The organism is Mastigocoleus sp. MO_188.B34 (genome assembly GCF_030065675.1).
Lineage (GTDB): Bacteria > Cyanobacteriota > Cyanobacteriia > Cyanobacteriales > Nostocaceae > Mastigocoleus.
This window is the reverse complement of sequence record NZ_JASJDK010000002.1, coordinates 115,343-157,080: the sequence shown is the minus strand read 5'-3', so window position 1 is coordinate 157,080 and position 41,738 is coordinate 115,343. Positions and strand designations below refer to the sequence as shown.

The 41,738-nt window shown below is 37.1% G+C and carries 29 protein-coding genes and 2 pseudogenes; 13 read left to right on the top strand and 18 right to left on the bottom strand.

Features of this window, described 5'->3' with window-relative positions:
- Positions 1 to 206, top strand: a pseudogene (locus tag QNJ50_RS01135) (hypothetical protein); the annotation flags it as partial.
- 483 nt (positions 207 to 689) lie between these two features.
- Here the strand turns inward: QNJ50_RS01135 and QNJ50_RS01130 are convergent.
- The 9 genes and pseudogenes from QNJ50_RS01130 to QNJ50_RS01090 form a co-directional block, all read right to left on the bottom strand.
- Positions 690 to 4,052, bottom strand: a pseudogene (locus QNJ50_RS01130) (hypothetical protein); the annotation flags it as partial.
- 2,009 nt (positions 4,053 to 6,061) lie between these two features.
- Positions 6,062 to 7,579: a hypothetical protein gene (locus tag QNJ50_RS01125; RefSeq protein ID WP_300631159.1), complete on the bottom strand. Its 1,518-nt coding sequence runs from the start codon at positions 7,577 to 7,579 to the stop codon at positions 6,062 to 6,064.
- Positions 7,580 to 8,000: 421 nt separating this feature from the next.
- The gene (locus QNJ50_RS01120; RefSeq protein WP_366914200.1) at positions 8,001 to 8,579 is read right to left on the bottom strand and encodes a hypothetical protein; all 579 of its coding nucleotides are present in this window, start codon (positions 8,577 to 8,579) and stop codon (positions 8,001 to 8,003) included.
- Between the two features lie 105 nt (positions 8,580 to 8,684).
- Positions 8,685 to 11,213: a hypothetical protein gene (locus tag QNJ50_RS01115; protein WP_300631146.1), complete on the bottom strand. Its 2,529-nt coding sequence runs from the start codon at positions 11,211 to 11,213 to the stop codon at positions 8,685 to 8,687.
- Between the two features lie 603 nt (positions 11,214 to 11,816).
- Positions 11,817 to 12,689, bottom strand: coding sequence for a polyphosphate kinase 2 family protein (locus QNJ50_RS01110; protein WP_300631144.1), 873 nt, complete (start codon positions 12,687 to 12,689; stop codon positions 11,817 to 11,819).
- 268 nt (positions 12,690 to 12,957) lie between these two features.
- On the bottom strand, positions 12,958 to 15,585 hold the full coding sequence (locus tag QNJ50_RS01105) for an ATP-binding protein (RefSeq protein ID WP_300631142.1): 2,628 nt from the start codon (positions 15,583 to 15,585) through the stop codon (positions 12,958 to 12,960).
- Between the two features lies 1 nt (position 15,586).
- Positions 15,587 to 16,969: a P-loop NTPase fold protein gene (locus QNJ50_RS01100; protein ID WP_300631140.1), complete on the bottom strand. Its 1,383-nt coding sequence runs from the start codon at positions 16,967 to 16,969 to the stop codon at positions 15,587 to 15,589.
- A 350-nt stretch (positions 16,970 to 17,319) separates the two neighbouring features.
- On the bottom strand, positions 17,320 to 18,165 hold the full coding sequence (locus tag QNJ50_RS01095; RefSeq protein ID WP_300631138.1) for a hypothetical protein: 846 nt from the start codon (positions 18,163 to 18,165) through the stop codon (positions 17,320 to 17,322).
- Positions 18,166 to 18,260: 95 nt separating this feature from the next.
- Positions 18,261 to 18,629: a nuclear transport factor 2 family protein gene (locus tag QNJ50_RS01090; RefSeq protein WP_300631137.1), complete on the bottom strand. Its 369-nt coding sequence runs from the start codon at positions 18,627 to 18,629 to the stop codon at positions 18,261 to 18,263.
- 239 nt (positions 18,630 to 18,868) lie between these two features.
- Between QNJ50_RS01090 and QNJ50_RS01085 the strand changes: the two genes are divergently transcribed.
- On the top strand, positions 18,869 to 19,408 hold the full coding sequence (locus tag QNJ50_RS01085) for a retropepsin-like aspartic protease (protein ID WP_300631135.1): 540 nt from the start codon (positions 18,869 to 18,871) through the stop codon (positions 19,406 to 19,408).
- A gap of 526 nt (positions 19,409 to 19,934) precedes the next feature.
- Positions 19,935 to 20,990 (top strand): anthranilate phosphoribosyltransferase, encoded by a 1,056-nt coding sequence (gene trpD, locus QNJ50_RS01080; RefSeq protein ID WP_300631133.1) that lies wholly within the window; start codon positions 19,935 to 19,937, stop codon positions 20,988 to 20,990.
- Here trpD and QNJ50_RS01075 read toward each other — a convergent pair.
- On the bottom strand, positions 20,920 to 22,227 hold the full coding sequence (locus QNJ50_RS01075; protein ID WP_300631131.1) for a retropepsin-like aspartic protease: 1,308 nt from the start codon (positions 22,225 to 22,227) through the stop codon (positions 20,920 to 20,922). The genes trpD and QNJ50_RS01075 overlap by 71 nt on opposite strands.
- A gap of 749 nt (positions 22,228 to 22,976) precedes the next feature.
- On the opposite strand from QNJ50_RS01075, the gene carA reads away from it, so the two are divergent.
- The 5 genes from carA (at position 22,977) to QNJ50_RS01050 (ending at position 27,496) form a co-directional block, all read left to right on the top strand.
- On the top strand, positions 22,977 to 24,149 hold the full coding sequence (carA, locus tag QNJ50_RS01070; RefSeq protein WP_300631129.1) for a glutamine-hydrolyzing carbamoyl-phosphate synthase small subunit: 1,173 nt from the start codon (positions 22,977 to 22,979) through the stop codon (positions 24,147 to 24,149).
- A 555-nt stretch (positions 24,150 to 24,704) separates the two neighbouring features.
- Positions 24,705 to 25,055, top strand: a complete 351-nt coding sequence (locus QNJ50_RS01065; protein WP_058182927.1) for an STAS domain-containing protein — start codon at positions 24,705 to 24,707, stop codon at positions 25,053 to 25,055.
- Positions 25,056 to 25,508: 453 nt separating this feature from the next.
- Positions 25,509 to 25,988, top strand: a complete 480-nt coding sequence (locus QNJ50_RS01060) for a ribonuclease III domain-containing protein (protein WP_300631127.1) — start codon at positions 25,509 to 25,511, stop codon at positions 25,986 to 25,988.
- 69 nt (positions 25,989 to 26,057) lie between these two features.
- A complete protein-coding gene (gene rlmB, locus QNJ50_RS01055) occupies positions 26,058 to 27,023 on the top strand; it encodes a 23S rRNA (guanosine(2251)-2'-O)-methyltransferase RlmB (protein ID WP_300631125.1) in 966 nt (321 codons plus the stop codon).
- Positions 27,024 to 27,193: 170 nt separating this feature from the next.
- The gene (locus QNJ50_RS01050; RefSeq protein WP_300631123.1) at positions 27,194 to 27,496 is read left to right on the top strand and encodes a DUF1816 domain-containing protein; all 303 of its coding nucleotides are present in this window, start codon (positions 27,194 to 27,196) and stop codon (positions 27,494 to 27,496) included.
- A 72-nt stretch (positions 27,497 to 27,568) separates the two neighbouring features.
- On the opposite strand, the gene QNJ50_RS01045 is transcribed toward QNJ50_RS01050, so the two are convergent.
- Together QNJ50_RS01045 and QNJ50_RS01040 are read right to left on the bottom strand one after the other, a co-directional pair.
- On the bottom strand, positions 27,569 to 28,390 hold the full coding sequence (locus QNJ50_RS01045; protein ID WP_300631121.1) for an alpha/beta hydrolase: 822 nt from the start codon (positions 28,388 to 28,390) through the stop codon (positions 27,569 to 27,571).
- Positions 28,391 to 28,589: 199 nt separating this feature from the next.
- A complete protein-coding gene (locus QNJ50_RS01040; RefSeq protein WP_300631119.1) occupies positions 28,590 to 28,790 on the bottom strand; it encodes a hypothetical protein in 201 nt (66 codons plus the stop codon).
- Between the two features lie 106 nt (positions 28,791 to 28,896).
- Between QNJ50_RS01040 and QNJ50_RS01035 the strand changes: the two genes are divergently transcribed.
- Positions 28,897 to 30,426 carry an AbgT family transporter gene (locus QNJ50_RS01035; RefSeq protein ID WP_300631117.1) on the top strand — a complete coding sequence of 510 codons (1,530 nt, stop codon included), beginning with the start codon at positions 28,897 to 28,899 and terminating at the stop codon, positions 30,424 to 30,426.
- 60 nt (positions 30,427 to 30,486) lie between these two features.
- On the opposite strand, the gene QNJ50_RS01030 is transcribed toward QNJ50_RS01035, so the two are convergent.
- The 3 genes from QNJ50_RS01030 to QNJ50_RS01020 form a co-directional block, all read right to left on the bottom strand.
- A complete protein-coding gene (locus QNJ50_RS01030) occupies positions 30,487 to 31,497 on the bottom strand; it encodes an RpoD/SigA family RNA polymerase sigma factor (RefSeq protein WP_300631115.1) in 1,011 nt (336 codons plus the stop codon).
- 161 nt (positions 31,498 to 31,658) lie between these two features.
- Positions 31,659 to 32,240: a PRC-barrel domain-containing protein gene (locus QNJ50_RS01025; protein WP_300631113.1), complete on the bottom strand. Its 582-nt coding sequence runs from the start codon at positions 32,238 to 32,240 to the stop codon at positions 31,659 to 31,661.
- A 47-nt stretch (positions 32,241 to 32,287) separates the two neighbouring features.
- Positions 32,288 to 33,241: a glycosyltransferase gene (locus QNJ50_RS01020; protein ID WP_300631111.1), complete on the bottom strand. Its 954-nt coding sequence runs from the start codon at positions 33,239 to 33,241 to the stop codon at positions 32,288 to 32,290.
- A gap of 891 nt (positions 33,242 to 34,132) precedes the next feature.
- On the opposite strand from QNJ50_RS01020, the gene QNJ50_RS01015 reads away from it, so the two are divergent.
- The 4 genes from QNJ50_RS01015 (at position 34,133) to QNJ50_RS01000 (ending at position 38,821) form a co-directional block, all read left to right on the top strand.
- Positions 34,133 to 34,546, top strand: coding sequence for a hypothetical protein (locus QNJ50_RS01015; RefSeq protein ID WP_300631109.1), 414 nt, complete (start codon positions 34,133 to 34,135; stop codon positions 34,544 to 34,546).
- 102 nt (positions 34,547 to 34,648) lie between these two features.
- On the top strand, positions 34,649 to 35,779 hold the full coding sequence (locus QNJ50_RS01010) for a mechanosensitive ion channel domain-containing protein (protein ID WP_300631107.1): 1,131 nt from the start codon (positions 34,649 to 34,651) through the stop codon (positions 35,777 to 35,779).
- Positions 35,780 to 35,791: 12 nt separating this feature from the next.
- Positions 35,792 to 36,928 carry a mechanosensitive ion channel domain-containing protein gene (locus tag QNJ50_RS01005; protein ID WP_300631105.1) on the top strand — a complete coding sequence of 379 codons (1,137 nt, stop codon included), beginning with the start codon at positions 35,792 to 35,794 and terminating at the stop codon, positions 36,926 to 36,928.
- A gap of 102 nt (positions 36,929 to 37,030) precedes the next feature.
- Positions 37,031 to 38,821 (top strand): mechanosensitive ion channel family protein, encoded by a 1,791-nt coding sequence (locus QNJ50_RS01000; RefSeq protein WP_300631104.1) that lies wholly within the window; start codon positions 37,031 to 37,033, stop codon positions 38,819 to 38,821.
- A gap of 11 nt (positions 38,822 to 38,832) precedes the next feature.
- On the opposite strand, the gene QNJ50_RS00995 is transcribed toward QNJ50_RS01000, so the two are convergent.
- The 3 genes from QNJ50_RS00995 to QNJ50_RS00985 form a co-directional block, all read right to left on the bottom strand.
- Positions 38,833 to 39,441 (bottom strand): hypothetical protein, encoded by a 609-nt coding sequence (locus tag QNJ50_RS00995; RefSeq protein ID WP_300631103.1) that lies wholly within the window; start codon positions 39,439 to 39,441, stop codon positions 38,833 to 38,835.
- Positions 39,442 to 39,524: 83 nt separating this feature from the next.
- Complete coding sequence (locus tag QNJ50_RS00990) at positions 39,525 to 40,208, bottom strand: hypothetical protein (protein ID WP_300631102.1); 684 nt, start codon at positions 40,206 to 40,208, stop codon at positions 39,525 to 39,527.
- Between the two features lie 421 nt (positions 40,209 to 40,629).
- Complete coding sequence (locus QNJ50_RS00985; protein WP_300631100.1) at positions 40,630 to 41,262, bottom strand: hypothetical protein; 633 nt, start codon at positions 41,260 to 41,262, stop codon at positions 40,630 to 40,632.
- Positions 41,263 to 41,738 lie beyond the last annotated feature (476 nt).

Below are 41,738 nucleotides of genomic sequence, written 5' to 3'. Positions count from 1 at the left end.
ATTGTTTATTTGTCCATGGTGCGTCTGTACATTGTTTATTTGTCCATGGTGCGTCTGTACATTGTTTATTTGTCCATGGTGCGTCTGTACATTGTTTATTTGTCCATGGTGCGTCTGTACATTGTTTATTTGTCCATGGCGCGTCTCTACATTGTTTATTTGTGCGTGTGGTGTCTCTAGATGATGGGTTTCTAGAGCAAGAGTGATGTTTGGTATTCCCAGTATTAACCAAGCAGGTATTGTTTGGAGTAAACCCTTGATGATCTGATGAGTGAACGCAAAACTATTGTTATTTTTCTCAACAGACAGTAATGTCTTAGCGGTGGGAGAAGATTTGTTATTTCTTATATATTTAATATTATTTATATTCATAAAAATTACGTTTTTATACTGTTGCATATAGAATTTTTATTTGTTTTTCATAGGCTGAGCGGGGAGATGAAAACACTTAAAATAAATGTATATTTATTGTCTTGTTTACTTATTCACCTTTTTCATCCCCTTATCAGCTTAAATTCCTCCTCAATATTAGATATAAATAATTTTGCTCACAGTTAATTACGTAGATAATGTTGATAAAATAAGTATAATGTTAATAAATAGCTTTAAAAATTGACTCCTGTCTCCTGTCTCCTGTCTCCTGTCTCCTGACTCCTGACTCCTGTCTCCTGTCTCCTGACTCCTTCTATTCATTTTCCACCAGAATCTTTCGCCTGTTTGAGTTTATTCGTTAAAGCATTTGCTGCAACTTGAGTAGTTTCTTTCTCTTTATTTTTGTCTTTACTTGCAATAGGCGTCACCTCAGATTCTTTTTGTTGTTGGGGTGTAACTTTTTGCATACCAAAACCATCGAATAATTCATTTAGTTTCATCGTGATTCCTACATAAGGACCACCAGCAGAACGAGTTCCGGAAAAGTCACGGTCATCGACGTTACCCAATGCATAACCAGCAGATAAGCGGAGATTTGGTGTAATGTAATAACCTGTTTCTAAAACGAAACCAGTTTCTGTATAGTCAGATTGACTGATAAAGCGAGCCTCTCCAACTAAATCCCAACTGTATCCCAAGCGGTAAGTTGCACGTAACTGTCCAAGGTTTGTGGTACTGCTACTAGAAAAGTCATCGGCAATATAAGATGTACTATTACGTAGGGCATATTTACCGTAAAATTCCCATTGCCAATTTGGCGCGTAAATACCTTCTAAAGCAAAGGTGTGGTCTTCTGAACCACTTCCACTTCCAGAAAGGATTGTTTCGGGTACTATAGCTGGATTTTTACGATATTCGTAACGGAATAAAGCGTTGAATTTGTCGTCTTTGGGGTTGCGGTATGCTAAACCAACTTTCAGATTTGCGGTATCTCCCAATCCTTGTAATTTTTGGTTGCTAGAACCTGCTTGGTGATAACGTACTAAACCGGTTAATTCTGGAGTAATTTTACCCGTTGCATTAGCAGAAATTACGGTGTTAGAACCACTTGATGAGGTACGATGTTCAAAACGGGCGTTGGCTTTGAAGTTAGGATTATCAGTATAATCTATTCCTACGCTATAGGTATCGCCGGATGCAAAGCCCAATGCTGCAGCACTTTGACCTACTGCAAAAGGTTGAGCAAATTGTCTACCGCTACCATTGTTACCAAAGAAGTTACCGAACACATGTTCATAACCCAAACTTAAACGCAAACCAGGGCTGATAGTCCAACCTTGTTTTAAACCAAGAGCACCTTGGGCTGTAAGTTCATTAGTACCATTTAAAATTGAGAAACGTCCGGTAAGGGTGGTATCTTCACCAAGTTTATGTTCACCGTTGACGTTCAAGCTGGTAATAGAATTACCTTTAAACTGACCGCTAGTATAGAACTGCTGAGTTAAACTTAGGTTCACACCGGGCATTGCTTCCCAATTCAATCCTAAAACAGTACGGTCGGGAAAAACAGAATCACTTTCCTTGGATAGAGTTAATTCATTTTGGGCGACAAAAGTAAGTTTTTTGGCGATGGGAACTTGCAGACGAGAACGGAGTTGGTCGGAACTACTAGTTAAATTGTCGGGGGAAAGTCGGTCTGTGCGTTCGCGATGTAACCAGTCCACGTTAAGATTTGCTTTACCGATACGTTGCTGAACCCCTGCAGAAATTGTGGTCAGGGAATTATCAACCTTGTTCCCCGGAGTTGTGGTTTGTGTGGGTGAGAGTAATTCTTCTAAGGTATCTAAAGGTTGGGGTGCAACTCCAACATTTTCTTCGCGATCGTATTGCACTCGCACACTAGTTGACTTGGTGACCCTACCGTTAACAGCAGCACCATATCGAGTTTGACCGGGAACAAAACTGATAGTTGCATTATTAGCAAAACCCGTATCAGCAGTTCGATAATAAGCCCGTCCTTGGACACCTTTAGCGATTTCGGTTTGAGCTTCAGCACGGAATGCATTACCGCTAACGGTTCCCATAACATCAGAATCATTTTTGGAGCGAGCGTATTCTGCAATTATTTTGGTTTTGTCACCCAAAGAAAACATTGCATCCAGACCATATAATTCAAAGTCGCGGGTTCCTTGGTTTTCTTTGATATAACTTGTTGCGAACCAACTTTCCTTTCCAGGCTTATGGGAAAAGTTATACTGTAAGCGACCACCGTAAATATCACTGTCCGAACCTTCACTTTCGTTTTGGTAAGTAACAATAATCCGTCGGACTAAGACTTCGCCATTCTCACCAACATCTGTGCGGAAAACTGGCTCCCGGAATAGTACGGTACCGCGATCATAATCGATTTCATAGTCGGGACCACGATTAAGTTGTTGGCGTTTGAGTACTGTTCCAGGACGGTTAAGTTCTTCTAGTTCTAGGAAAATATTTTCACTACCGGGTACAACCAAACGCTTGGAAAGGAAGTAATAACCGCTAGTACCATCGGGAGCAATAGTATCCCGTTGAAAACCTTGGACATTATTTCCGTAGAAAGCTGTAACTTGCAAATCTCCTAGGTTATAATTACCCTTAAAGCCATGTAACTGACGGGTAACAGCCGTAAATTGTTGGGATTGACGAGCAAACTCTTGGGTATTGTAGTCACCCCACATGAAATAGTCAGGATCGGCTCCAAGGACGCGGGGTGATCGCTCTAATCGGAGATATAAACTATCGGTAGAAGGGGTGGTTGCATTAACACTAGAACTATCTCCGTATACAGGATAATTTTGTTCGCTGGATTGGTAAGTTCCAAATAAGCGATTCTCGCAGTTACAATCTTCATTAAGACTGCGTTGGGTATCTAAAGCTCCAGTAAATAACCATTCTCCGATTGCTCCCGTTGCAAAAACAGCCGAACGAAAGTCTAATTGGGTGCGATTATCTTCATCGAGTGGGAGGAAATCACGTAATTTACCGTAATAATCAGTACCTCTAGCTCCCAAGCGTAAATCAACTACACCAGTAACCAGACTAGGACGCAAAGCTGTTTCAAATTGTAGTTGGGTAAAGCCTTCTAGGTTTCCAGCAGCTTTAGCTTGAATTCGTACGGTTTTAGCTTTTAGATCGGACTTTAATTTAGCTGTAAATTGTCCCGCTTTTGCTTCTACCTGAAATCCTGGTTGGTCGGGTTTGTAGTCATTTCCGATGAATTCACCACCAGTAGATGCAATAGTTACAACTGCATCACGGTTAGAGATATTACCGTTTTCATCAAGTAGTTGACCCTTAATAGTCGCTGTAGAGCGTCCATCAGCAGGAATACGCGATTCTACAGTATCTAGTTTCAATCGTTCTGCTGCACCTCTTACATCTACTTTAGTAATTACAGGAGGTTCGCTCGAACCAATAACTTGAACGGAGATAATATTCTCACCTTCTTGGAGAGAAACACCATACCAGGTCTGGGTGACTATTTTATTCGCAACATCGTTTTCTGTACGTCCAATTAACCGACGATCTGATAATTTTCCATTTACCCGGACTTCTACTTCATTACCTACTGGAAACTGTACAGTAATAGTGGTAGCTCCCACATCAAGTACAGTATTGGGATTTGGAGAAAGAATTTTAACTTTTGCGTTGGTGGGTTTGACTCCTGGAAACTGGGAAATATAAGTGGGGGACTGAGGAACTACAGAGGAACCTAATAACTTAGAGTCAGAAAGAAGAAATGGAGATGGAGATTTAGGGAACGCTTGGGAAACGTTATTTGTACTTAATTGTGAATCTTGGGGTTGTGAATCTCTTAAACTAACTAAGAAATTTCCCGTATTGTCTCCCGTAGAAAATGTTTCTGAATTAGGATTTATGAAGTTAGGATTTATGACATTAGAATTTATGACATTAGGATTTGAAGTACTATTAGCAGTACCTTGGGATGAACCGAATGCAATTATGGGCGCAAATCCATAGGATGATATATCTGGTATTTTTGTATTCGAAATATCTTTTGGTTCTAAGTTTGGCGATTCTAAGGTTTGTTGTTTTAAGTTTTGTTCTTCTAAGTTTTGTAGGTCTAAACCTTCTAAAATTGTCGATGATTGATTATCTGTTAATTGATTTGGAATAACGGCTGCAATTTTTGTAGTTTCTTCCTTCGTTACTGGTTTAGAAGTAGATGAAACTGGAGTTGATTTTTTATCTGTTGTTGGTGATTTATCTGTTGTTAGTTTATCTACTGGTAAACTATCCCAAATTTTGGGTAGTTGATTTTCAAGGGTAGTTGTTTGGGGTTGAACTGCTACTAGGGATGATTTTTGTAAACTTGTAGTTGCTAAAGACGCGGAATTATCAATCTCTAAGCTGTCTTTATATTGTGGAATCGTATCCCAAATTTGAGTTAATTTCTTATCAGTAATACCAGTTGATGGTTGAGTCGCAATTAAAAATGATTTTTCCGAACTTACACTTGTAATATCTTTATTAGTTGTGTTCTTGTCTAGTACTAATTTTTTTGAATCATTTTCTAACGAAGCAGAATTTTTAGTTTCTGGATTTTCGGTTTGCGGTAAAGTATCCCAAATTTTAGATAATTCCTCATCACTGACAGCATTCCATGGTTTTGTAGCAATTAAAAATGATTTTTTCGAGTTTGAAGTTGAATTTGAATTCGAGTTTGAATTTATATTTGAATTTATATTTGAATTTGTATCTGTATTTTTATTCGAGATATCCAGAACGTTTGATTTTTTCTCCTTTACATTCCGGTCCGTTTTATCTTTATGGATTACTGATTTTTTCGAATTATCATCCAGAGATACAGACCCCAAAGATGCAGACTCTAGAGATACAGAATTTTTAATTTCTAAATTGTCATCAGGTTGTGGAATGGTATCCCAAATCTGAGATAATTGCTCATCAGTGATAGCATTTGATGACTTAGTCGCGATTAAAAATGATTTTTCTGAGCTTGTACTCGAAATATTCCGTTCATCTGTATTCTTATCCGTTCCTAAATCTTTTTCATCAGGCTGTGGTATTGTATCCCAAATTTGAGATAACTCCTCATTACTAATACCGGGTGATGGTCGTCGAGCTACAACTAAATATGATTTTTCTAAACTTGTACTAGAAACATTTCTATCTGTTGTATTCTTGTCGGTTGCTAGCTCTAATTCTTTTGACTCATTTCCTAGAGAAGCAAAATTCTTAGTCTCTACATTTTTATCAGATTGTGGTATTGTATCCCAAATTTGAGATAATTCCTCATCACTAATACCAGCTAATGGTGTTGCGGTTTTTCTGTGTAACTTTCTGGTACTTAAAGGTTTGACTTGAGAAGCAATAACCTTATCCGTTGCTTGCTGACGTTGCTCAAATAATTTTTGTAAACTGCGAGGTAACTTGCTATTACCCGTACTTTGAGTTAATTGTCCTCTTGCAATAACTTGACGCTTTGAGTTTGTAAGTAATTTATTTTTTAATTTCTCAATCTTAGTTGCTTTTGAAGCAGAAGGATAGAGGTAGTCTTGTTGATGGGAAACTGTTTCGGCGATCGCTGGATATACAACCAAGCTAAAAGCACCGATAATAAACCCCATTAATTTAAGGTAAAAAATGCCTATGTAACTCAGTTTTTGCTTCATTTCTTATCCTCCTCCCCAAAAGCTGGGGTAACTGCAAAGTTCATCCTCGCCATACCACTAGGTTCTAAATTGATGAGACGAGACTGACTATTGCGCTCTTTAAACTTGAGATTTGGTGCTAAGGTGTAACCGGGTAAACTGCTCAGATCTAAAACACCTGTGTGTTTCCCAGGTAATACATTTGCCACAGAATATAAACCGTTAGCGTCAGTAGTTATACGGTTACCATTTTCTAAGTAAATTACCGCATTGGGAACTCCTGGTTCGCCTTTTTGTTGCTCGCCATCAAAGTTTTTATCTACGAATACACGACCGATAATAGTGCCACAATCGGAAGTAATACCCGGTCTAACCCTCAACAAATGAGTTGCGGGTCCATCTTTTACTTCAAAATCGTTATCAGTTCTTTGGGCGTTAACAATTGCCGAGTTGCGACCCGAGCCCCTAACAGCATCAGGAGAAAGTTGCGCCCCATAAGCAATATTTAATACTTGATTGGGTGGAATCACAGCATCAGTTCTGAATGTTATTACTGAACCATTTCTTTCCGAAGTTATATTTACCGCTTGACCCTCAATTTCTCCTCTCACAGATTTGGGTAAAAATTTGAATCCTCGGGGGAAAGTATCGGTGACAACCACATTATCCAAGCCAGAATCACCTTGATTCCTTAAAGAAAGTCGATAAATTGCTGCATCTCCAGGTTCTGCAGTTGCGCGATCGCTACTTTTAATAATCTGTATTTGTTCGGCTTCACACATACCTAAGTCAAACTGAAACGCTAATAAATCCAGTCCGATTGTTTCTGCGTTCGGTACAAATACAACTTCATCGGAAACTTGTACTCCACCCGAAGTACTAATTGGCTGACCATCTAAAGAAGTAGCTATATAGCGGACAACATTATCTTGAATTGCACCAGTACTTGCTTCAATTTCCAACCTGATTCGACGTTGGGTGTAAATGGAATCTGCTGGAGGATTAACTACTAAAATATAAGTTCTACCTGGATCGGTTTGACCTCTATTTGGGTCGAATAAAAAGTTATAAAAACCTTCGTCTGCATTAGTGAGAGGAAATGGGTTAACATTTTGTTCGTTTGGTTCTAAACCTCTAGAAACACTATTTCCGGGAATATCAGGTAATTCTGTTGGAGTCAGAGTAATTAGTTGTCCTAATTCTGTTCCAGTAGGATCGTTGGGGTCGGGTTCGTACAAAGCAACAGAAAAACCAGTATAATCGGGTAAAAGATTGCCACCACAACCTAAAATCTGTCCAAGAGGATCGACTAAACCTTGAGAAGTAAGGCTTAACTGACTGGTAGTTCCTTCAAAGATTTGACCAGTTGAGGAATCTGTATATTTATAAGTTGCTTGATTACTGATTGGTACGGTTGTAGATGTATTATTAACTTGGGCAAATGCAGAGATAGATGGTTGAAAAATATTAGCGGCAATCAATATAGATGCTATATGCTTAAAGGGAATTTTAAAGTTAAAAATACCAGATTTCATCTGGCGTCGTTTTTCTTTACGGCGCACTTATTTTTTCTCCTATAAATTATCTGGCGTGAAGGGTATAATATTTAGATAGAATCAAGTTATATTACAATACGGTTCAGATAAGCCTAAATTTCTTTTGTAGAGACGCGACATGTCGCGTCTCTACAGTGTTATTTTTTTAAAAAAAGTCTTAACTGAACTGTATTGAGTTATATTAAGGAATTAGCTACTGGGAATTGGCAAGCGGGGATTCGGAAACAGGGAATAATAATTGATATAGGTTGTATTGGAAAAATATGGGTTTAGAAGGAACTTTTGCTGGAGTTCTAATATTTCTTTTTGTCTGAGAGGTTTTTATCTGAGAGACATTACGATATCTGAGAGACGTTGCAATGCAACGTCTCTACATGGTTATGTTTCTCTAGTATTTCAGTTACTTCACTGTCACCTGTACGCTACCTTCTACTGAGGATTTTGCTGCAACTGATTCACCAAAGTTCCAGCGAGCGTGAGTGTAAGCTTCAGCAGGTGCGGGACGAGTTTCCACTTCGCCATTTTCTAGCTTGACTTTTACTGTGGGATTTTCAACAAAGGTTTTACCACCATCAATACTGTAAGTTATTTTTGCACCTTTGTTTTGTCCTACAGTTGCAGATTTAATTACGTACTTCATTCCCGAGGGAATTGGTTGATTGATAGCCAGATTTTTTACTGCTTTATCGCCATTATTTCCAGCATTAACCTTATAACGTAGTACGTCTCCTGGTTGTACTTTTGCTTGACCTTCTAAAGCTTTCCAAGAAATCTCTTGCTTACCATCTTCTGTTGTTTTAATTACTTTCTTTTCAACTTGCAAATTCAGTTGTACTTTTCCTTTTTCAATGGAATTTTGCGCTATCGCACTTCCACCACTGAATAAATTTGCAACAACTGGAATTTGACTGCTAAAGGAAATACTTGCAATTAAAGCTAAAGCACCTAAACCTGCAATTGAACCATGTTTGATTTTCACGACCGATAACCTCTTTAAATGAACTGAGTTTAAGTAAAATTACTAAGAGTGATGTTACTCAGAGATGTTGGATGGTAACCAACACCCCTAAAGTTGAAGACTTATCTAGTTAACCTTACGTTGGAAGGTAAAGTTTTCTGACTGACCTGGTAAGATAATTCCTGTGACTTCATCTACGTACTTGGTGACGTCAGTATCAACAGTTGTACCGGTTTGATCCTGTGCAGTTGTTGTCGATGGATTACCACTATAGAATAAGATATTTGCATTACCAGAATCTTGAGCACTACCAACAATGTTACTGGTATCGATTATGTTATCGCCATCATTATCAAGCGCCCAGTTGTTACCGCCAGTGGTACCATCCTCTTCAATTACCACTTTGTCAGCATTTAAAGTAATGTTACCAGTACCAGCTTCAGGGTCAGAAATATTGTTGTAGGTAATTCGATATTCAATGATGTTACCTGAAGAAGGTTGCTTCGGATCGGTACTGAATTGGTCTTGACCAGCTAATGGTGGGTTTCCATCTCCTTGTAATACTCTCGACTCTTTGAGGAGTCTTAAGAAGCCAGTATATACCCGATCTATAGTGCGATTATTTGTCTCTGTTCCTTGGAAACCAGGGGTTGCATCATCAACAAAAGCGGTGATGGGAACAGGGAAACCACCAATAGTACCAGAATTTGGATCTGCAGGGTCATTTAAATCAGTAGATAAAGGTGTATTGGCTGGTAAGTTGACTTCTACACCGTAGTTGACATCACCACCTGATGGAACAGCAGAAACAGTAATGAAGTCGGTGGGGTTATCAAATTGAGTTCCATCCCAAGTATAAGTCCTGGACTGATCTTGGTAACTCACAGTTACCGTAGTACCAGCAGGTAAGTCTGCAGGGTTGTCAGGTGGGGTGGGGATAAGTGAAATGTCCGCAGGAGCATTACCACCGTTTTGAATGGTGTTAGTGAAAGGTACGGCTGCTGGATCGATAGTATTACCTTGGTCGGGTACAGTATTAGGTGGTACTAAGGAAGATTTATTAGTGAAGTCGTCATTGTTATCTGTAGGACCAACCGCATCTGGAGAACCTTCAGGACCATTCAATAGTGCGGTTGCACTGGGGTCGATCACAAACTGGTTAAGTTCACCACCTTCACTACCTGTAGCACTGTTGTTATTACCGGTGTCAATTCCTGTATTGGTTGCATCAGCAGGATCATCGATGAAACCATCATCCACAACAGTGTCAGGTAATGTATCAGGGATACCATCAGCATCAGTATCTGTTCCTGTTAGCGGCGTACCATCATCATTAAAGTTACTGGGATTTTGGTCACCCGATTCATCAAATACTGGTGCACCTTGAGTTGCAGGGTCACCATCGTTATCGGGAGTACTACCAAATAACTGAGCGATGTTATTGACAGTTAATGGTGCAGATGCGCCTGGCTCAACCTCAAGTATAATTTGGAAACCTGTAACAGTTTGACCGGGGTTTACAGAGGTGACGATAGCAGGATTATTAACAAAACCAATACGGGTTACAGTTGTTAGGTCAGCGGGTGCGGTTGTCTCCCAGTTAGCTGCATTAGCATCTGTTGTTACATTACTTGTGGTGTAAACTACTTGCCAACCAGGAGGTGCAGCAGGAACACTTGCTAAATCTGTACCAGCTGGAATTGCATCAGAAACTAAAATACGGGATTCAGTTACACCATCGAGGGTGATATTTCTACCAACCAATGGTGCAGGGGTAATTCCATTGTTGGTGGGGTCATTCTGTTCAACTTCCAAGCTGAGATCGTAGGTTAAAGTATCGTCGGTAATGTCGGTTAGGGTTCCATTATTACTGTAGTCACTTCGCTCTTTGAGAACCTTTGCTAATGCATAGGTCTTCAAGGATGCATCGACTGTAACTTGTTGAGTGGCGCTAGCTTCACGAACACCGTTTACAGGTGCACCGGCAACTTCATCGGTAGCACCATCGGGGTTATCTACGGTGTAAACGTCACCACCATCTGGACTTCTTAGTTGGTTTTGGTCATCACCAGGAGTATCACCCAACTTAACAGTGATTATGTCGTTTGCTTGAGCGCCAGCTGCTACCGTAACAGGAACGCGAACTTGTACTGTCCCGTTAACCGGAATATCAGGTACTGTGGCTTCAGTAGCAGTGATTTCTGTCCAAGTCGTACCACCATCAGTACTGTATTCTAAATTCCCAGAAACAGTTGCTGGACCTGTTGTACTTGCTAGGTTAGGAATTCTGAATTGTGTGGGGTCATTACCAACGTTAGTAACGGTGTAGTTAAAGTAAACAGTATCGCCAGCGTCTGCAGCACTATCCCCATCAACGTCATTCTGTAGCGTAGTACCAGCAGCTGTAACGGTGATACCTGCAACTTCAGCAACGGTTACAACAACTGTGTTAGATGTGGTATTGATTGTTGTCCCTGGATTGTTGGGGTCTTCATAAGTTGCAGTTGCGGTGTTACTAATCGACGTACCAGCACTTGTACCTTCAGATAAAACTGGAGCAACAAATTGAAAGATACCGTTAACTACTAGTGTCGCTGCGATCAAGGAACGATAGATCTTAGCTTTTTTGTTGACAAAATTCTTTTTTTGTGACATGTTCGGTAGTAAATAGCAATTTATGACTTTTTCAACTGCGTGTAAAAACGCAGCTTTTTTTTGCGAGAGTTTTTGCAAAACTATTATTTTTGTAAAATTAAAGCCTTTAGCTTTGCATAAACGCACATACTAAAAAAGCATAGTGTCGTTATATTTTATAATTATTTCCTGAGGTCAATGTAAATAATGTCACACAAACTCTAGTGTGCATAATCAACTTAGCTTCTGAATTCAGGTCTAACATCAGTGCAAACGACTAAAAGCAACTTTGCACAAACATAATATTCTTGTGAGAATGTAATCTAAATAGGGCATGAGAAAATATTAAATGAAAGATTATCAGAGCAATGAAAGATTATCAGAGCAATGAGAAAATTCTGAGAATGAAATCATCGCTGTGGCTTAACAAAAACTATGTCCTTGTGGACTACTTTGTTATTTTCACAGCTCCGATAATTACCTCTTCCTAATTCAGTAGTAAATTCAGGAATAAATGTGATTTATTTAGCAATATTCAGTATATTCCCGTACTGATAAATAATAACTGATAGCTGATAAATTTAGCTCGTAAGAGCGTGGCGTTAGCCATAAACTGAAAACTGTTTACTCTTCTCTTTCGAGCATTTCTTTTGCTTCTAAAAGATGTTGTTTTTTTTCTTCTGTAACACTAGGATATTTTAAATTTAGTTTTTCTAATTTTGTGCAAATAATATCAGCCACAGTAAGCCGAGTAAACCATTTACGATCTGCAGGAATTATATACCAGGGAGCCCAAGGAGTACTGGTGTGGTTAAAAACTTCTTCATAAGCGTGCATGTATTTATCCCAAAATTTCCGCTCCCGTACATCACTTCTAGAAAACTTCCAGTTTTTTTCTGGTGTATCTATTCGTTTTAAAAAGCGTTTTTTCTGTTCTTCTTTTGATAAATTTAGAAAAAATTTGAGGACAATAATTCCATTATTTACCAGATATTTTTCAAAATTATTAATTTCCTCAAACCGAGAAAGCCAAATCTTATCTCCGTCTGGAAATTCCGTCAGTTGTTGCTTATAGAGTACTTCTGGGTGAACCCGGACTATTAATACTTCTTCATAATAGGAACGGTTAAAAATGCCGATTCTACCGCGTTCGGGTAATGCTTTATAACTTCGCCAAAGATAATCATGATCTAGTTCTTCTTCCGAAGGAGCTTTAAAGCTAAACACTTGACAACCTTGGGGATTAACACCAGACATCACATGTTTAATGGTACTGTCTTTTCCCGCAGCATCCATTGCTTGAAAAACTAATAATAAAGCATAGGTATTTTGGGCATAGAGAATATCTTGATAAATAGCTAGTTGTTTGATACCTGCGCTTAATTTATTTTGAGCATCTTTTTTCTTGCTATAGTCATCTATGTAAGCCGGGTCGTAATCTTTATCCAGGGAAATTTGCTTCCCAGGTGGAACAATAAAATGTTTGTGTTTCTTCATGTTTTTGTTAGCCAGGTTTCCCCAATCCGCTTCTAAACTCCCTAAATGCTCTTAACCTGAGAGGATATTTTAAAAACAAAGCTTATTACCAAGTTTCACTATTGAGATCCCCCAACCCCCTAAAAAAGGGGGCAAAAGTCCCCCAATACAGCGGGGGATTTAGGGGGAGCCAAGATATATGAGGTAAATAATATGACTTGTGAAACATCCTCTAAGGTGTTGGATTTTTGGGTTTTTTAGAAATGAAAAATCATAATATGTGACAATTTTATGACGATAATAAGGAGACTACACCTGACTCAATAAAAATTTGTAATACTAAATTGAGTTGACTTTTCTGGATATTTCTTTTTTTGACTTTTAGATTGACAGCTAATAAAGATAGTTTTTCTGCTAATTCTGTGTTGGTTTGGATAGTGAATTTACTAATATTATTTGTCAGTAACTCAATTACTAATTCGGCAGCTTGTTTATTCTCATCACCGCAATCGGTAATTACTTCTTGAATATAACGTTGGATAAACCTTGACTTTGGTCCCCAAGTAAAATATTGCTCCAATGTGGTAATATTTTCTGTTTGTAATTGTGTTCCCAAAACTTGTAACTCTAAAGGACTAACTTCTGCTGTTCCTGTTGCTAATTCTTCTACTAAATGTTCTATTAAAGCTTCTTCTAAATGAAAGTTAGATAATTTAGTTAGATCCTCAATTAATGGCTTGACTTCATTAATAGAAATATTCCCAACTTGATAAAGAACATCACTATGGTAGATGTCATTAATAATACTGGGAGTGTAATGTGAATTGATATCAGATAAAATATATAAATATTCTTGTCTTAGGAGAATAATTATTTTAACAGTAAGGATATTTAAACATTTAGAGATAAATCGAAAAAAAAGTTTTCTTTTAATTGGTAAATTTTCAATTGATAAAAGTTCTTCTAAATGGTCAAAAATCAATAATATACGGATATTTTTTTCTTCGCACTTCTTGAGTAATCTAAGAATATTATCAAATGAGTGGTCTTGATTCTCAACAATTATATTTTTCTGTTTAAGAGTATTTAATAAGAGTTCTACTAACTGTTTCGTCCAGTAATGATAATCAGTTATTTGTATGGGAATTATATCTTGAGTCCCAAGGTATCTTTGTCTGACTGCAGGTAAAAGTCCGGCTTGTACTAAAGAGCTTTTACCGACACCGGGATATCCATGAATTACTATGAGTTTATAGTCAGGACGGGCTATTCTTTCTAGTAAATGTTCGATATCACGCTTTCTACCGGACGCGAAAATTTCCGGTGCAACCCCATGTAGAGACGCGTTAGCAAAGCGTTCCCGCAGGGAAACATATGGCGTCTCTACAAAATTCTTTAACTTTGATTGTTGTACAGATTGTAATATTCCTGGACCAACGAATGCTCGCCAACCATATTGTTGTTCGACGAAACGCTCTTGAAGTTTAGTGCGAAAAGCTTGGAGATATTGCTTTTGCTCCCGGTATAAAGAACGCAGCGATCGCAAAATCCGTATATATTGATGTGGATTGCTTTGGATACCAATATCTGCAGCCATTTGCAGATGCTTTAAGGCTCTGGGTACTTGTCCAAGCTTATTTTCAGCTTGAGCTAATAACATCAGATATAAGCTACGGTGCGATTGGGGTGGTGATTTAACTTTACTAAGGTTATGTAGTGCTTTATATATGTAATGTTTTGTATCCAGCCAACGTTTTTGGTGATATGCAACTTCTGCAAAAAAACTGTAGGTTTGAGCTACTTGTATGGTGTTTCCATATAATTGTTGCAATCCCAAAGAATTTTCTGCAAGGGAAAGTAACTCACGCCAAACTTTTAACTGTCGCAAGACCTCACCTAGGGAGTTGATAAATTTAGCTACTAGATGAGGACGGTCAGTTTCTGTAAAGGTATTAATACTTTGCTGAAAGTAACTTTTGGCTTGCTCCAAATCATTCTGGGATTGGACTCGATGGGTTTGTGCTCGTTCCCAATAACACAACCCGATATTAAACATAATCAAACCTATCTTCAATTTAGCAATGAATTTTTTTCTTTTAATTGTAGAGACATAGCATGCTAGGTCTCCAGAGTAAATAATGTCTCTAGGACAAGCTACATATCTAGACCAAAAATCCAGGCTTTGGTGATAATGTTTCAAAGCTATAGTAATTTGATTCTTGAGATAGGCGTTCTGTCCCTGCACAAATTCCACATTTGCTTTGAGGACTGGTTCGAGCTTTTGTTTCCGTCGTTCTAAATCTTTTAAAGCACTAGTAATTTCTCGACGTCGTAAATAACCCATTTCCCAGCCAATATCATACATATCTGCAGCCATCGCGCTGGTAAATAATGCATCACTATCTTTTTGCAAAGATCTAATTAACTCTGGTGTGGAAAAAGAAAATTCAATGCTTGTAGCCCAACTTTCAAAATCACTGGCTGAATGCAAAAATTGATGTAGAACTTCGTCTGTTACCCATAAAACAACGGGAAAGTGAAAATGTTTGCGGAATTCCTCCCTTACTTGGTTGGTGGTACTAAACATTTGGGTAATGTCAGAAACCGACTCTAAATTAAAAACCATTAAAGCTTCCGGTTGTTTGCAACCAAGCTGATTTTTGAGTCGAGCTTGCAGTTGAGCATGAATTGTGGTGTAAAGTGTTTTATCGCTTCGTTGGAGTTGGAGAACTTGGATATCAATATCTGTGAGAACTTGCAAGCGTTTTACCAATTGCGATCGCAACCGCAAATAGTTGCAACGCGCCAAAATTAGTTTAAATTCACCTCTGGAACTTTCTAAAGTCCAAACAAGTTCTTCTAATACTTCTTCATTAGATGGAGTTGTTTCCCAATTTTCTGATTTTTCGGTTCCCATTTTACTTACTCTTTAACTCAGTTGCTTGGGCAATAATTGGGTTAATATCAAACCAAGACTCACCATGGCGATCGCGATATTCAAATACCAGTCGAGAGTGAATTAACTTTTGATATTCTCGATCACCTCCGACTTTTTTCCGTTCCTTTACCTGACGGAGTAATTCCCATTCATCATCGGAAATCTGCATTGTCATTTCATTGCAACGAGAACGAATTAATGTTTCTAAAGTTTGACGACTTAAGGGTAAATCTCTTTGTTTTTGAATCCAGTTATTCAATAACCTTAGTAGGTCTCGCACATGACCACCACTGATGCGACATAAGCGATATAAACTTGCTGGTTCATCAAATATTTCTGTTATTTTATTGAGACGCTCTTGGGGTTTAACTTCAGGAAAAGCTCTTGCTAAAACCATTTGCTGCAATAACATCATTCCAGTTGTATCATCACTACCATCCTTTAATTGCACTGGTACCATTGGTAAAACTTTTGGATCCTCAGGAAAACGCTGAGTTAGATTTCCATAACCATCGGAAAACATTAAGGCTAAAGGCATGGTATAAACTAGATGACAATCAAGTTTAGTTAGATATTCACTTTGATCGATAAATAAATATTCTTGTTGAGGACGTCCCCAAGCTTTAGCTCGACTGTCAACCCGGTCGAGGTTATCTACAACTACTACTAAGCCTTTTTTCCCTATTGTCTTTAAAGCTGCGATCGCGGGTTGGAGTAATTCTTGATTAATTGCTTCAACGAGTTGATTTTTTTGTGGTCCCAAATACTGATTAAGTTTATGTCGCAGTTTAACATCACTTTTAATCCTGGTGGTGATTTCTCCAATCCCAAAAGCGAGAGACAATTGTTCTTCATGGTTTTCATCCTGGGAAGATATACCAACATCTCCTAATCCTGGAATCTTAAATTTTACAGACTGCAAATCACTATTTAAAATATCTACAGCACCTTGTAGTAATTGCTTAAGTTTACTGACTCGATTGGGATTAATATTGATGTCGATAAGATTTAAACTTTGACTGACACGACGAGCGATCGCCAATAACACATCAGCAGTATCAACATCAGCCATTTCTAGGTCTTCACTAGATTCAAAATAGACTACATGAAAACCCTCTTTTTCCAGTTCAACCTTTAATCTTAACAATTCTGTAGATTTACCACAGCCTATATGTCCGGTGAATAACATACATGTGGGTTCATCTGGGGAAAAGAATGTAATTTTATCCTTTAATTCTGCAATGATTTTACCACCGCGCACAGAGGAAAAATCGATGTAATACTTTTGGTCTTCTAAATTTTCAATTGCTAAAGTTTTACTGGGGTTTGTAACTTGGAAAAAACGACGTAAATCTATTGTCATAATCTTTGTCTATTAATTTTTTGATGTAATGCGACACCTATTCAAATAAAATCCCGATTTAAACAGCAATAAAGACTTCAATACATACCATGTTATAGATTGTAAACATAAGCAATGTAAGTAAAATTTAATACCTTTGATAGATAATTATTGAAGAGTTAAGATTAAGTAAAAATAATATTGTAGAGACGCGATATGTTTCCCTGCGGAAATGCAAAGAAGAACGCGTCTCTACCATCAAATTCAGAGTTATCTGTTAGCAAGCACCTACGGTTAACACGTACTATGGATAAATTTTATGTGTTATTTTTACATTATTAACACAACTTGTTTTTGTTTAATCTTACTCATTACTCATTACTCAAAAAATGCTGATACCAAGTTCCATGAAGTTTACAGAGTTCTTTGGTATTCAGGTTCTTAACAAAATAAGGAGAAAATTTTTCTTCTTGTTTTCCAACTTCAAAATCATTGATGTATCGCTCAATGCTTGAATTCGGACTACCTGTATTTTGTTTTATATCTTCTGGACTTAGTCCTTGAAGATACATAGAAAGTACAATGTAGGGCTTACCTTTACTAACTTTTCTCGGTTCAACAAAGTAGCGATAGGGTTTAAGAATATATTCCGTCAAACTGGGAAACGACTTAGCTTTTCTTAGGGTCAAACCTACTCTTCCCGAACGAAAAATCTGATTGTCCTCTTGCATATCCTTTCTTCTGAGGAAAACTGGGTTTTGAGAATCCCAAGCTTTTTTCCCAGACATTGCTTCATCTAAAGATTTCACATCATCGTGATCGCTTGATGCAAGTAAATAATCTACACATAGAGAAGGTCCACATATTAACTTTCCTGTTGATGACTCAATAGTACGAAATAATACTCCGCAGAACATTTCGCCATCTCCAAAAGTTAAATCTAGTCCTTTGAAGCTGCCATTTTTATACTTTCCACCACTGCGATGAAAATACCAACTTCCGCATTCTTTCTGTAATGGATCTCTGTGAGCAAAGTAGTCGGGATGTTCGGGTGCAAAACAGTAAAATTCAATCTCAATAATTCGGTGCGTTTGATTTCCAACAATTAAATCGGAACCATTAAGCAGATTGTTCGCAATTTCTGTAAACCAATCTTGTGCTATACCTTTATCTCGAAGATTTTTGGGTTTTTGTAACAGGGAGAGCCAGGGAGACATTTTAATTTTCTTTAAACAAGAGATATTACTAGTCTCAAATAATAACCCAATTTTATATTTCCAAATTTCAGATGTTCTTTGCACCCTGTAGCCTGCTAATATGGGGTGCCCTGATGAAACCTTAAAATCCAACCGTGGGGCGATGGCGATCGCGTCCAAATAGAACTTCTCCGCGCCCTATTGATTACGCCTCGGTATGTAACTGCACTATTGTATGTAACTTGTGCAACATTTTCAGTAAGCAAACGTGCTTCAAAATCCGGAAGTGGAATTATTGCTTCTATTGGTTGTTCTGAGATCGATAAAGCATCACTTCTGTGATAAATACGACCGGACTTTCCAAATTCAATAAAATCTTCAGCTATAATTTCTTTCATTAACGCAATATCAAAACGCGTTTCCTCGCGCCACAAAGATTGCTCAAGGCGCTCTAATAAGTTCCGATCCTGTTGGCTAATTTCCATCGCCGCCAATTTACTACAACTCTAAAATCACAATCAAAAATAATTTATGTATTAGATCTGTAACATATGCTTTCAAGATTGTCATTAGTTATTGTTGGTAATGGATAATTGGTAATGGGTAATTGGCATAACGTAAGGACTCGATGTTAGCCATAAACTGATAACCGAAGACTTATTTTTTGAGCGATTTGGGTAACCTAAACAATAAACAGATGTAGGATAACCCAGGAGAAAAAGCTGTGAATAAGACTACCAGAGAGTGGATAAAAATCGTTGCGCTTATCCCTCTGATTTTCTCGATATCTTCAGATATAGCAAGTGCTGAAAATCAAGATGTCTGTTTTATGGTTACTTCATCTGGGAAAAGCATCAGCTTGGGAAATCTTTGCGGTGTTACCCCTGTAGATACAAGAGTTTTTAGAGTCCCAATTAAACGTCGCAGTGGCAGAACTCCTGTTATAGATGTTACTTTCAATGGCGGTCAGTCTTTTGAAATGATTGTTGATACAGGTGCAAGTAAGACTCTTATTACCCAAGGGATGGCAAACATTTTAAACCTGACTCCATCAGGGATCATAAATGCGATTATTGCTGACGGTTCTCAAATCGAATTGCAAACAGGTAAGGTTCGTTCGATTGGCGCGGGTAAAGTCGTTGTCAAAGATGTTGAAGTTGCGATCGCCCCAAAAGCAGAGATTGGACTATTAGGACATGACTTTTTTGGTAATTATGATATAAAAATTCTGCAAAATATTGTTGAGTTCCATCGCCGGGTTTAACTATTATTATTTTTGAAAAATATAATTTCAATTATTTAATTTTATGTTTTGAATTTGAAGTTTGAATTCAATAATAAATTTTGAAAAATTTACCCAACTTCCATAGGTTTCTCAGATTATGTCCTGGGAAAATTTTTTTGAATATTATTTTTTTGGATATTATTTGAATAAAATATCAAAAACGTTGTCTAATGGGAAAATACAATAAATATTTAATAATTCATAATTCATAATTCACATTAGGCGTAATTTGTAATTTATAATTTATACTTTTTGATCGGAAAGCGTAGCTAGCGTCATGCTGGTATATGCTTTCCTGAGGTAAAAGTACTTGTAATTAGTAATTACTTCTTAAGCCATATGCCGCTATGAGCGCGCTTACGCGTTAGCATTAGCGGATCCGTAAGGTAGCGCAGCTATAGCGTGACGTTAGTCAGAGGCTTTGCCGACGCCGCAGGCTCTAGCGGTGCATTAGCACAGGCTGCGGAACCCAGTGTTATCCCTAGTCCCTAATCTCCAATTACCTATGAATAACCCACCACAATCTTCTGAAGACTGGTCTCAAATATTACAACAATTGTTAGACTATCAATCTCTCGAACGCGCCCAAGCAGCAGAATTAATGCAGGGATGGTTAAATGAATCAATTCCTCCTGAGTTGTCGGGAGCTATTTTGTCTGCTTTACAATGCAAAGGTGTTTCTGCTCCTGAATTAGCAGGTATGGCGTCTGTTGTGCAAGCCCAATCTTCTCAATCAAGTACCCCTGATTCAACATATATTAACGCCATCGATACCTGCGGGACAGGAGGAGATGGAGCATCAACTTTTAATATTTCCACCGCAGTATCATTTGTCGCAGCCGCTGCTGGCTTGTCTGTCGCCAAACATGGCAATCGTTCTGCTTCTAGTCGCGTTGGTAGTGCTGATGTTTTAGAAGCTTTGGGCATCAATCTTAATGCGCCTACGGAAAAAGTCCGGGCTGCTCTGGAAGAAGTGGGAGTAACCTTTTTGTTTGCTCCTGGCTGGCATCCGGCTTTAAAATCAGTTGCTCAGTTGCGACGAACTTTGAAAATTAGGACGATATTTAATTTGATTGGACCTTTAGTTAATCCCTTGCGTCCTAGGGGACAGGTAGTTGGGGTTTCCGATCCCAAATTAGTGAAAATAATCGCTGAGTCACTTCAGTTATTGGGTACCCCAACAGCGATTGTTGTTCACGGAAGAGAAAAACTGGATGAGGCGGGTTTGGCAGATTTAACAGATGTGGCGGTGCTAGCAAAAGGTGAAGTGAAGTTAGCAAGCATCAATCCTGAAGAATTAGGTTTAAATTCTGCACCAACAACAGCATTAAGAGGAGGAGATGTCCAAGAAAATTGTGAAATTCTGAAAAACGTTTTGCAAGGTCAAGGAACACAAGCACAACAAGATGTAGTTGCATTAAATACTGCAATGGCACTACAAGTTGGTGAAGCCATACCTCTAGGTAATTATACGGAAGGGATTAAAAAAGCTAAAGAGATTCTGCAGTCTGGGGCTCCTTGGAAGAAGTTGGAACAGTTGGTTGAATTTCTGGAGAAGTAACAATTTCTGGGGAAGTAATAATTTCTGGAGAATGGATTGGAGCCTCAATTGGCGGTTCGAATTGTGAATCGAACTGCGGGCGTAATTCAACAACATCACGTTTAATTGTGAGATCGTAATTTCCAAAAAAGTCGTGCCCTAAAAGTCCTACTTCTAATTCCTTACCAGCAATTGCTACGGCTACTTGATTTACCTGAACTCCAGCAGTTTCCATGGAATCAACATAGCCAATGGAAAATTCTACGGCTTTAGCACTGGCGGTATTGGCTTGTGCTTTCCCAACAGCTTCAACTCCTAAAGATTTTGCCATATTTTGAGTTATAACTGTCCCGGATGCTCCCGTATCCACAATCATGTCAAATTGGCGCTCGCCATTAAAATTTACTTCAATTACAGGAGTTCCACCAACACGCCTTTTAATGGGAACTGTAAAAACCACTTCTTCTTGATCGCGGTCTAATTTTTGTTGATCTTTTTCTTGAGCTTGTTGTTGAGTAAATATTTTTCCTTGAGTCTCAGATTCTGAAGGTGTTGGTTGTAGAGATGCTTTTTGTGAGGGAGATGTTTGTTGGGAAGATATTGGTTGGGAAGATATTTGTTGATTAATATGGGTGGGTGATTTTATTTTTTCAGGAGATATTTTTTCTTTAAAAGAACTTTCTTCTGAAGTTGTTAATGATGGCTTTTTCTTAGTTTCAGATATGACTTGGGGAATATTGAATCCTGCTACCCCCGACATGGGTGTTGGCGATCGCGATACAACTACATCCCTGGATTGCATTAAACGAGCTTGTTTTTGAGCATATTGGATCTGCTGCTGATATTCGGCAATTTTAATTTGTGCCATAGTGTAGTTGATACTTTGCCGTCTAACTTGGTTCAACAAAGCGATCGCATCTTGGTATTGAGTAACAACCAATCGCCAATCATCCCTGGATTGTGCGGTATGACCAATATTTGAAGCATTTGCAGCTTTATCGAGCGCTTGTTCCAATAAACCGAGTTCTGTATTTCGGTCGGAAACAGAATTGCTTTTAATTTGGGACGGATGAAGTCCAGATTCAATTTGAGAGTTAATTTCAGGAGTAGATGTTTGTGTACTAGGCTGATGTTGTCCTAACTTTTGTTGATTTTGAGTTTTCAGACTTTCACTTTCTCTACTACAAGCAACAGTCAGTAGTGTTAGTGTCGCAGAAAGAAAAATTAAGCCAGAACGAGACAATAAAGACTGTAGCATAATAATTTTTTATTTTACCTGGGGATTATTCTCCAAATCTAGCTTTGCTTGATTTCAACTTGTGAGAGAAGTGAAAATCTGAAGAAAAGTATGAATTTGAAGAAAATTTGCAACCCTGAGAAAATGCGAACAAGAGATTATTAGGGGAAATAGGCGGAAAAAATTAATGTTATACAAATCTGAGCTTGAAAGTACTTCATAATTATTGGCATTTCCCCATATTCCCCATACTTCCTATACTTATTCCTAGAAGGGTTAATCCGGATTTACTTTCACTTTCCAATTGGGTAGTGGAGTTTGCCCGAACAACTTCGAGGTTGACTATCTTGAAGTTATGGGCAATCATATATCTGAATAAATTACACCAAACAAGTACAAGTAAACACGCAAGCAATCTAAAGTAAAGTTATTAGCATTATTTGTTATTCAAAATCAACTATTCACTTGTAATTTTCCGAATCTTAATCTTCTCATTTATAAATTTTTATAGTTTAGTTCTTAATTTTTGATTAATTACTTTTAAGGATCGGAAATAATAAACGGGAAACCGGAATAGAAAATATCGGTCTTATGACCTGTGGGTTGTGAGTCCCTCATTACCCAGTGATATTAAACTAATACAGTTCCAGATCTTATATAAAATTGTGCAAGTTATCAGAAACAATTAACTATGGGATAATTAGCATCGAACTGTAAATAGTTGCAGCTAATAATTGCAGCTGATGAAAGGCTTTCACACTCACTTGCTTATGCCCCTGTTTGACGCAATACCTGCTTTGCTTGTTCTCGCAGATGGGACTGCTTATCGTGGATGGTCATTTGGTTCTACGGGAACCACCATCGGAGAAGTAGTTTTCAATACTGGGATAACTGGCTATCAAGAAGTTCTCACAGATCCGAGTTACTGTGGTCAGATAGTCGTCTTCACCTATCCTGAATTAGGGAATACCGGTGTTAATTCTGACGACGAAGAATCGGAAAAACCCCAAGTCAGGGGTGCGATCGCACGTAATATTTGTCATAGACCTAGTAACTGGCGATCAACTCAATCGTTACCTGATTACTTACACAAGCATCAAATACCTGGGATATATGGGATTGACACCCGAGCTTTGACCCGTAAAATTCGCGTTCATGGAGCTATGAATGGTGGTATTTCCACGGAAATCCTCGACCCTGGAGAATTATTGCTCCGGGTGCAGGACGCTCCCAAGATGAATGGTTTAAATTTGGTCAAGGAAGTAACAACTTCCACCGTTTATGAATGGGATGAATCAACTACTCCTAGCTGGGAGTTTAATTCAGAATTACTTCAACCAAATAAAACTCAAGAAACTTTTACAGTTGTCGTTTTAGATTTTGGAATCAAACGTAATATTTTACGACGTTTAGCCAGTTATGGTTGTCGTATCATTGTCGTTCCCGCCCATACATCAGCAACAGAAATTCTCAATTACAAACCAGATGGTATTTTTCTGTCCAATGGACCCGGAGACCCCTCTGCTGTGAATGAAGGAATTGAAACAACTAAAGAACTCTTAAAAAGTCAAAAACCAATGTTTGGTATCTGTATGGGACATCAAATTATTGGTCATGCTTTGGGTGCTGAGACTTTTAAACTCAAGTTTGGTCACCGTGGCTTAAATCATCCTGCTGGTCTAAAGCAAAAAGTAGAAATCACCAGTCAGAATCACAGCTTTGCAATTGAAAAAGATTCTTTGCAAACTGCAGAAGTTGAAATTAGTCATTTGAACTTGAATGATTCGACAGTGGCGGGGATGCGTCACAAAAGTTTACCAATATTCTCCGTACAGTATCATCCCGAAGCAAGCCCCGGTCCACACGATGCTGATTACTTATTTGAAAAATTTGTTCGAGCAATGCATGCTGCTCGTCATCCAGATAAAGTTGAAATCAGTTAAAAATGAGGCATATTGGGAATTTAAGCTGGGAATTTAAGTTAGAAATTGGAACTTGTTGGAGCGCAAATGTCAGGTTGGAAGGCTCATAAGACAATAAGCTTAACGATCCTTGGTGTTCCCCATGACATTGCTCCCTAAAATGACTCCCTGAAGTTATTTGAGAAAATGATGGCAGATTATGAGTAAGTGAGATACAGCTAATAACTTATAAATTAGGTCTAAAACAGTTTCTAGTCCTAGCTTTTGTCTCTTGTTAGTAAAGTGGTGCGTTCGCAAAGTGGTGCCAAGAAAGCGCACAACTCTGCTATAAGATAAAAATGCCTCGTCATTCCATAAGAAGGGAGCAAAATCGATTCGAAATAGATATGAGAAATTTATACCAAACTTTAAGGATTGATTACAAATTTCCTCATGACCCCTAAGTGTTTTACTGAAATGTTTTAAATGTTGCCTGCAGTTTACAATCAAGTCTTAAAAAGATGTAGACAAGATGCACAAAAAACATCTATACTGGAGCGTTTGTAATTTAATAAGGAGGGAGTTATTGCTGAGCCACTGAATCTCACCGTTAGCCTGAGAGGTACTCGCGAAGTCAGGGATAGTTCTCAGTTATTCCGCCTCACAGGTTTATTAGATGCTTTTTCCGAGCCAACATTTCGAAAAGTGTTGGGGACCAAAATGGATGAAGGACCAAAGCATATTATTTTGGATCTCTCACAAATCGACTTTGTCGATAGTTCTGGTCTTGGTGCTTTAGTACAGCTAGCCAAGCAAGCACAGACTTCTGGAGGCACTTTTCAAATTGTTACCAATGCTCGTGTAACTCAAACTGTCAAGCTAGTTCGCTTAGAGAAGTTTCTTGCCTTACAACCATCGGTTGACCAGGCTTTAGAAAATATCAAGTAGTTTTACTCCCTTGAGTAAATGCTTAGTATGGCTATCCGATCCCAGAATCTGGATAGCTTAATTTTTTTCAAAATTTCTATCCGATCTAGTATTATGTCTAAAGTTTAATATTGAACTTAATATTTGTGGCTACATAATTATCTAAAAAATTCTGACAAGATTTTGAAAAGATTCTGAAAAGATTTTAAAAAATCTCTGGTAAAGTTCTAAAAAAATTCTGGAATGTTTTTGGGAAAATTCTGGAGATATTCTAGAAAGATTCTGGAAAGATTCTGGAAAGATTTTGGAAATTTATCATCAAAATTTCTCCCAAGTTATTATTGTCGAGCTAAAATAATTTGAAACAACTCTTTTAACTGCGATTATGCTTGGTAGACTGGCGCGGCAGTATTTTAATAATTTTTTTAATCTGACAAACAATCTTCTTGATTTAATTAAAGGAACAGTTATCTTGTGACATTAAAGGGGCAAGAGCACTTGGGGAAAAAAGATGAATCTCCGAGTAAACACTCATCGACGTGTGAAACGCTCGCGAATAAACTAGAGCAATTCTCCAACATGGTAGATCAGTCACAGTTGCAGCGAATTTCTCCCACCGCACTGGCATATTTGGGAGATGCAGTTTATGAACTCTATGTTCGAACTTTTTATCTCATTCCCCAAAAGCAAGCAAAAACTTACCATCATTTGGTGGTAACACAGGTGAGGGCAGAAACCCAAGCTAAATTACTGCGAACGCTCTGGGAGTATTTAACTACAACCGAGTTGGAAATCGTCCGTAAAGGTCGTAACGCGGCTACGGGACGTCCCAAACGTCTAGATCCCCAAACTTACCAACAAGCAACAAGTCTAGAAACTTTAATCGGCTATTTATATCTAACTGATATTCAACGTTTAAACGAATTATTAAACAAACTGAATTTGGAGAACTAAACAGCTGTCACAATCTCGGAAAACTAAATTGATGCATTCGCCTGAGCGGTGTTTCTACTGTGTAGATGTATGACTAACAAATCAAAAAAAATCAAATCGGAACGCCCAAAAAATGGTCAGCCCTTAAAAATTAAGGGTAAGGGGATTGTTTCCCGTAACTCTGGAAAACCACGCAATCATGAATCGAAAAAAGAACGGACTCATGGCGATCGGCTGCAGGAACGAAATTCTAATTTCCAGCCCTCTAACAGGACAACAAACCAAGAAGTTAGGGATAGAGAAAATCAAGATTTGATTTACGGACGTCATCCCGTACTTACAGCACTGGAAAATAAGCGTCTTCTCAATCGTATCTGGATTGCTCCCCGTCTTCGCTACGACCCTCGTTTTCATTCGTTAATTTTGCAGGCGAAGGAAAATGGCAGTATTGTTGATGAAGTCGAACCAAAACGCTTGGATCGAATCACCCATGGAGCAAATCATCAAGGTGTAGCCGCACAGGTTGCACCCCATGAATATCTAGATCTACAAGAATTACTTGAAAAAATAAAATCTGTATCCGATCCCGTAATTATTGCTGCAGATGGAATTACCGACCCTCACAACTTAGGAGCAATTATTCGTACAGCAGAAGCTATCGGCGCTCAAGGCTTGGTGATTCCCCAGAGGAGATCTGCCGGAATTACTTCTACAGTAATAAAAGTTGCAGCAGGTGCATTAGAAAACTTTCCCGTAGCGAGGGTAGTTAACCTACACCGCGCATTAGAAGAATTAAAATCAGCTGGTTTTTGGATTTATGGCACTGATGATTCAGCAAGTCAATCTTTACACACCGTTAATTTTAATGGTGCAATAGTTGTGGTAATTGGTTCCGAAGGAGAAGGTCTGAGTATGTTAACCCAACGCTCCTGCGATTTCTTGGTATCCATTCCGACACTCGGTAAAACTCCTAGTTTTAATGCTTCCGTGGCTTCGGGAATGGTTCTGTATGAGATTTATCGCCAACGTTGGTCAAATACACTACATTTAGATTAATTACAATTGGTTACCCGGTTAAATTTAAGTCAAAAATTAAATTTGAAGCAAAACATTAGTAACAAAAAATGTTTTGAAAAAGTTCGGGTAACAGAGTATAAAGAAATGTAAAAGCAACAACAAAAAATTTAACAAACTCCAACCAGATTTAGTAAGTTGCCAGGAAAACTATGAGTATGATTTGGAATAATTTCAAGGAAGTATTAACCAGTCTTGCCCAAGGTTTTGGTATGGCTTGGTGGGTAGAAGTACATACCCAGACTCCCAAGTGTACCTATTACTTTGGTCCTTTTCTAGATGCAGTGGAAGCAAAAGCTGCAATGAAAGGTTATGTAGAGGATTTAGAAGCCGAGGGAGCAATGGGAATATATGTAAACGTCAAGCGCTGTAAACCAAGTGCACTAACAGTTGCAGATGACTTGGGGGAATGGATTGACCGCAAAGTAAAGCCTGTCTTTAGCGGTCAACTTTAATTTGCTTGATAGGGCTACAAAAAATAGGCAATCAATAGTCCTTGGTTGATGGAAGTATTTTTTCTCCTGAGGCTACTGATTGCAAATTACCAACAGGTTTTCTTCTAACCAATTATCGATATCTTTTAGGACTTGTCCGGGAATTTCCCAAGGGAACAAGTGGGCAGTTTGAGGATAGCATTTATACTTACAATCGGTGAGGTTTTGTGAGGTTTCTAAGCTACTTTGGGCGGTGATATGACGGTCTGCAGCACCAGTTAGCATTAGTGAAGGGGATCGTATTTGGTATAAATCCGGTATTCGATTCCGGTCGGTTTTGATAGCTCTGTTTAAAGCTCGAGTTGCAAAACTAGAAGTTTGTAAATAGGCTGGTACGGCATATTTTGCGATATAGTTATAGGTACTGGGAGTATGTTGATTAATTAGATAACGGAAAAGAGATTTTTTACCAAAAGTTTGAATGTTCCAGTCCCAACCTGGTTTTACATAATTTAATAGTGCAGCGATACCAGTAAATAAATTATCTTGTAAAGAAATTGGTGGATGGTTGCTGCGGGGTTTTGCAGCAGTTGCAACGAGAATTAGTCCCGTTACTCGGTGTGGTAGTTTTAACGCTAATTCGATCCCCACGATACCACCCAAAGACCATCCCAAAATTAGGCATTTTTTTATTTGTAAGCGATCTAAAAGTTCTTCAAGATCCTGTAAATGGTCTATCATTACAAAATCTTGCTTGGTTCGACTTTTTCCATATCCCCGTAAGTCGGGAGCAATGGTTTGAAAGCGTTGTGATAGGTGCTCGGTAAAGACTGACATGCTATTACCAGAACCAGGATGACCGTGTAAGCAAAGAATGGGAAAACCTTTTCCTTGAATAGTAAAGTTAAGGTGCATTGGGGATTAGGGATTGGGGATTGGTGATTGGGAAGATGGATAAGAAAATACAAAAAACAAATTATTTTGAACTAGTACATTTTATAACTCTTATATAGTAAAGGTTTTGGCTAAAGCGAGAAAAAGTGCTAATTTCCTTTGTTGTGAGAGGGTTTAAGTCATTTTGAATTTTGACTTGAATTTGATATCGTACAAAATCCTATTTAAAACCCCTTGATATTTTCTGGGATTTCCCACCCACACTCCCCACACTCCCCACACTTCCCACACTTCCCACACTTCCCACACTTCCCACACTCCCCACACTCCCCACACTTCCCACACTTCCCACACTTCCCACACTTCCCACACTTCCCACACTTCCCACACTTCCCACACTTCCCACATTCCCCCCTCTCATTATTAAAAGGGGTAATCAACCCAGATTTAGTCTCAGGGGTTGACAGTTTACTGGTAAGTGTTAATTGTTAACTGTGAACAATTATCTATAAAATCTGGATTTTTGAATGGAACCAAATACTCAACATAAAAAATCTGGCTGGATAGATCGATTTCTCGCTTTTATCGAAAAATTAGGAAATAAATTACCCGATCCCATCACATTATTCTTCATATTATCCCTAGCGGTAATTGTAATCAGTGCGATCGCAGCTTGGTTACAAATCTCTGTAGTTAATCCAGGAGATGGCAAAACTATCTCTGCAGTATCTTTACTCACCCCCGCTGGGATCCGTCAAATATTTACTAAAGCAGTTGAGAATTTTACTGGGTTCAAACCCCTTGGTATTGTTTTAGTTGCAATGTTGGGTGTTGGTGTTGCTGAATACACAGGTTTACTTTCGGCTTTACTCAAACAATTAGTATTAATTGCACCAGGAAGATTTATTTGTCCTTTTCTTGTATTTGCTGGTGTAATGAGTAACATCGCAGCTGATGCAGGATATGTGGTACTCGTACCCCTGGGAGCAGTAATTTATCTTGCATATAACCGTCATCCCCTAGCTGGTTTAGCAGCTGTGTTTGCAGGGGTCTCTGGTGGATTCAGTGCTAATTTAATTATTAATCCTCTCGACCCTTTACTTGCTGGTCTATCTCAAAGTGCAGCACAATTAATTAAACCGGAGTATCAAGTAAATGCTACCGCCAATTACTACTTCATGGTGGTGTCCACTTTCTTAATTACTGGGATCGGTTGGTTTGTGACCGAAAAAATTATTGAGCCACGTCTCGGTAGTTACAATCGAGAAGAAGAAGCCCAAATGCAGCAACTTACCGCAGCAGAAAGAAAAGGTTTGCGTTGGGCAGGATATACTTTACTTGCATTTACAGTTCTGATTTCGGCGCTAGTATTACCAAGTCAAGGAATTTTACGTGAACCAAAAACATTTACCCTAATTCCTTCACCTTTTATTAACAGTATTGTATTTATTATCGCCTTACTATTTTTGATAACTGGAATCATTTACGGCAAATGTTCCGGCAGTATAACTAATGACAAAGATGTTGCTAAAGCCATGAGCAATTCAATGTCATCAATGGGATATTACATTGTTTTGGCATTTTTTGCTGCACAATTTATTGCTTATTTTTCTTGGAGTAATTTAGGAATAATTATGGCAGTAAATGGTGCAAATTTCCTTAAAGCAACTGGTTTTACAGGGGTGCCATTATTGATATTATTTATTTTAGTAAGTTTAGTGATTAACTTATTTGTAGGTTCGGCATCGGCAAAATGGGCAATAATGGCTCCCGTGTTCATACCAATGTTTATGTTGGTTGGTTATTCACCAGAATTAATTCAAGCAGCTTATCGAATTGGTGATTCCACGACTAATATAATTACACCATTAATGCCGTATTTACCTGTGGTATTAGCATTTGCCCAAAAGTATGACAAAAGTTTAGGTTTAGGTACATTAATTTCTCTGATGTTACCTTACTCAATTGCATTTTTTATTGGGTGGATCATTTTATTTATTGCTTGGTTCGTATTTGGTTTACCTTGGGGACCGGGAGTCACTTCAGTTTATGGCTGAATAAATGAAATTGCTAAGTAAGAAAATAGTAACGATCGCAAAAGTGACATATTTGAGATATTAGTAAGATAGATGACTGTGTATTTTATCTCGATGTCTTCCTAACTTACCGATCGCTTGTTTTTCTAACTGTCGTACTCGTTCGCGGCTCATATCCATATGTTTTCCGACTTGTGCTAAAGTTAGCTCTTTTCCATCTACTAAACCAAAGCGTAAGGTTAAAACTTTCCGTTCCTGAGGAGTTAACTTTAATAACAATTTATTAATGTCTTCACTTAATAATTCTCGGTCAACATAAATTTCACCAGAAAGTCCCTCATCTTTCAAAATATCTTGTAATTCCATATCTCTTTCCGAACCAATCGATGTAGCTAAAGATATTGGTTGACGAATCAAGGACAAATATTCTCGAATTTTCTGTGGTTCTAAAGATAGTGCTTGGGCTATCTCTGCTACCTTTGGAGTACGACCTAATTCTTGAGATAACTTTGTTTGAACTCGCTTAATTTTGGTTAACTTTTCTGTGATGTGAATCGGTAAACTGATGGTGCGTCCTTGTTGGGCGATCGCTCTTGTAATACCCTGACGAATCCACCAATAAGCATAAGTTGAAAACTTGTATCCTCGAGTTGGATCGAATTTTTCTACTCCACGCTCTAATCCTAATGAACCTTCTTGAATTAAGTCTAAAAATTCCATGTTACGCTTCTGGTATTTCTTCGCGACATACACTACCAGTCGTAAATTACTCCGGATCATTTTTTGTTTTGCTATTCGTCCTTGCTCGAACTGTTGTAATAGTATTTCCTGACTCAATTGCATTTTTTCAGCCCACTGTGAAATTGTTGGTTCATAGTTTAATTCAAGTTCCAACTTTTTCTTTTCTTCCAGCAAAAGCATCATCTGTTGAACTTGCTTACCATAATAAATTTCTTGTTCAGTGGTTAAAACTGGTATACGTCCAACTTCACGAAGATAACTTTTAACAATATCATTTGATAAATGATAATGATATTTTTCTCCTGGTTGAGTGCTGCTGACAGAATTACTTTTAGTCTTTGTAACATTCATGATTCAACTGTTTTTTGTAGATAAATTTGATGGTTATTTACAACCAAAATCTGACCTAGAGCGTACAAATTGGTTTTTCTTAGTAGCGCTTTAGCGCTAAAGCGCTATTACAAACAAGTTATGATTTTTCTTACTAACCTACTTATCGCTCTACTATAAATCTATAACGCTGTAGAAGGGATATAGTCTTCCTTAAAAAATTCAACTGCAGAAGTAATTTTTTCAACAACACTCGAGCCATATTTTTGGGCACTTCGAATTGCAGTTTCAAAGGCAATTACTTTTGTATAATCGATACCGATCACATCTGCGGGTGAGAGTTGATAAATTCCAGAGGGCAAACATAAAGAATTCTGAAAAACAAATAGGTAACTAATAACAGAACCCGTTTTTGTCTCAAATTGATAACCGATGGTGCTGCCAATTTTTCGGTCGTTTTCTGTAAATAGTTCGTTACATGCTATGGAGTCAACTAACTCTGATAAATTAAAATTGACTTGACGTTTGGTATTAACTAAAACAGCCTTAGTTCCTATTTTCTCAACTTGTGCCCAGTGAAAATAAGATTGCCTTTGACCAGATTGCCACAATAGCTTACGAGTACAAGTTAGACCTATAACTTTGTGGGCTTTGACATCAAGCCATACTTGGTCTACACGACCAATCTCCTCTTTGCTTTCAATATCGATTACTGGTAGATTTAGTAACTCGCTTCTACGGATTGCTGTCAATTGAATATCCATAAATAACTCGAATATTTTTGAGATCACGAAAATTTATGAGACTAAATTTATGAGACTTTAACTTTCGATTTGACACTAGCCTGAGTTGTTACTAAGCGCCCAAGCCAGTTTTTCAACAGCCCAGAATTACTAGACGTTAATGGGAGTGATGGTTGTTGAAGTAGTTGGATATAAAGCTCGTTTAATTGTGATGCAACTTGCTCCCAACTAAAGTATTCTTCGACCTGCTTCCTTGGGATCTCTGCTAAGTTTTTTTGCCATTCGGGGTTGTCTAAAATGTTATCAATTGTGTTTGCGATTGCACATTTATTCTGTCCTTGAGCTGATAAACCAGTTTCTTGTGAAACAACAGTAAGGTCTAATCCTGGATTAGGAATACAAGCAAGCCTTTTCATGTCAACACTAGAAGGCAGGATCTTGATATTTTTATAGGAAGAAGCCAAAGAATATATATCTTTTTGCTCTTGTGGATTAGTAGCTACAATGTAATCTGCGGTCTGCAAACAAGCTTTCTCTGCATGTAGGCGAATGTTGTTAACACAAGCAAACTTTTCTATTGGTTCATATTTATCATTAGCAAGAGAATGATAAGTATGAATTAGCTTTAAAGTTTGGAGTTTTTTGAGTTTTAAACCAACCCAACCTGAAAGCCAATAATTAGTGTGAACTATTGGATAATAAATACCCGTCTGTTTCTGAAAATCTAAAATTGCATTTGTGAAAGCCGGTAAGTAACCAAAAATCCAATCGCGGGAAATATATTTTTCCGGTCCAGCTTTGAGGCGAATCGTCCGACAGTTAGGTCTATGCTCAACTATGTTTGCTTGGTTTGGGTCAACTTTGCGGGTAAACATATCTACTTGCCAACCTTTTTGAGCTAAAACCTCTCCCACTTGGCGCACATAGATATTTTGTCCCCCACCTTCTTCTGTAGGATTCTCAAGGGCTGGATCGTCATAAACAGAAATTAAAGCAATATGTTGTCGATTAGGGAAAGCCATTGCTTATGCCTTAAATTGTAATAAATTTATTTGTTACGAATATGAGTCGATTTTGGTAAAAAAATACTAATTACTCTAAGAGCAAGCTGCAATTAAATTAAGCAAGCTCAAGAAATTCAGTATTTTTTGACACTCTATTTCCACAGCGAAGTATTAGTCATTTCATAAGTAGCCTGACTAATTCTCACTATTAGTTGGATGATTGCGGATTAATCATCTTGTAGCAATATCAAGAGATCGTAGTTGCGATGGACTAAATCGCCTATTTAGAATAAATCCAAAACTTCCAGGGTAGCCTGGATTTTAGATCCCTTCGCAATCATCAAAGTGTATATGGTTATAATTGGAATTCAATAGATGTCATAATACCCAAGAAATTTAATCTGAGTATCTTGATTCAAACTGACTTTATATATTGAAATATCCACCAAGAGCAGGTAGATAAGCAATCTTTTTGCCGTACAACACCCGGTCTTCGATTTCTTCTCTCAGACGCTGTCGACTATAGGCAAGCAGAAAGTAAAATTCTAATTAAACCCTCTTGTGTTACCCGTTAACTTATCTCTGTTTTCTCCTCCTGTGGAAGATAGTATGTATAAATATTTTGTTCTTCCTAACCTCTTAGTATAGCCGATCTTTACCAATTCCTAATAACTATGTGACACTTTTGCATGTGACACAATGTTTTGATTCTCTAGATGATGTAACAACTTACCCAAAAATAATTCGTAAAGAACTTTAAAAGAAATTACAAACTTAGACAAAAGCAAGGGAAAATTTGTATAGAAGCGCTAACAAGGAACTGGGGTAAATAAAACAGCTACGACTTTTTCTTCACTTTGGTATGTTTTAGCTGAGGGGTTTTTACAAAAAGTGTCTAAGAATTTTTCTGTGTCAAACTCTAATTCATTGGTGAAAATTAGGCGCAGAATATTATTCTCCCTATTTTGGTTCTTACTGCTACTTGTAGTTCCATTTATACAGGCGAGCGCCCGACTGTCTACTACTTACGAGGAAGAAGGTTCAGAACTGCCTTTGCCCCTTAAGGTATATCATCTTACCGTATTGCCCGAAGTATCTGAGCAACGAGTCAAGCTAAATCCTCCAGCAGCAAAGGTTGCGATAGCGATCCAACCGGGAGATGTTGCGATTCGTTGTGGTTATAACTTCAATATTTATACTTGTGTATCAGGAAAAACTCTGAAAATTCATGCCGAACCAGATCGTCCAATTCAGGAGTTTTGGGTACAAAATCCTCTCTCTCATAATGTGCGTATTTCTATTACTGTTTATGAAAATTACTAAGGTTTAAAATCACTGATTGCTTGACAGTTAAGAATTGACCTAACCTCAAGCTCAAAATCATTAGAAAGATTTTTTTAATTCACTATCTTTAGTTAAATAAATATGTTTCTTGCTTTTACAGATGCTCAATTAGCCCTAAGTTTTGCAATCAGTAATTTACCAAGTAATAGTATCTTTAAGATAGCTACGGTTATTTGCTTAGTTGGAATAGTTACAATTGCTGTTAGTATTTTCCTTCCTAAAATTAGTGAATTAGCTATAGAACGCTTAACTTCTCTCCAATTTCAAGAAATTTATCATCAGGTATTGATGCCTTATCAAAATCAGATAATTTTAGTAGTATTACTAACAGTTATTGACGTCATTATTTTAATTTCTCCCTTAGAAGAATGGCTAAAATTATTTGAATTGATATTTGGGTTAGTAATCGCAATTATTGTTATTTGGTTAGCCCTGCGCATATTTAAACAATTTTTTGATGTTTACTTGCTTAATGCAGCCTTGAGGACTCAAAGAAGATTAGATAGTGAGATTTTAATTCTCGCAAAATTTCTGGTCAATGCTACTATCATTTTAATTGTTGTTTTTATATTCGCTCAAACACATCAAATTAATTTAGTTGGCTTGTTAGCAAGTTTGGGAATTGGAGGTTTAGCAGTTGCTTTTGCCGCTCAAAAAACCTTAGAACAATTATTAGGGGGTGTTGTACTTCATCTGGATCGTCCTTTTGCCATTGATGATTATGTACAATTACCCGATCGCACCTTTGGTAGAGTTGAGTCCATTGGTTGGCGTTCTACAAAGATTCGTACTTCTGGTAAAGGTAGTTTAGTTATTATTCCCAATAATATCCTTACTCAGGTCAGCATTGAAAATCTAACGAATGCTAAAAAGGTAATTTCCTTAATTTATTTGACATTATATAAAGCTATATCTCAAGAGGAAAGAGCTTTAATTCGCCAAGTAATTTTGGACAGTACTAAAGATATTTTTGGGTTAGATAATCGTATTACAAAAGTAAATTTTAAAGATATAGTTGATGAGTTAGATCAAAATATTGTAGAAGCACAAGTTACTTTATTTTTACTAGGTTCGGGAGAAATATCAATGGAATTACGCAAGCAACTCCTGGATATCGCTAAACAAAATATTAGTTATAAATTAAAGGAATATGGCATCATCTTTGATATCAAAGAGAAAACTATCAATGTCTCTTCACCTATTAATTTATAAAAATTAAATACAATGGATATAGAATCGATACTAAATGATTTTATTCGTTTTGACGAAGCAACTCAAAAATTTTTAGTTATTCTGGGACTGAGACTAGGAATATTCCTAATACTTGTAATATTTTCTTTACTATTAGGTCGCTATACACTTTTACTTGTTAGGCTGATTGTTAAACAATTATTTCCAAAAAAATACATAAAAATTTACGAAAGTTTACTTGATCCTTTAGGTCATTTAATTAAACTCACTGGTACACTCATTCTGTGGAATTTTTGTTTAAAAATAATTGCTAGTTATCAAAATCTATATCAGTTTTTAAAGTTTTTCATTGATTTGGGATTAATAATCAGTATTGCGTGGTTTGTATCTCGTTTATTTAAACAGTTTGTGCGTATTTATGGAGTTATTATAATTGACAAATTAGGGAAGTCGGCTGATGATTTTATCTTAGTTGGTGAGACTGTTTTCAATGTTATTATTGGGTTCACTGCAATTGTATTTTTTGCTCAAACTAATAATGTGAACTTGCTGGCTTTAATTACTGGCTTGGGTATCAGTGGTATTGCGCTCGCTTTTGCTGCCCAAAGAGTTTTAGAACAATTATTAGGTACAATCGTATTATACTTAGACCGTCCTTATGTCCCAGGAGAATATATCCGCGTCAATTTTAATCCTCATGCTGAAGATATATACGGTCGAGTAGAATCAATAGGCTTGCGTTCGACAAAAATTCGCCTAGCGGCAAAAAATACTCTTTTAATTGTTCCTAATTCTCTTATGGCAACTAAGGATATTGAAAACATTACCAGGGGTAAAAAGGTAATGGTACTACTCTATCTAGATTTTGTTCGAGTATTGGAAGAAAACCAGCAATCTTTCGTGACTAAAGTGATTCAAGAAAGCACTAATGCTGTATTTGGTATCGACCCCGGTAGTACGGAGATTAATTTTTTCCAAATTGACGACAGACCTGGAAGTCGTGCGAGGATAACTTTTTTTATCTTAGGCTCAAGCGAAGATTCTACCCAACTGCGTAAGCGTTTATTAGAGTTAGCTAATACAAAAATTTCCCAAATGCTTGAAAAAAATGGTATGAGATTCTCAATCAGCGAGCCAACAATTTATGTAGATTCACCAATCCCAATTTGATTATTGAAAATTTTGGTTTGTTGACAATTATTTTTTTCAAATAACTTCTTTTGTTCGGTTCAGTTAAATTCTATGATTATTAAACTTCAGTTTTAGTTCTAAATGAAACGTTTGAATAAAATTACCAGGAAAAAAAACTTTTTTAAATTTCAAGGCCTGAAGTTTTTTTTTGCAGTTATAGCTTTATGTATATCACTGTCTATTGTCCCATTTTCAAGTAGCTACGCCCAAGCACCAGCAAAACCTGCACCAACTGTAACTACATCTCCGACTTCTAACCCTGAAGCGATGGGAGTAATACTTGGAGGAGAAAAAATTTTTGATATTCGAGCAGGGGTTGGAGCTTTTACAGCAGAGGAACGTGCTAGAGCAGTAACCAATCGTTTAACTACGATCGCAGAAGATCCAACAATCAAAGTAAACACATTTGCTATAGATGAAAAATCCCAAACTACTAATCTGACTGTAGGAAATCGGGTACTGTTAACTGTAACTGATGCAGATGCTAGAGCTGTTGACCAAACACGACAAGCACTAGCAAAAAGCTATCTAGCAAAAATTCAGACACAAGTAGTTCAGTATCGTCAAGAACGCAGTCCAGAATTTATACGTCAAGGAATTATCAATACTGCGATCGCCACAGTAGTATTTTTGGCAACATTAGTTTTATTTGCTTTCTTGTTTCCCAAACTTTATACCCAAGTTAATACTTTGGGAAGCACGAGAATTCCCGCATTGCGAATTCAAAATTTTGACTTATTACCTGCAACTCGAATTTCCTCTTTACTAATTTCCATACTCAAGTTCCTACGGTGGATTTTAACCTTGGGAGCGTTAGCGGTTTACGTACCGTTAGTTTTAAGTTTCTTTCCTTGGACAAAACAATTTGGGAGACAGGTATTTCGATACTTTTTAAAAGCAGGTATAACTTCTTGGGAAGAATTTCTTAAGTACCTGCCGAATATATTTGCTTTAGGCATAGTTATTTTTGCTACCTTTTATTTAATTAAGCTAGTCGGACATTTCTTTACAGCAATCGAACATGGTAATTTGACCATTCAAGGTTTTTATCGAGAATGGGCGAGACCAACTTATAAGTTATCTGTCTTTTTAATGATCATTTTAGCTGCGGTGGTAGCTTTCCCTTATTTACCAGGGTTTGGTTCTCCAGCTTTTCAGGGAGTCTCGTTGTTTTTGGGTGTGCTTTTTTCCTTAGGTTCCACTGCTGTAGTTGCAAACATCGTTGCTGGGATTATTTTGATTTACACCAGAGCATTTCAAATTGGCGATCGCGTGAAAATTTCTGATGCGGTTGGGGATGTTGCAGAAAAAACTTTGTTAGTGACCCGGATCCGAACAATCAAAAATGTTGTTATCACTTTACCCAATTCCACAGTTTTAACGAGTCAAATAGTTAATTATAGTGCTGCTCAATTCGATCCCGAGCATCCACCGCTAGTGCTTCACACTAATATCACTTTAGGGTATGATGTACCTTGGCGTAAAGTCCATGAAGTCCTGATTGATGCAGCGAAAGCGACACAAGATATTCTTACTGAACCAGAACCTTTTGTATTGCAAAAAAGTTTAGATGACTTTTATGTCAGCTATGAGTTAAACGCTTATACCAAACATCCTGGTATTATGGCACGAATTTACTCGGAATTACACCAAAATATTCAGGACAAATGTAACGAAAGTGGTATTGAAATTCTCTCCCCCCACTACTCTGCAATCAGAGATGGTAATCAAATAACAATTCCAGAAAATTACCTTCCTACAGATTACAACCCACAAGGAATAAGAATTTCTCCTCTAAATGGGATATTTAATTACCTGAATAACCAATCTCAGTCTTCATTTACTCAGGAAACAAATGAAGGAAAAGATTAAGTTTATTTGATTCACTTGAAACTTTTACTAGTTTCTAATGTATTGATTTGCGCTTCTAATCTTTCTATTGTTTCTTGCTGAACTTTTTCTAATTTAACAGTGTAATAACTCAACCAACTAAAAGCACCTCCAGAAATCGTAATTACCCCTAATAAAATTATTGTTAACAATCTCATTTGAGATTTAAGAGCTTTAATTTTTTTGTTATCATCTACCAGCGAGGTTAAAGACTCTTGTTCTGTAGAAGTATTTAATTGTACTTCTTCATTAATGATTTTTGCCTCATTTTCTTTAAAGCTAACTTGCTCAACTAACCAATCAGTAATTAATCGCGGACAGTTACTTTGAAACCAACGTAAAGCGAAAAATTTGAAAGCAGGTTTGGACATCTTAGCAACTAATACTAAGCTTGTGTTAAGAGCCCTGAAGTGGATTTTTTGTTTAATTAGCTTAACTGAACCAATATCATAGAGGCAATCTAAAATATATTTAATAGTTGCCTCTTCTCTTGTAGATAGATTTTTTAGCATCAAGAGAATATCATGCATCCGTTCTTGTTGTAAATATTTATCCTGTAATGATTGAGAAATTTGTACAGAATTCTCTAAAGATGAAGACATTATTTTTAGTCCTTAATTTGCTTTGATAATTATTTATGATTGCAATATTGAAATATAATGAGTGTCAACTCTGCATTCATAATTTAATTATTTTCTTGAATCTTCTTGTTGTCTGGTGAAGATGAAGGAGATTTTTCTGAATTATTTTTAGGCTTTAAATCAGTAGATTTAGGTTTATCTACATTAACACTATTTGATTGTGTCTTTTGAGAATCAACTAATTCTTGTAAAGCTTTCACTAAAACTGTCATTGCTTGTTGAGGTTTATCTAGTTTAGTATTAACCTCTGTTATCTGATTATTGATTTCTGCAATTTCCTTTTTATTTTTTTCGAGTTCATTTTTTAATTGTGGGATAGTATCTTCATTTAACTTGACAAATGAAGTTTGTATTTTTTCTATTTGCTCTAATTTTTCAGGTGTGAAAGCTGCAACTTTTCGCTGTATTTGCAATTGCATATACCAACGTAAACTAAACCACCCGAAAACAGCTGTTAGCCCTAGTACTGTTAATAACCATATAAATGTAAAAAAACGAAGTCGAAATCTCAGCCTTCGATGTATTTTTTCTTGTTCTTTAGATTTTTTTTCTAATGAAGATTGCAATTCTGATATAGTTTTGTTTAAATCTTCTAAATGTTGTAAATTTAGATCGTGTAATTCTCTCATTTCAGTTATTTTTATTATTTCTTGATGAGAGTCTAAAGGAGTAATATCACTAACATAATCTTGATTAAAATCTGATGTGCCCACATCTATATTTTTCATTTTTGCAAAGATTAATTCTCAAAGTGAGTGAGATAAATAGCCTGATACGAAATATATTTATTGAAGGAAATATGTTAATTTTAAACAGAAAAATTATAGTCAGTATCTAAGTCACTACAATTCTTTATATATCTACTTTTAAAGTGTGTTATCTATTCCCAAAACCGATGAAATGTTAACTTTATTATCTTCGGTGATTCATCAGATTATTAGAAATAGTAAAGAAATTTGGCGTTGCTGAATTAAAATATAATTCATTTTTATTGTTTGAGTGACGCCCCCTAAATCCCCCAAATTTGGGGGTTGGGGGGCAAAATCATATCCGTCATCAGCAACGCCAGAAATTTTTTGATTAATTGGGGGTAATTTTACACCCCCCATATTTCTAAGCTTTAAAAACTAAGCTATGGAAGTCTAAAACTTAGAAATTGTAACCAACACCAACAGTTGTATCAAATTCGGTTTCACCTAAGAATAGAACATTGGCTGCAGCTGTACCAGTAAATCTAGGAGTTAGCTGAACATCGACTCCAGCAGTTAGCATTAAATCTGCATCTCCTCCTGAATCAATTGCAACTCCACCACCAGCATAAGGAGTAACTCTACCATTGAATTCTCCCAAATCGCGGTTGATTTTGGTCCAGTCCAAAGTTGCGGGAATACGTACATCGAGATCGCCATTGCTAAATACAGCTGAAGGTCTAACAGATATCGATTTAGAAGAACCTAAATTCAATAGTTTTACCTTACTAATAATTGCAGCATCAACGAAATCAGTATCTCCTCCAATAATACTTCCTAAACCAATATAGTTATCTCCAGGACGTTTTGATTGTTGAGAACCACCAAAAATTTGAGCTACTTGTTTTGAAGAAACTTTAGTAGAAGAAGTTTGAGTGTTTGAAGTTTGAGTATTTGTTGTAGATTGATAAGATTGTGTACTAACAGTTGATTTTTGTTGGTATGGTTGCGATGCTAAAACACTAAAAGATGTTCCAACTACAGCAGATACAGCAATACCAAGAGAAATTAAGAAAGAAGTAGTAGATTTCATGTTTTTAAAGAGAATATTTGTTGATAAATGTGGATAAATTAGTAGTAGATAACAATGTTATTGGAACACAATCACTACTAAAAAAACGATGAAAGAGATATCTGCATCAGTAATTTATTCGCGACTGGCTATTAGCACTTTTCGCAATTAAAATGGGAATTACCTATATGAGTAATCCAATATTAATCAGTATTTAATATTACTTTTCAGGCAGATATTAACTGCATTTACAAGAAATGACTCAATGCAACGATATTAATTGCAATTAATTTTGCATTATTCTCAAGAAAATACTACATAGCAGTAGCTTTGGCAGAATATAAGAAAGGACAATATATTTAATCGAGTATTTATTGACAGTTATATCCGCAACATCTAATTTTCAATGTTTAAGTTATATACTCAAAGCAGAACAATTACGAATAAAAAATCAACTTTACCCGATCTAATCGTTGTTTGCCCGTTAAATTAGTTAT

What these genes read in the sequence shown, in the direction of transcription:
- QNJ50_RS01090 (WP_300631137.1), bottom strand. Translation starts at nt 18,629, where the DNA reads ATGGAAATTAGCCAACAGGATCGGAACTTATTAGAGCGCCTTGAGCAA.
- QNJ50_RS01020 (WP_300631111.1), bottom strand. Translation starts at nt 33,241, where the DNA reads ATGGCTTTCCCTAATCGACAACATATTGCTTTAATTTCTGTTTATGAC.
- QNJ50_RS01095 (WP_300631138.1), bottom strand. Translation starts at nt 18,165, where the DNA reads ATGTCTCCCTGGCTCTCCCTGTTACAAAAACCCAAAAATCTTCGAGAT.
- rlmB (WP_300631125.1), top strand. Translation starts at nt 26,058, where the DNA reads ATGACTAACAAATCAAAAAAAATCAAATCGGAACGCCCAAAAAATGGT.
- QNJ50_RS01115 (WP_300631146.1), bottom strand. Translation starts at nt 11,213, where the DNA reads ATGTCACAAAAAAAGAATTTTGTCAACAAAAAAGCTAAGATCTATCGT.
- QNJ50_RS00990 (WP_300631102.1), bottom strand. Translation starts at nt 40,208, where the DNA reads ATGAAAAATATAGATGTGGGCACATCAGATTTTAATCAAGATTATGTT.
- QNJ50_RS00995 (WP_300631103.1), bottom strand. Translation starts at nt 39,441, where the DNA reads ATGTCTTCATCTTTAGAGAATTCTGTACAAATTTCTCAATCATTACAG.
- QNJ50_RS01100 (WP_300631140.1), bottom strand. Translation starts at nt 16,969, where the DNA reads ATGACAATAGATTTACGTCGTTTTTTCCAAGTTACAAACCCCAGTAAA.
- QNJ50_RS01110 (WP_300631144.1), bottom strand. Translation starts at nt 12,689, where the DNA reads ATGAAGAAACACAAACATTTTATTGTTCCACCTGGGAAGCAAATTTCC.
- QNJ50_RS01075 (WP_300631131.1), bottom strand. Translation starts at nt 22,227, where the DNA reads ATGCTACAGTCTTTATTGTCTCGTTCTGGCTTAATTTTTCTTTCTGCG.
- QNJ50_RS01030 (WP_300631115.1), bottom strand. Translation starts at nt 31,497, where the DNA reads ATGAATGTTACAAAGACTAAAAGTAATTCTGTCAGCAGCACTCAACCA.
- carA (WP_300631129.1), top strand. Translation starts at nt 22,977, where the DNA reads ATGCCCCTGTTTGACGCAATACCTGCTTTGCTTGTTCTCGCAGATGGG.
- trpD (WP_300631133.1), top strand. Translation starts at nt 19,935, where the DNA reads ATGAATAACCCACCACAATCTTCTGAAGACTGGTCTCAAATATTACAA.
- QNJ50_RS01005 (WP_300631105.1), top strand. Translation starts at nt 35,792, where the DNA reads ATGGATATAGAATCGATACTAAATGATTTTATTCGTTTTGACGAAGCA.
- QNJ50_RS01040 (WP_300631119.1), bottom strand. Translation starts at nt 28,790, where the DNA reads ATGAGAGGGGGGAATGTGGGAAGTGTGGGAAGTGTGGGAAGTGTGGGA.
- QNJ50_RS01050 (WP_300631123.1), top strand. Translation starts at nt 27,194, where the DNA reads ATGAGTATGATTTGGAATAATTTCAAGGAAGTATTAACCAGTCTTGCC.
- QNJ50_RS01105 (WP_300631142.1), bottom strand. Translation starts at nt 15,585, where the DNA reads ATGGGAACCGAAAAATCAGAAAATTGGGAAACAACTCCATCTAATGAA.
- QNJ50_RS01035 (WP_300631117.1), top strand. Translation starts at nt 28,897, where the DNA reads ATGGAACCAAATACTCAACATAAAAAATCTGGCTGGATAGATCGATTT.
- QNJ50_RS01000 (WP_300631104.1), top strand. Translation starts at nt 37,031, where the DNA reads ATGAAACGTTTGAATAAAATTACCAGGAAAAAAAACTTTTTTAAATTT.
- QNJ50_RS01045 (WP_300631121.1), bottom strand. Translation starts at nt 28,390, where the DNA reads ATGCACCTTAACTTTACTATTCAAGGAAAAGGTTTTCCCATTCTTTGC.
- QNJ50_RS01025 (WP_300631113.1), bottom strand. Translation starts at nt 32,240, where the DNA reads ATGGATATTCAATTGACAGCAATCCGTAGAAGCGAGTTACTAAATCTA.
- QNJ50_RS01125 (WP_300631159.1), bottom strand. Translation starts at nt 7,579, where the DNA reads ATGAAATCTGGTATTTTTAACTTTAAAATTCCCTTTAAGCATATAGCA.
- QNJ50_RS00985 (WP_300631100.1), bottom strand. Translation starts at nt 41,262, where the DNA reads ATGAAATCTACTACTTCTTTCTTAATTTCTCTTGGTATTGCTGTATCT.
- QNJ50_RS01010 (WP_300631107.1), top strand. Translation starts at nt 34,649, where the DNA reads ATGTTTCTTGCTTTTACAGATGCTCAATTAGCCCTAAGTTTTGCAATC.